Annotated in this window: 50 protein-coding genes (1 of these 50 cut by a window edge); 22 read left to right on the top strand and 28 right to left on the bottom strand. The window is 64.7% G+C overall.

Annotated features, from left to right (window positions below):
- Window positions 1–302, bottom strand: partial view of an adenylosuccinate synthase gene (locus ACVWY6_RS00930; protein WP_023955543.1) — the start only. It extends 985 nt beyond the left edge of the window; only the first 302 of its 1287 coding nucleotides appear in the window; its start codon is at window positions 300–302; its stop codon lies beyond the left edge, outside the window.
- Window positions 303–507: 205 nt separating this feature from the next.
- Here ACVWY6_RS00930 and ACVWY6_RS00925 point away from each other — a divergent pair, with 205 nt between their 5' ends.
- From ACVWY6_RS00925 to glgX, 3 genes are all read left to right on the top strand, one after another.
- Window positions 508–1182 (top strand): hypothetical protein, encoded by a 675-nt coding sequence (locus tag ACVWY6_RS00925; protein ID WP_457535667.1) that lies wholly within the window; start codon window positions 508–510, stop codon window positions 1180–1182.
- Window positions 1179–1964, top strand: coding sequence for a site-2 protease family protein (locus ACVWY6_RS00920; RefSeq protein WP_457535665.1), 786 nt, complete (start codon window positions 1179–1181; stop codon window positions 1962–1964). The genes ACVWY6_RS00925 and ACVWY6_RS00920 overlap by 4 nt, the downstream gene beginning before the upstream one ends.
- A gap of 78 nt (window positions 1965–2042) precedes the next feature.
- Entirely contained in the window at window positions 2043–4157 is a 2115-nt protein-coding gene (glgX, locus tag ACVWY6_RS00915; protein WP_457535663.1) for a glycogen debranching protein GlgX, read from the top strand.
- Between the two features lie 39 nt (window positions 4158–4196).
- Here glgX and ACVWY6_RS00910 read toward each other — a convergent pair whose 3' ends face one another.
- The 3 genes from ACVWY6_RS00910 to ACVWY6_RS00900 form a co-directional block, all read right to left on the bottom strand.
- Entirely contained in the window at window positions 4197–5117 is a 921-nt protein-coding gene (locus ACVWY6_RS00910) for a cation diffusion facilitator family transporter (protein ID WP_457535662.1), read from the bottom strand.
- A 61-nt stretch (window positions 5118–5178) separates the two neighbouring features.
- On the bottom strand, window positions 5179–6282 hold the full coding sequence (locus tag ACVWY6_RS00905) for an FUSC family protein (RefSeq protein WP_030172416.1): 1104 nt from the start codon (window positions 6280–6282) through the stop codon (window positions 5179–5181).
- A gap of 25 nt (window positions 6283–6307) precedes the next feature.
- Window positions 6308–6724: a DUF3151 domain-containing protein gene (locus ACVWY6_RS00900; RefSeq protein ID WP_023955555.1), complete on the bottom strand. Its 417-nt coding sequence runs from the start codon at window positions 6722–6724 to the stop codon at window positions 6308–6310.
- 384 nt (window positions 6725–7108) lie between these two features.
- Between ACVWY6_RS00900 and ACVWY6_RS00895 the strand changes: the two genes are divergently transcribed.
- Window positions 7109–8587, top strand: a complete 1479-nt coding sequence (locus ACVWY6_RS00895; RefSeq protein ID WP_457535660.1) for an Rv0361 family membrane protein — start codon at window positions 7109–7111, stop codon at window positions 8585–8587.
- A gap of 292 nt (window positions 8588–8879) precedes the next feature.
- On the top strand, window positions 8880–9044 hold the full coding sequence (locus ACVWY6_RS00890) for a hypothetical protein (protein WP_457535658.1): 165 nt from the start codon (window positions 8880–8882) through the stop codon (window positions 9042–9044).
- Window positions 9045–9081: 37 nt separating this feature from the next.
- Here ACVWY6_RS00890 and fbaA read toward each other — a convergent pair whose 3' ends face one another.
- Window positions 9082–10119: a class II fructose-bisphosphate aldolase gene (gene fbaA / locus ACVWY6_RS00885; protein ID WP_317712122.1), complete on the bottom strand. Its 1038-nt coding sequence runs from the start codon at window positions 10117–10119 to the stop codon at window positions 9082–9084.
- 140 nt (window positions 10120–10259) lie between these two features.
- Between fbaA and ACVWY6_RS00880 the strand changes: the two genes are divergently transcribed.
- Complete coding sequence (locus ACVWY6_RS00880) at window positions 10260–10979, top strand: VTT domain-containing protein (protein WP_400726697.1); 720 nt, start codon at window positions 10260–10262, stop codon at window positions 10977–10979.
- Between the two features lie 94 nt (window positions 10980–11073).
- Here ACVWY6_RS00880 and ACVWY6_RS00875 read toward each other — a convergent pair whose 3' ends face one another.
- The 6 genes from ACVWY6_RS00875 to ACVWY6_RS00850 form a co-directional block, all read right to left on the bottom strand.
- Window positions 11074–11985 carry a type IV toxin-antitoxin system AbiEi family antitoxin domain-containing protein gene (locus ACVWY6_RS00875; protein ID WP_457535656.1) on the bottom strand — a complete coding sequence of 304 codons (912 nt, stop codon included), beginning with the start codon at window positions 11983–11985 and terminating at the stop codon, window positions 11074–11076.
- A 184-nt stretch (window positions 11986–12169) separates the two neighbouring features.
- On the bottom strand, window positions 12170–12844 hold the full coding sequence (locus ACVWY6_RS00870) for a TrmH family RNA methyltransferase (protein WP_023955565.1): 675 nt from the start codon (window positions 12842–12844) through the stop codon (window positions 12170–12172).
- Window positions 12845–13408, bottom strand: a complete 564-nt coding sequence (pyrE, locus tag ACVWY6_RS00865) for an orotate phosphoribosyltransferase (protein ID WP_457535654.1) — start codon at window positions 13406–13408, stop codon at window positions 12845–12847.
- A gap of 2 nt (window positions 13409–13410) precedes the next feature.
- On the bottom strand, window positions 13411–14334 hold the full coding sequence (locus ACVWY6_RS00860; RefSeq protein ID WP_457535652.1) for a hypothetical protein: 924 nt from the start codon (window positions 14332–14334) through the stop codon (window positions 13411–13413).
- An 88-nt stretch (window positions 14335–14422) separates the two neighbouring features.
- Entirely contained in the window at window positions 14423–14905 is a 483-nt protein-coding gene (locus tag ACVWY6_RS00855) for a hypothetical protein (protein ID WP_133248683.1), read from the bottom strand.
- A 73-nt stretch (window positions 14906–14978) separates the two neighbouring features.
- Complete coding sequence (locus ACVWY6_RS00850; RefSeq protein ID WP_457535650.1) at window positions 14979–15971, bottom strand: D-2-hydroxyacid dehydrogenase; 993 nt, start codon at window positions 15969–15971, stop codon at window positions 14979–14981.
- Window positions 15972–16058: 87 nt separating this feature from the next.
- On the opposite strand from ACVWY6_RS00850, the gene ACVWY6_RS00845 reads away from it, so the two are divergent.
- From ACVWY6_RS00845 to ACVWY6_RS00820, 6 genes are read left to right on the top strand one after another with little or no spacing between them, the layout of a single operon-like run.
- Window positions 16059–17321 (top strand): aspartate aminotransferase family protein, encoded by a 1263-nt coding sequence (locus ACVWY6_RS00845; protein ID WP_457535649.1) that lies wholly within the window; start codon window positions 16059–16061, stop codon window positions 17319–17321.
- A 9-nt stretch (window positions 17322–17330) separates the two neighbouring features.
- A complete protein-coding gene (locus ACVWY6_RS00840; RefSeq protein ID WP_457535648.1) occupies window positions 17331–20309 on the top strand; it encodes an FAD-binding and (Fe-S)-binding domain-containing protein in 2979 nt (992 codons plus the stop codon).
- Window positions 20306–21811, top strand: coding sequence for an NAD-dependent succinate-semialdehyde dehydrogenase (locus ACVWY6_RS00835; RefSeq protein WP_457535646.1), 1506 nt, complete (start codon window positions 20306–20308; stop codon window positions 21809–21811). Before ACVWY6_RS00840 ends, ACVWY6_RS00835 begins: the two co-directional genes overlap by 4 nt.
- A gap of 49 nt (window positions 21812–21860) precedes the next feature.
- Window positions 21861–23054, top strand: a complete 1194-nt coding sequence (locus ACVWY6_RS00830) for a M24 family metallopeptidase (RefSeq protein WP_457535645.1) — start codon at window positions 21861–21863, stop codon at window positions 23052–23054.
- 26 nt (window positions 23055–23080) lie between these two features.
- Window positions 23081–24310 (top strand): aminotransferase-like domain-containing protein, encoded by a 1230-nt coding sequence (locus ACVWY6_RS00825; RefSeq protein ID WP_062797075.1) that lies wholly within the window; start codon window positions 23081–23083, stop codon window positions 24308–24310.
- Window positions 24307–25482 (top strand): M20 family metallopeptidase, encoded by a 1176-nt coding sequence (locus tag ACVWY6_RS00820; RefSeq protein ID WP_457535643.1) that lies wholly within the window; start codon window positions 24307–24309, stop codon window positions 25480–25482. Before ACVWY6_RS00825 ends, ACVWY6_RS00820 begins: the two co-directional genes overlap by 4 nt.
- 84 nt (window positions 25483–25566) lie before the next feature.
- Here the strand turns inward: ACVWY6_RS00820 and ACVWY6_RS00815 are convergent, their stop codons facing one another.
- The 3 genes from ACVWY6_RS00815 to ACVWY6_RS00805 all read right to left on the bottom strand — a co-directional run bounded on the left by ACVWY6_RS00815 (window position 25567) and on the right by ACVWY6_RS00805 (window position 28396).
- Complete coding sequence (locus ACVWY6_RS00815) at window positions 25567–26955, bottom strand: MFS transporter (protein ID WP_023955583.1); 1389 nt, start codon at window positions 26953–26955, stop codon at window positions 25567–25569.
- Window positions 26956–27105: 150 nt separating this feature from the next.
- A complete protein-coding gene (locus ACVWY6_RS00810; protein WP_457535641.1) occupies window positions 27106–27888 on the bottom strand; it encodes a GntR family transcriptional regulator in 783 nt (260 codons plus the stop codon).
- A gap of 121 nt (window positions 27889–28009) precedes the next feature.
- Window positions 28010–28396 carry a PPOX class F420-dependent oxidoreductase gene (locus tag ACVWY6_RS00805; protein WP_457535639.1) on the bottom strand — a complete coding sequence of 129 codons (387 nt, stop codon included), beginning with the start codon at window positions 28394–28396 and terminating at the stop codon, window positions 28010–28012.
- Between the two features lie 194 nt (window positions 28397–28590).
- Here ACVWY6_RS00805 and ACVWY6_RS00800 point away from each other — a divergent pair, with 194 nt between their 5' ends.
- The 4 genes from ACVWY6_RS00800 to ACVWY6_RS00785 all read left to right on the top strand — a co-directional run bounded on the left by ACVWY6_RS00800 (window position 28591) and on the right by ACVWY6_RS00785 (window position 32809).
- Entirely contained in the window at window positions 28591–29862 is a 1272-nt protein-coding gene (locus ACVWY6_RS00800; RefSeq protein WP_457535637.1) for a DUF222 domain-containing protein, read from the top strand.
- A complete protein-coding gene (locus ACVWY6_RS00795; RefSeq protein ID WP_457535635.1) occupies window positions 29859–30143 on the top strand; it encodes a hypothetical protein in 285 nt (94 codons plus the stop codon). The genes ACVWY6_RS00800 and ACVWY6_RS00795 overlap by 4 nt, the downstream gene beginning before the upstream one ends.
- A 263-nt stretch (window positions 30144–30406) precedes the next feature.
- Window positions 30407–31762 carry an amino acid permease gene (locus tag ACVWY6_RS00790; protein WP_457536833.1) on the top strand — a complete coding sequence of 452 codons (1356 nt, stop codon included), beginning with the start codon at window positions 30407–30409 and terminating at the stop codon, window positions 31760–31762.
- Window positions 31763–31828: 66 nt separating this feature from the next.
- Window positions 31829–32809, top strand: coding sequence for an ABC transporter substrate-binding protein (locus tag ACVWY6_RS00785; RefSeq protein WP_457535634.1), 981 nt, complete (start codon window positions 31829–31831; stop codon window positions 32807–32809).
- Here the strand turns inward: ACVWY6_RS00785 and ACVWY6_RS00780 are convergent, their stop codons facing one another.
- The 6 genes from ACVWY6_RS00780 to ACVWY6_RS00755 all read right to left on the bottom strand — a co-directional run bounded on the left by ACVWY6_RS00780 (window position 32810) and on the right by ACVWY6_RS00755 (window position 40983).
- The gene (locus tag ACVWY6_RS00780) at window positions 32810–33982 is read right to left on the bottom strand and encodes a VWA domain-containing protein (protein WP_317712136.1); all 1173 of its coding nucleotides are present in this window, start codon (window positions 33980–33982) and stop codon (window positions 32810–32812) included.
- A complete protein-coding gene (locus tag ACVWY6_RS00775) occupies window positions 33972–36326 on the bottom strand; it encodes a DUF5682 family protein (protein WP_457536831.1) in 2355 nt (784 codons plus the stop codon). Before ACVWY6_RS00775 ends, ACVWY6_RS00780 begins: the two co-directional genes overlap by 11 nt.
- A 41-nt stretch (window positions 36327–36367) precedes the next feature.
- A complete protein-coding gene (locus ACVWY6_RS00770; RefSeq protein WP_457536829.1) occupies window positions 36368–37399 on the bottom strand; it encodes an ATP-binding protein in 1032 nt (343 codons plus the stop codon).
- A gap of 74 nt (window positions 37400–37473) precedes the next feature.
- Complete coding sequence (locus ACVWY6_RS00765; protein WP_457535631.1) at window positions 37474–38961, bottom strand: DUF5691 domain-containing protein; 1488 nt, start codon at window positions 38959–38961, stop codon at window positions 37474–37476.
- Complete coding sequence (locus ACVWY6_RS00760) at window positions 38958–40289, bottom strand: SWIM zinc finger family protein (protein ID WP_457535630.1); 1332 nt, start codon at window positions 40287–40289, stop codon at window positions 38958–38960. The genes ACVWY6_RS00765 and ACVWY6_RS00760 overlap by 4 nt, the downstream gene beginning before the upstream one ends.
- A gap of 46 nt (window positions 40290–40335) precedes the next feature.
- Window positions 40336–40983, bottom strand: a complete 648-nt coding sequence (locus tag ACVWY6_RS00755; protein WP_307714653.1) for a TetR family transcriptional regulator — start codon at window positions 40981–40983, stop codon at window positions 40336–40338.
- Window positions 40984–41127: 144 nt separating this feature from the next.
- On the opposite strand from ACVWY6_RS00755, the gene ACVWY6_RS00750 reads away from it, so the two are divergent.
- Window positions 41128–42687: an MFS transporter gene (locus ACVWY6_RS00750; protein ID WP_243404608.1), complete on the top strand. Its 1560-nt coding sequence runs from the start codon at window positions 41128–41130 to the stop codon at window positions 42685–42687.
- 200 nt (window positions 42688–42887) lie between these two features.
- Window positions 42888–43703: a MerR family transcriptional regulator gene (locus tag ACVWY6_RS00745; protein ID WP_457535628.1), complete on the top strand. Its 816-nt coding sequence runs from the start codon at window positions 42888–42890 to the stop codon at window positions 43701–43703.
- 125 nt (window positions 43704–43828) lie between these two features.
- On the opposite strand, the gene clpB is transcribed toward ACVWY6_RS00745, so the two are convergent.
- Entirely contained in the window at window positions 43829–46378 is a 2550-nt protein-coding gene (gene clpB, locus ACVWY6_RS00740; RefSeq protein WP_457535626.1) for an ATP-dependent chaperone ClpB, read from the bottom strand.
- 312 nt (window positions 46379–46690) lie between these two features.
- Here clpB and ACVWY6_RS00735 point away from each other — a divergent pair, with 312 nt between their 5' ends.
- From ACVWY6_RS00735 to ACVWY6_RS00725, 3 genes are read left to right on the top strand one after another with little or no spacing between them, the layout of a single operon-like run.
- Window positions 46691–47995 (top strand): DUF1254 domain-containing protein, encoded by a 1305-nt coding sequence (locus ACVWY6_RS00735; RefSeq protein WP_457535624.1) that lies wholly within the window; start codon window positions 46691–46693, stop codon window positions 47993–47995.
- Between the two features lie 47 nt (window positions 47996–48042).
- Window positions 48043–49266 carry a cation:proton antiporter gene (locus ACVWY6_RS00730; RefSeq protein WP_457535623.1) on the top strand — a complete coding sequence of 408 codons (1224 nt, stop codon included), beginning with the start codon at window positions 48043–48045 and terminating at the stop codon, window positions 49264–49266.
- A gap of 20 nt (window positions 49267–49286) precedes the next feature.
- Window positions 49287–50771: a hypothetical protein gene (locus ACVWY6_RS00725; protein ID WP_457535621.1), complete on the top strand. Its 1485-nt coding sequence runs from the start codon at window positions 49287–49289 to the stop codon at window positions 50769–50771.
- Here the strand turns inward: ACVWY6_RS00725 and ACVWY6_RS00720 are convergent.
- The 6 genes from ACVWY6_RS00720 to ACVWY6_RS00695 all read right to left on the bottom strand — a co-directional run bounded on the left by ACVWY6_RS00720 (window position 50761) and on the right by ACVWY6_RS00695 (window position 54478).
- Window positions 50761–51327 carry a hypothetical protein gene (locus ACVWY6_RS00720; protein WP_051721892.1) on the bottom strand — a complete coding sequence of 189 codons (567 nt, stop codon included), beginning with the start codon at window positions 51325–51327 and terminating at the stop codon, window positions 50761–50763. The two genes, ACVWY6_RS00725 and ACVWY6_RS00720, sit on opposite strands and share 11 nt — an antisense overlap.
- Window positions 51324–52706, bottom strand: coding sequence for a DUF2252 domain-containing protein (locus ACVWY6_RS00715; RefSeq protein WP_457535620.1), 1383 nt, complete (start codon window positions 52704–52706; stop codon window positions 51324–51326). The genes ACVWY6_RS00720 and ACVWY6_RS00715 overlap by 4 nt, the downstream gene beginning before the upstream one ends.
- A gap of 46 nt (window positions 52707–52752) precedes the next feature.
- On the bottom strand, window positions 52753–53064 hold the full coding sequence (locus ACVWY6_RS00710; RefSeq protein WP_457535618.1) for an SHOCT domain-containing protein: 312 nt from the start codon (window positions 53062–53064) through the stop codon (window positions 52753–52755).
- Window positions 53065–53089: 25 nt separating this feature from the next.
- Window positions 53090–53536, bottom strand: coding sequence for a DUF6325 family protein (locus tag ACVWY6_RS00705; protein ID WP_457535617.1), 447 nt, complete (start codon window positions 53534–53536; stop codon window positions 53090–53092).
- A gap of 22 nt (window positions 53537–53558) precedes the next feature.
- Window positions 53559–53981, bottom strand: coding sequence for a DUF7144 family membrane protein (locus ACVWY6_RS00700; protein ID WP_457535616.1), 423 nt, complete (start codon window positions 53979–53981; stop codon window positions 53559–53561).
- Window positions 53982–54094: 113 nt separating this feature from the next.
- Complete coding sequence (locus tag ACVWY6_RS00695) at window positions 54095–54478, bottom strand: SHOCT domain-containing protein (RefSeq protein ID WP_457535614.1); 384 nt, start codon at window positions 54476–54478, stop codon at window positions 54095–54097.
- A gap of 178 nt (window positions 54479–54656) precedes the next feature.
- On the opposite strand from ACVWY6_RS00695, the gene ACVWY6_RS00690 reads away from it, so the two are divergent.
- Window positions 54657–55103: a hypothetical protein gene (locus ACVWY6_RS00690; protein WP_457535612.1), complete on the top strand. Its 447-nt coding sequence runs from the start codon at window positions 54657–54659 to the stop codon at window positions 55101–55103.
- Between the two features lie 44 nt (window positions 55104–55147).
- Here ACVWY6_RS00690 and ACVWY6_RS00685 read toward each other — a convergent pair whose 3' ends face one another.
- Window positions 55148–57610, bottom strand: a complete 2463-nt coding sequence (locus tag ACVWY6_RS00685; RefSeq protein ID WP_457535611.1) for a LuxR C-terminal-related transcriptional regulator — start codon at window positions 57608–57610, stop codon at window positions 55148–55150.
- Window positions 57611–57671: the final 61 nt, after the last annotated feature.

The following is a 57671-nucleotide window of genomic DNA, read 5'->3' as shown; positions in this document are numbered from 1 at the left end:
GCCGAGATCATCAGACCTGTGGTGTCGACGTCGCGATCCTCGAGACCGCTGAGCTCGGTGAGCAGCACCCCCGGGTCGACGACCACACCGTTGCCGATGACGTTGTTGACTCCCGGAGTCAAGATGCCTGACGGGATCAGATGCAGCGCGAAGGTCTCCCCGTTGGGCAGAACCACCGTGTGACCGGCATTGTTGCCGCCCTGGTATCGCACCACCCATTGCAGTCGACCACCGAGTAGATCCGTGGCTTTGCCCTTACCTTCATCGCCCCATTGGGCGCCGATCAGCACGATCGCAGGCATTTATGCGCTCCTTCCGGTTCGAGCGTGACGTAGACACACCGAACCGTGGGACAACCCTACTTGTTCGGACCGACGATTACGCGATCCCGGTGGCTCAAGAGCCTCTCGGCGCCGTGCCGAGACCATCTGCGGTGCCCGCCAGTACGATCACGGACGGGCGTCACGAGGATGATCGCCGCAGGTGAAGAGACGAGTGAGGTGACCGGTGGCGCCACAGGGTCTACGCGTGATCGCCGAGCAAGACGCGGCCGACGATCTCATCCCGCCGGGCGTCGCCACGGTCCGGGCGGTGCGCGAACGCGCGTCGATCATCGGTGCCGTCACCGCCACGCTGGCCGACCCGGACATGCGACGAGTTGTCGTGGTCGCCGGGCCCGAGTTGCCCGACGCCTTCTGCGCTGCCGTGGTCGCACGACTCATGCTCGTCGAACGCCTCGACGTCGAGGTCGCCCTCGTCCTGCCCGCCCCCACTGTCGCCACCAAGATCTACGAGCTGCCGTTCGGGGCGCCGGCCGTCGAATTGGCCCAGAGCGGCACCGCCGTCGAACTACCACTGGTAAGGGACGATGCGGCCATCGTGTTGCTCGGCCGCGCCCACCAGCGCGGCGTCGACGGCGACCTCGGCGGCGAGAGTTACGTCGACAACGACCTGCTCTACCGCGGGCGGACCAAGGGAGTTGTCATCGAACCGCTGATGACGATGCCCGGGGTCAGGGCCAAGGTCGACCGTCGCTGGCGTTCGTCCTGGCTCACCGGCAGGGCCGTCCAGACCGGCGCACCACAACTGGTCGTCGACCGCGATGGGATCCCCGGTCCCCGGCCGGTCAAGAGGTCGACCTTCTACCGCCATCACGTCAACTGGAAGTTGGTCCGCCCTTGAGCACCACCACCACCGAGATCATCCGCTCGGTGCGTCCTGGTCCGGTGTTCCTCGCCGTGGTCGCGGCCACCGCGCTGGGCGGTGCACTGCTCTGGACATCGGGCCGGGACAACGACCCCGTGGCGGTGATCGGGGCGCTGCTGCTCGTCGTGGGCGGCTGGGTGATCTCGCTGTCGCTTCACGAGTTCGGGCACGCCGTCACCGCGTTCAAGTTCGGTGACCGCGGCGCCGAGCTCCGCGGCTACCTCACACTCAACCCTCTCAAGTATGCCCATCCCGGCCTGTCGATCGGGCTACCGCTGGTCATCATCCTGTTGGGCGGCATCGGTTTTCCCGGTGGCGCCGTATACGTGAACAAGTCGGGATTCACGCGGGCCCAGCGCAGCCTGGTCTCCGCTGCGGGCCCGTTGGCCAACATCCTCATCGCCATCGTCCTGCTCGTGGTCATCTCCGGCCGCGGCAACGCGGCGCTGATCGGTGAACTGAACTTCTGGTCGTCGCTGGCGATGCTGGCCCTGCTGCAGATCACCGCCGCGGTGCTCAACCTCTTACCGATCCCCGGACTCGACGGCTACGGGATCGTCGAGCCGTACCTGTCCGACAACACGCGGCGATCGGTGGCGCCGGTCGCACCGTTCGGGATCCTGCTGGTCTTCGTCATCCTGCTGGTGCCCCAGCTCAACCGTGCGTTCTTCGACCTCGTGTACTGGTTGTTCGAATTGTCCGGGGTCAGCAGCTTTCTGGCGTCGTGGGGCTGGGACTTGTTTGTCTTCTGGAAGTAGGGGGTAGTCGCCCCCCAAGCACGGCGCCGGAACCTGTCGTAGTGTGAAAAATCCGTGTGCTGATGCGAGGAGGACCAGTTGCAGATCCGTCCAGGTGCGGCGTACCCGCTTGGAGCCAATTACAGCGGAGCCGGGACGAATTTCGCGGTGTTCAGTGAAGTTGCCGAACGTGTGCAGCTGTGTCTGATCGGCGACGACGGCGAGGAAACGCAGATCGATCTGCTGGAGCAGGACGGCTTCATCTGGCACGGCTTCTTGCCGGACGTGGAACCCGGGCAGCGTTATGGCTACCGGATCCACGGACCCAACGACCCCGCGCAGGGTCTGCGATGCAACCCGGCCAAGCTCCTCCTCGACCCTTACGCCAAGGCGATCGACGGCAAATTCGACTGGGCGCAACCAGTTTTCAGCTACATGTTCGACGACCCGTCGACGCCCAACAACGAGGACTCCGGTCCTTACATGCCTGCGTCCGTGGTGATCAACCCATTCTTCGACTGGGGTGTCGACCGTCCGCCTCATCACGCATACGCCGACACCGTCATCTACGAGGCCCACGTGAAGGGCCTCACCCAGACCCACCCCGCGATCCCCGAGGAGCTGCGCGGTACCTACGCCGCGATCGCCCACCCCGCGATCCTCGACCATCTGACAAACCTGGGTGTGACCACTCTCGAACTGATGCCGGTCCACCACTTCGCAGACGACTCGGTGCTGCAGGACCGCGGTCTCTCGAATTACTGGGGCTACAACACCATCGGGTTCTTCGCCCCCGATTCCAAGTACTCGCGGGGCGACTCACGGGTTGCGCCCGTCCAAGAGTTCAAGTCGATGGTCAAGGCCGTGCACGAGGCGGGCATCGAGATCATCCTCGACGTGGTCTACAACCACACGGCCGAGGGCAACCACATGGGCCCGACCCTGTCGTTCCGCGGAATCGACAACGCCGCGTATTACCGTCTGGTCGAAGATGATCCGCAGTATTACATGGACTACACGGGCACCGGGAACACCCTGAACGTCCGGCATCCCCATGCCCTGCAGCTCATGATGGATTCGCTCCGCTACTGGGTCACCGAGATGCACGTCGACGGCTTCCGCTTCGACCTCGCGTCCGCTCTGGCCCGCGAGTTCTACGACGTCGACCGGCTTTCCAGCTTCTTCGACCTCGTCCAGCAGGACCCGGTCGTCAGTCAGGTCAAGCTGATCGCCGAGCCATGGGACGTGGGACCCGGCGGATACCAGGTGGGCAACTTCCCTCCGCAGTGGACCGAGTGGAACGGCAAATACCGCGACACCGTGCGCGACTTCTGGCGCGGCGAGCCTGGGACGCTGGGTGAATTCGCCGCTCGCATAACAGGTTCGGCCGATCTCTACGAGCACACCGGGCGGCGGCCTGCCGCGTCCATCAACTTCATCACCGCGCACGACGGCTTCACCCTGCGAGACCTCGTCTCCTACAACGAGAAGCACAACGAGGCGAACGGCGAGGACAACAACGACGGCGAGAGCCACAACCGCTCGTGGAACTGCGGTGTCGAAGGCGAAACCGACGATCCCGAGATCCTCGCGCTGCGTGCACAGCAGAGCCGCAACATGATCGCCACCCTGCTGCTGTCGCAGGGTGTGCCGATGATCAGTCACGGTGACGAACTGGGACGGACGCAGGGCGGCAACAACAACGCGTACTGCCAGGACAGCGAGCTGGCCTGGGTCGATTGGGAAAACGTCGACGAGGACCTCATCGATTTCACCCGTCGTGTCGCCGAGCTGCGGTCGAACCACCCGGTGTTCCGTCGCCGACGCTTCTTCGAGGGCCGGCCGATGCAACGATCGGCCGACAAGCTGCCCGACATCGCCTGGCTACGACCCGACGGCAGCGAGATGACCGAAGACGACTGGAATGCCGATTTCGGTCGTGCGGTCGGATTGTTCCTCAACGGCAGCGCCATCCCCGAGGTCGACGATTTCGGCGAGCGCATCATCGATGCCTCGTTCATGGTGTTCCTGAGCGCTCACTACGAACCCATCGAGTTCCCGCTCGACACCAAGTACGGCGAGCAGTGGGAGGTGGTGCTCGACACCACCGTGGCGGGCGACGAGGCCGAGAAGCCGCTCACAGCACCGACAACGGTCACCGTCGGTGCGCGGGCGTTCCTGGTGCTGCGCCGCATCGAACCCGAAGACGACTGACCCCGCCCACCGGGCCCCGCTCGGCGGAGTCGGCCGCCACTACCAGGTGATCTTCTTGTGGCAGTCGCCTTGAGTTCCGGCCGGATCCACCTGGATGGTGGCGTGGTCGAGGCCATGACGTTCGAGGACTTCCCTGGCGGCGGCGAGCACCACGGCGTTGTCGGCTGTGGCGGTCACGTGCACCGTTGCCACGTCCATGCCGGTGGTCAGCGTCCAGACGTGCAGATCGTGCACCTCGGTCACACCCGCCAGGTCGCTGAGTTCGCGCTGGATCTTGTCCACGTCAACGTGGACCGGGGCCTGCTGCGCCAGGATCCGAAGTGCGTCGAGGGCAAGGCGGATGGCGCGCGGGGCGACCCACAGCGCAATCAGTACTGCCACCACCAGGTCGGCGTACGGCCAACTGGTTGTCATCGTCACCACGCCTGCCACCAGCACGCCGATCGACCCGACGGCGTCGGCGAGCACTTCCATGTACGCGCCGCGCACCGCGATGCTTCCCTTGGCGTCCGCGCGTAGCAGCAGCATCACCACCAGGTTGGCCGCGAGGCCGATGAGCGCCACCACCACCAGGGTCCCGCCGGGTACGTGGGGATCGGTACCGATGCGCTCGATGGCCTCGTAGAGGACAAATACGGCCACGCCGATGAGCAGCACGGCGTTGGCCACAGCGGTGAAAACCTCGGCGCGGTGCCAGCCGAAGGTCTTGACCCCGCTCGAACTCCCGTGCCGGGCGAGCAGCAAAGCGCCCAGTCCCATCACCATGGCCACCACATCGGTGAGCATGTGGCCCGCATCGGCGATCAGAGCCAGCGAGTTGACGGCGATGCCGACGGTCAGTTCGACCGCGAAGAACACGGAGATGATGACTGCCCCGGCCACCATCGGCCAAAGTCGCCGCTGGGTTCCGTCGTCAGCGGCGCCGTGCCCGGCGTGACCGTGGCTGTGCGTGTGGCCCATCGTGTCCCTTCGCGGTCAGTGGACCCCAAATATATGCATGACCACGCATGCGTCGCAACTGTCAGCGCAGCGTGGCGATCGCCGAGACGCGGGAAAGTCCGCACACCATCAGCAGATCAACGATTGTGGAACGGATCTGCGCCAGGATCACCGTCTCCGACAGCGCGCTGCCCTCGACCAGTTCTGGCTTCGAGCGACGGGCGATGCTGCGCAAGACCCTGGCCGCAGATGCCGGGTCGGGCTGCTGGCCGGGGTCGGCCAGGATCATGTCGTTGACCACCTCGAATGCGTGCGCGAGGCTGACGATGAGTTCGACGATCTCGGGCTTGATCGGCTCGTTCTTGTCCATCGCGCTCGCCGCCCGACGTGCCAGCACCCGAACGTTTCTCACCGCATTGTCGATCGGATCGGCGACGGCGGTGATGCGTTCGAGGCGCGACCGACTGTTCCAGTACAGCGGAGAGATGACACTGATCTCACGCCCACCAGAGATGTCCGACCGCATCGCATCGATCTCCGGCTGGGTTCCGCGCGCTTCTTCGAGCGCTTCGAGCAGCAGGTCGCGGTCCATTCGGCGCAGCCCCTCGGCCACATCTGCGAGCACATCGGACACCGTGGTGAGCACCCCGGCGGCGTCGCGGCGGGCCCGCAGCACCGGATGGGTGGGAACCACCGCAACCACCACGATCGCCACCACACCGCCGATGAAGGCGTCGATGACGCGGTGGAACCCGTCGGCTCCTCCTGGCGGCAAGAGCGTTGCCACCAACACGGCCGAACTCGCGGCCTGAATCGGCACCAGCGGACCCCGATCAAGCACGATGGCTACCACCATCGCAATGGCGACGACCACCATGATCTGCCAGGTGCCCGATCCGATCGCCGCGATGATCAGGTCGCCGACAGCCACGCCGACGGTCACGCCGATCGCCACCTCGAGGGCGCGGCGCCACCGCTGCCCGAGTGACAGGCCCAGCGAGATGACCGCGGCGATGGGAGCGAAGAACGGCCGCTCGTGGGCGAACACCTCGGTGGCGAGGTACCAGGCGAGGCCGGCCGCCAGGGAACACTGGAGGATCGGCAGGATCGCCACGCGCAGCCGATGCAGAGGGGCGCGGACGCGGGCCGGCAACCGTTCGCGGGCGAACACCGCGCGAACGGTCAGCAGACGGCCGCCCGAGCCGCCGGTGTCAGGCGAGTCCGAGCTCGCCGGCGGCTGCCGGGTCACTTTCGTTCAGCAGATCGAGGCAGCGCCTGTATTCGTCTTCCTCACCGATGGTCTGCGCCGCCCGGGCGAGCACGGCGACGCAACGCAGGAACCCGCGGTTGGGCTCGTGACTCCACGGCACGGGGCCAAACCCTTTCCAGCCATGCCGCCGCAGCTGGTCGAGCCCGCGGTGGTAGCCGGTACGCGCGTAGGCGTAGGCGGTGATGGTCGCGCCTTCGTTCATGGCGGCTTCGGCCAGGTAGGCCCAGGCGATCGAGGCGGTCGGGTGCTGGGCGGCGACCGCAGCCGGGTCGGAACCGTTCAACAGGTCCGATTCGGCTTCGTCGTCTCCGGTCAAGAGGGTGGGCTGAGGGCCGAGAAGATCTCCGAACGACGTCATCGGACCATTGTCGCAGCTCTCGATCGGGTGCGGGCGACCCCTCCGGCCGCCAGTTCATTCGATAGGGTGAGCGCGACGCTGCGCGGGGGTGACTGTCCGAAGGTCGGCCAGGTTCCCGTGCACTGTGAACAGTGTCGGTCGAGGAACAGGGCTGGGTGGATGTCACATCCTGACGATGAAGGCAATTCTGTTGTACGGAGGGCCTTTTCGGCAGTTCGTAAGCTTCGCGAAGGAAGACCGGGTAGCGGGGCCGAAGCAACACGACGCCCCGGTGCATCCACAACATCTCCTGCAGGGCAGGAAAAACAGGGGGGTCTGTTGCCGCAGGGAAAGTCCGATGGCGAATCGCCACAGGGGACCGCGAACGATTCGGCCGACAGTCCGGTGACCGAACCGACGAGCGCGACCCCGGAGTCGGCATCGGACACCGGCGCCGCTCCCGCCGAGCACCCGACGCCCCCTGTCGAATCCCCTGTCGAGCCGGACGCTGATACCGCGGTGGACAACCGAGCCGACGCCGCAGACGAAGACTCCCCTGCCACCCCGGACACCGCCGAGACGGCAAGCCAGGATCCGGTGGTCGACGCCGTGGTCAACGAAGCTCCGGCCGCCGAGGGCGCCGATAGCTCCGACCCGGCCGTCGAAACGGCAGAGGCCGAGGACGACGTTGAAGTCCCGCCCTCCGCGGAGCATGCCCCCGCGGAGAACGAGGCCACCGCGTCGGACGAGCCCACCGATACGTCCGGTGACGACGAGCAGCCTGCGGACGCGAAGAACAACAGCGCACCGGTGGCCGATCCGCACACCGATGAGCCGGTCGCCGATCAGACAGCTGACAGCCAGACGGCCGAATCTCCCGTTGAACCGGAGGCGGCGCAGGATGCTCCCGAAGAGGCGCCTGCACAGACGGTGCCTGATCGCGCCGAAGCCGAAGCCGTGCCGGCAGACGAGCAAACCGTCACAGACGAGAAGTCAGTGGCGGACGAGAAGACACCGCGTCAAGACACTGCTGGGGAACAGCCCGGCGGCGACCCCGCCCCGGCGCCCAGCGAGGCCGTGACCGCCCAATTTGCCGCTGTCCCGGCGGTTTCCACGTCGAAATCCTCGGCATCACAATCCGACTCGACGCCGAAAGACGAGCCCGTCGGATCACCCGCCGATGAGAACGAGACGGAGGTGCTGGCTGCCGCCGCGGGCCCTGCCGACGTCACCGACCAACCGACGGAGCGGATCAGCACCTCGAAGGCGGCGCCGACGACGTCGTCGACCGATTCGAACACCAGGTCACTGTCGAACCCGGGATCGCCGTCGAATACAGGATCGCCGTCCACGCAGGTGCCCGACTGGAAAGCGGAACCGGCTGCCCCGCAGTACATCCCGCCTGCAGGCGGCGCCCAGCAGAATCGAACCGCCGGCGGACCCAAGAAGTCGCGTAAAGGTCTGTGGTTCGCTCTCGCCGCACTGGTCCTGATCGCAGCGGTGGTCGCGGCGGTCATCGCCGTTGTCACCGCCGGAGACGAAACCAGCGAGGTCCCCGCCGACATCGCGGCCGCGCGGGCGCTCGAGTACACCACCGCGCTACGCGACGGCGACATCATCACTCTCCGACAGATCACATGCGGCGAAGCGCAGCAACGCTTTACGAGCATGTCCGACCAGGAGTTCGCCGAGGATCACCGGATCCAAGAGGAGAACAACGAACTGGTCGGCGTCGACGGTGTCAAGGCGTCCAAGATCGTCAACGACGGCAACGGAGCCGTCGTAGAGGTGATCGCCTACAAGACGCTCACCCCGGACGAGAAGCTCGACGTGGCACTCACACTGAGCAAGATCGACGGGGAGTGGAAGGTCTGCAAAGCCTGATCGGACTGTGACAACCGCGCCTTCGCGGTCGTTCGGGCGTTAGGCTTGATCGGTGCCCTCACCGCAGGACCGGCCACCACCACCTCCCCATCACCGTGTAATCGACGCGGCGACCATCCCATTGCGTTCGCAGCGACCCCCGGGCCCCGTTCGACGTAGCGGGTTCGAGGCGCCGCCTCGACCGAGCGACACCGCGGCCCGACCACCGCAACCGCCTGGCCGTCCATGGCAGCCGCCGGCGCCATACGGCGTCCACGCGCCGGCAGACGTTCCTTTCCGGGACCGTCCTCAGATGCCGGTGGAGCAACAACAAGCCGCTCCGAGGCCCGTGATCGTCGCCCCGGCCCGAATGACAACAACTCAGCGACCGCACCGCCGGGTGGATACCTCGGTCTTGTGTGCGGCCGCTGCGTTGCTACTGCTCGGACTGGCGGTCCTGGTGGGTATCGCGCTCTGACCCACCAGGACCGCTTACCCGGTCTTCGTCTCGGCTGTCAGGCGCTGATGGACTTGCCGACCGACTTGAGGTCGGTGCAGGCCTCCACCACACGCTCGCTCATCGACGTCTCTGCCTTCTTCATGTAGCTGCGCGGGTCGTAGAACTTCTTGTTGCCCACGTCGCCGTCGACCTTGAGGACGCCGTCGTAGTTCGAGAACATGTGGCCGACGATCGGACGGGTGAAGGCGTACTGGGTGTCGGTGTCGACGTTCATCTTGATCACGCCGTAGCTCAGGGCTTCCTCGATCTCGCTCTTGAGTGAGCCCGAGCCGCCGTGGAACACGAAGTCGAACGGCTTGGATCCCTCGGCCAGACCCAACTTCTTGACGGCCACGTCCTGGCCGGTCTTGAGCACCTCGGGGCGCAGCTTGACGTTGCCCGGCTTGTAGACGCCGTGCACGTTTCCGAAGGTAGCGGCCAGCAGGTAGCGACTTCCGGAGTCGCCCGCACCGAGTGCCTCGATGGTGGCCTCGAAGTCTTCGGCGGTGGTGAAGAGCTTGTCGTTGATCTCGTTCTCCACGCCGTCTTCCTCGCCGCCGACAACACCGATCTCGACCTCGAGGATGATCTTCGCGGACGCGGCCTTGGCCAGCAGATCCTTGGCGATCTCCAGGTTCTCGTCCAGCGGCACGGCACTGCCGTCCCACATGTGCGACTGGAACAGCGGGTTCTGGCCTGCGTCGACGCGCTCCTGGGAGATGGCGAGCAGCGGACGCACGTAGGTGTCCAGCTTGTCCTTGGGGCAGTGGTCGGTGTGCAGGGCCACGGTGATGCCGTACTTGGCGGCCACAACGTGCGCGAACTCGGCCAGCGCCACCGCACCGGTGACCATGTCCTTCACACCGAGACCCGAACCGAACTCGGCGCCACCGGTGGAGAACTGGATGATGCCGTCGCTGCCCGCCTCCGCGAATCCTTTGAGGGCTGCGTTGATGGTCTCCGACGAGGTGCAGTTGATCGCGGGGAAGGCGAAACCGCCCTCTTTCGCCGCGTTGAGCATCTGTGCGTATTGTTCGGGCGTTGCGATGGGCATGTGGCCTCCAGCCGAGGTTCGGTGATCTTCGCTGACCAGTATTGCAAGGACCGTCTGCGCCGGTGAGCACCCTCCCGCCGTACGGCACAGCGCCGCCTGGCGGGACCGGCCGGCAACAACCGGTACCCTTGGGTCCCGTGATGGAGACTGTCCTTGCCCAAACGACCGATGTGGCGTTGATGCCTGGGTTCTTGGACCCGATCAATCTCCTCAATTCCTTCGGGACCTGGATGCTCGGTGGGCTGCTGCTCATCGTGTTCATCGAGTCGGGTCTGCTGTTCCCGCTGCTGCCCGGCGACTCCCTGTTGTTCACCGCCGGATTGATCGTGGCCGCCAAGTCGAGCGAGATCGAGCCGTTCGCGCCGCTGTGGGTGTTGCTGCTCACCATCCCGATCGCCGCTTTCCTCGGCGATCAGGTCGGCTATTTCCTAGGCAACCGGTTCGGATATTCGCTGTTCAAGCCCGATGCGCGGGTCTTGAAGAAGAAGTACATCGATGAGGCGCACGAGTTCTTCGAAAAGCACGGGCCCATCACCATCTTCCTGGCGCGATTCGTTCCGATCGTCCGTACCTATGCGCCGCTCGTCGCCGGTGCAGCCCGGATGAAGTACTCGACGTTCCTCGCCTACAACATCGTCGGAGCCATCGCCTGGGGTGCGGGCGTCACCCTGCTCGGCTACTTCCTCGGCCAGATCGAGTTCATCCAGAAGAACATCGACATCATCTTCCTGATCATCGTGTTCGTCTCGGTCCTCCCGATCATCACCGAGCTGTACAAGCGCTGGCGCGGCCGCGATTCCCAGACCTCAGGCGATGCTGTGGCAGATCCCACCACCGCCCCTTCCGATACCCCGAGCTGACCCCTCCGCCTCTCGAACTCCCAAACGCAGGCTTTGTGTCTCCTTGCAGGCACTGCAGCGCCTGCGTGCGGTGAAAGACCCTGCCTGTGCTGGATCAGATGATCCCGCCCGTTCGAAGGCCGTCGCGGAGTAGGGCCCGGAACCGTCTCCGGTCCTGAAGGATCTTCCAGTCCCAGCGAATGACAACGAAGCCATGACGCAGCAAACGATTGTGGCGTTCGCGTTCGGCGTGCCAGGACGCGTCGGCTTCCTTGCCGTCAGCTGTGTACTTGCCTCTCCCATCGAACTCGCCGATGACCTTCCCGTCCCAGTCGAAGTCGCTACGGGCAAGGAAGATCCCGCCCGGCGAGAAGAACTCGTGCTGAAGCCGCGGTAGTGGGATGTCCCCCATCTCGATCATTCGCGCCCGGCTCAAGGACTCTCCGGCGGTCTCGGCTTTCGCGTCGGCATGGCCGAGCGCGTTACGGAAGTTGGCGATGCCTCTGCTCCCGGCGAGACGAGCCGCCAGACCTTCCAGCTGGGTTCGCGGTACCCCGCGACGGAGTCCGCAATCCACCACCGTCAGCGCACCGGCAAAGTCGGCAGCGCAGGCTACGTCCGCGACTGTTCGCGCCATCGACGTGACCCGGAACGAACCCACCTCGACGATGTCCTCGTCGAGTAGCTGTCCGCGGTGCAGGTATACAGATTTTCCGCGTTCAGCACCCCGGTCCACGATGAAGTGGACCTGGCCGTAGTCGCGGCCGAGCGTGTCCACCTCGTGCAGGACGGCGGCAGATTGATGACTCAGCACTCTCTGGCCCCTGGTCCGCCCGGCCACAGCCACGACACGCCGCAGGTAGGTTTGCTCAGGCGCGAGGTCCGACTGGGGTTCGCAGTAAGCGCCTCGGACCACACGCTCGAGTTCGCCGCGGCTCGTCGCCCGTCGCAGCGCGTGATCTGTGCTCGCGCCTGTACCAATCTGCACGGACCGCAGGATCAGGTTCACGTCGTCGATGCTCCCCACACCGCAATGGTCAGACATCGTTCCGTACCTGCTGAGCCCATCACCCAACCGCGGACTAATGCTGTGGATGTCTGTTCCCCTGTGGAGAACTCGACCTGTCCACGCGTACGCAGGGTTTTCGGCAAAACGCAGGCACTGCAACACCGGCACACAAACACAAAGCCTGCAGATTTGAAGAAGTCGACTACCAGGCCTGATCCAGGTCGGCATGTTGCCTGATCCAGGCATGCATGGCGATACCGGCAGCGACACCGGCGTTGATCGAACGGGTTGAACCGAATTGGGCGATGGAGACGGTGAGGTCGGCGTGGGCCTGGGCGTCGGCGCTCACCCCGGGTCCCTCCTGACCGAACAGCAGAACACATTCTCGTGGGAGGTCCGCGGTCTCGAGCGGCACCGACCCCGGGGTGTTGTCCACGGCCACCACGGCAAGCGACCGCGAACGAGCCCATTCCATCAGGGCACTCACCGAATCATGATGCAGCACATGCTGATAACGGTCGGTGACCATGGCGCCGCGCCGGTTCCAGCGTTTGCGCCCGACAATGTGGACCGCGGCCGCCGTGAATGCGTTGGCAGTCCGCACCACGGTGCCGATGTTGCCGTCGTGCCCGAAGTTCTCGATGGCCACGTGGAAGGGGTGGCGGCGCGCGTCGAGGTCGTCGATGATGGCCTCGCGCGTCCAATACCGGTACGCATCAACAACATTGCGCCGGTCACCGTCGGCCAGAAGCGTCGGGTCGTACCGTGGATCGGTCGGCGGCTCGGTGCCGTATTCCTCGGACCAGGGGCCCTTGCCGACCACCGGTTCGCCCCACTCGGTGGGCCCAGGCTCAGCGGTGGACTCGTCCTGGCTCACTCAGGCCAGGCCGATGTCGCTCAACCCGAGCAGCGAGCGGTATTCCACACCTTCGGCCGCGATGATCGCGTCGGCTCCGGTGGCCCGGTCCACCACTGTCGCCACCCCGACAACGGTGGCGCCGGCGTCGCGGAGGGCGCGCACCGCGGTGAGTGGTGAATTGCCGGTGGTGGTGGTGTCCTCGACCACGAGGACGCGCTTGCCCACGATGTCGGGCCCTTCGATCTGCCGTTGCATCCCATGGGCTTTCGCGGCTTTGCGCACCACAAATGAGTTGATCGGCCGGCCGGGGGCGTGCATGATCGCGGTGGCCACCGGGTCGGCGCCGAGGGTGAGTCCGCCGGCCGCTTCGAAGTCCCAGTCGGCGGTCAGTTCCCGCAACAACATCCCGATCAGCGCAGAGGCCTCGTGGTGCAAGGTCGCTCGACGGAGGTCGACGTAGTAGTCGGCCTCGGCGCCCGACGACAACGTGACCTTGCCGTGGACCACGGCGACTTCCTTGACGAGTTCGGCTAACCGCCCACGCGCCACCGGCGTCGCGTCGGCGCCATCACGATCGGTCACGGTCACTGTGGTCCTCCGGGTCGGGGGCTCCCCGGCGGACCGGGCTGGCGCGGTATCGGTCCTGACGTGCGTACGGGCGGAACAGGTCCGCGGGGGAGCGGCCCCGCGCTTCGGGTCATCGGACCTGATCCCTCATTGCGACGGATCGGGCCGGCCTCGCGGGCGTGGGCCCCCGATTCGGTCCGCGGCCCCGGATTGCGCTGCGGTTGTGGCAGATCCTCGCGGCGGATGTTCTCGGTACGGGGGTCGGCCAGGCCGCGACGCGCGCGCCCGGTGGGACTCGACGGGTCCCGCGGGTCCGGCGCGCTCTGCGGATCGACGACGGGCGGCAGCACCCGCAACAGGTCGGTGAACCGGCGAACTGTCTCCAGTGCGACGTCGAGGCGTTCGGGGTCGTTGGTGATCGGCATCGACCCGAGCGACCACGCCCCCTCGTTCCAGAGGATCTGGATGTAGTCGGGAGCGTTGGTGGCCAGGGCGACCATGCGGCGATCGCACACGCGGCGGGCGACATCGAGGTGACTGGAGAACATCACCCTCTTACCCATCGCGCCGAGCAGTTCGACATCGTCCTCGGCCGGCGCGAGAGTTTTCTCGTGCCGCAGATCGATCGTCACGTTCGATTCGGTGGTCCGGCGGATTGCCACGATGGTGGCGGTCTCGGCAAGGTCGAAGACGACGGTCTCTTCGCCGTAGTAGCTGCCGTAGGCCAGATCCTGGACCTCGATGTGGTCGGGCACATCCATCGCCGCCCGCCCGAACTCCGATTTCAGGGCCGGATCGGAGTCGCGGTATTTGAACCCGTGCTGATCGCCCCACACCGCTCGTTCACGGCGCACCCCGGTCGTCCGCTTGCGGTCGAGCCACAGCAGAGCCAGGGCGCCGGCCAGCGCGAGGGCGGCGATCAGGAAGTAGACGGCAGTCATCACCGGTCAGCTTACCGTGGGGCGTCCGATTCGATACGCAGGCGAGGTTGCCGAGACCCGCACTCGCCCAGCGGGCCCCGCGAGGGCGTCAGTTCTCGGGGATCGAACCGGAGACCCGGCCGTCCACGATGAGGTCGGCGATCATCGTGCCGTCGACCTTCACCACCCGGACGACAACCAGGTCACCGACGTCGAGGACGCTGAGCGAGCTGCCCTCGGTGGACTGCACGTGGGTGTCCGGACTGAGGATGAAGTGCTGTTTGCGCCCGTCGGCGGTGTGGACGTCGAGGGAGTCGGAGCTGATCTTGTCGATGGTGCAGAGCACCACCTTCGACCGTTCGGTGCTGAGGGCCTCGGGAATCTCTTCGGTTGTGGTCTCGCCCGAGAGCACTCCGGCCTGACTCGGCGGTTCACTCGGGGTGACGTACTTGATCTGTGTCGACGCCTGGCCCTGATCGCTGCGCTCGGCTCCGAGATGGATGCAGTAACCCAGGGCCACGCCCGCAACCGCCAGGCCGGCGATGCACAACAGCGTCACGACCCTTGTCGAACGCGGCGTGGAATCAGTCACGTGTCCGAACATAGAAGCAGAGTCTGAGATCCGTCTGTGAATAGCGGCAGCGGGGCCTGACTTGTTACCTCTGTCAGGAGTTTTCGCGCGCCCTGACGTAGCCGGCCTGCTTGTCGACCACGTTCATCAGCGGTTCGCCGGCGATGTAGTGCTGCAGGTTCTGCAGGAATTGACCGGCCAGTTCATCGCCCCACCCGACCACATCCCCGCTCATGTGCGCCGAGATGTGTACGTTCTCCATCTCCCACAGCGGGTTCTCGGCGGGCAGCGGCTCGGTCTCGAACACGTCGAGCGAGGCGGCTCCTATCGATCCCGTCCGCAACGCGTCGATGAGCGCCGTCTCGTCGACCAACTCCCCTCGGCCCACGTTGACCAGGTGCGCGGTCGGTTTCATCGAGGCCAGTACCGCGGCGTCGATCATGCGGGCGGTCTGGGCGGTGAGCGGTGCGATGGCGACCACGACGTCGAAGTCGCCGACGTAGGAAGTCAGGTCTGCGGTGGCCCGCACCACACCGAAGTCGGGGTCGTGCGCTCGTTCGGTGCGACCCGCACCGCTCACCTGCAGGCCGGCTGCCCGAAGAAGGCGGGCGGTGGCGCGTCCGATCCCGCCGGTCCCGATGACGAGCGCCGACCGTCCGGCAGTCCGGGTGGTGTCGCGGCGGATCCACCGCTTTTCCCGCTGGAGGGTTTTCGACAGATGCAGCTGCTTGTCCTCGGCGAGGATCGAGCCGAGGACGAACTCGGCGATGGGCCCGTCGAAGACCCCGTGGGCGTTGGTGATGGTCACGTCCGACCGGCGCACGTCATCGAACAGCATTGCGTCGACGCCTGCTGCACAGACATGTACCCACCGGAGGTCATCTGCGGCCGACCAGTTGTCCCGTAAGGCCGCGGAGAAGAAGTCCCACAACAGCAGAACGTCTGCACCGGCGAGCGCCTCACCCAGATCTGCGGTGGTGCATTCACGCACGGTCGCGATGCTGCGGATCTCCTCCAGGTTGCTGGGGAGGGCGAGTCCTTCGCGACCCAGGAGTGCGACCACCGGCGTTGTGTTCGGCGTTGCCATGGGCCCAGATTAGGGCAGCCGGGCGGAGCGTCGATCGGCGACTGTCCAATTGTTGACAATCCATCAATCTGCCGTCACCGTGTACCCATGAGCCGCGCCACCCTCAGCCCTGCCCTGAAACAAGCCACGCCGGTTGTCGTCGATCACGCGAAGGGGTCGTGGATCCACGGCACGGACGGGCTCGACTACCTCGACTTCACCACCGGCATCGGCGTCACCAGCACCGGGCACTGCCATCCGAAAGTGGTTGCCGCAGCCCAGGAACAATGCGGCAAGATCATTCACGCGCAGTACACCACCGTGATGCACAAGCCGCTGCTCGAGTTGACCGACAAGCTCGGTGATCATCTGCCCACCGGGCTCGACTCGGTGTTCTATGCCAACTCCGGATCCGAGGCCGTGGAGGCCGCGGTCCGGCTGGCTCGGATGGCCACGGCGCGACCGAACATCGTTGTCTTCCAAGGCGGTTTCCATGGCCGCACCGTCGCTGCCGCGACTCTGACCACCGCCGGAACCCGCTTCTCCGCAGGCTTCTCCCCCCTGATGGGCGGCGTGCACATGGCGCCCTTCCCGTACGCCTACCGGTACGGCTGGGACGAGCAGACAGCAGTCGACTTCGCTCTCCGGGAACTCGACTATCTGTTCGCCTCACGCGTCGCTCCCAATGACACCGCTGCCTTTCTCATCGAACCGGTGCTGGGTGACGGCGGATACCTGCCCACGCCACCGGCATTTCTCGAGGGACTCCGCGAACGCGCCGATCGATACGGGATCGTCCTCATCCTCGACGAGGTCCAGGCAGGCGTCGGGCGCACCGGCAAGTTCTGGGGACATCAGCACACCGACGGCCTGATTCCCGACATCCTCATCACAGCCAAGGGCATCGCCTCCGGGTTCCCGATCTCGGCCATCGCGGCACCCCGCGACCTGATGGCGAAGGCGTGGCCGGGTTCGCAGGGCGGCACCTATGGCGGCAATGCGGTCGCCGCGGCCGCAGGCGTCGCGACACTCGAGGTGATCGCCGAGGAGAACCTCGTCGACAACGCGCGCATCCGGGGCGACCAGATGCTCCGCGGACTGGCCGAGCTGGCTCCGAAGTTCCCGCAGATCGGCAACGTTCGCGGGATCGGCCTGATGGCCGGCATCGAATTCGTCGACGATGCGGGCGCGCCCGACAGCGTTTCGGCAGCCGCCGTGCAGCAGGCGTGCATACCCGAGAAGCTGCTGACGCTGACGTGTGGACCGATGGGCAACGTTGTTCGCCTCATCCCCGCCCTGGTGATCTCAGAAGACGAAATGGCCACGGGTCTGAACAGATTCGAGGCCGCCTTGACCGCGGCACTGGGATAGCGGGGGGTGATGGACCCCGAACTGTCCGGCTCCCGTGTCGCCACTGATCTACAAGCGCTCGGGCTGAGCGCCGACGCCTCGCCTCGCCGTCTCACCGAATACTCCTACGACGCCTCGAACTACCGACTCAAACCCCTCACGGTGGTCTTCCCTCGGGACGATCGCGAGGTGGCTGCGGTGGCCGCCTACTGCCACCGGCATCACCTCACGCTCACCGCCCGCGGTGGCGGAACGGGCATGGGCGGCAACGCGATCGGGACCGGCGTGGTGCTGGACTTCTCCCGGCACATGAACAGGCTCATCTCCGTCGATCCGCACGGCAGGACCGCGGTGGCGCAGGCAGGCATGGTGCTCACCACCCTGCAGCAGCAAGTCGCGGCCCAGACCGACGGTGAACTGACCTTTGCGCCGGACCCCTCGAGCCAGTCCCGGGCCACCCTCGGCGGGGCCATTGGCAACGACGCCTGCGGCAACCACTCGGTGCGCCACGGGCGCACCACCGACCACGTCGAGGCATTGAACCTGGTCACGGCCGATGGACTGCGCCTCACCGCATTCCGCGACGGGTTGAGCGCAACCGACCCCTCCGACACCGAAGCGGTGGCCCGGGCAGCCCAACTGAGTGCGGCGATGCGCGAGCTGACGGCGGCGAACATGGCCGTACTGCGAACCGAGATGGACCGGATCCCACGCCAGGTGTCCGGCTACCACCTCGGTAAGTTGCTGCCCGAAAACGGTTTTGACGTGGCCCGCGCCCTGGTCGGCACCGAAGGCACCTGTGCGATCGTGGTCTCGGCCACCGTTCGTCTCGTGCCCGCACCCACCAGCGCGCTGCTGCTCTGTCTCGGCTACCGCAACGTGGTGGACGCCGCCCGCGACGTACCGACCCTGCTCGAGTTCAAGCCGTCGGCCATCGAAGGTATCGACGAGCGCATCGTCGAGACGATGCAAGCGCGTCGAGGCGACGACTCCGTGGTGGGACTGCCACAGGGAAATGCCTGGCTGTACGTGGATCTCGATGAGGAGAGCAGCTCGAACGTGCCGCAGGCGGCGCAGGACCTTCTCGACAAGCTCTATACAAACGGGCGACTGGTGGACGGCCGGACCGTGCCCGACCGCCAGCAACGGGTCTCGCTGTGGCGTATCCGGGAGGACGGCGCCGGATTGTCGTCACGGCTGGTGGCACCGCAGGAGGTGAACCCCGAAGACGGTGGCGACGGCGGCAGCTACGAATCCTGGCCCGGCTGGGAGGATTCGGCCGTTGCACCCGAAAGGCTGGCCGACTATCTGGAAGGGTTCACCGCACTGCTCGACCACCACGGACTGACCGGTGTCATGTACGGACACTTCGGCGCCGGGTGCATGCATGTCCGGATCACCTTCGACCTCCGCAGTGCGCAGGGCCGAGCGGCGATGAGGAAGTTCTGTCATGACGCCGCCGAACTCGTTGTGCGTCATGGCGGTTCGCTGTCGGGTGAACACGGCGATGGCCGGGCCCGCTCGGAGCTGTTGCCCCTGATGTACTCGCCTCAGATGATCGAGGCCTTCGGCGCCTTCAAGCGGATCTGGGATCCGGCAGGCATCCTCAACCCCGGCAGCATCGTCGATCCGGACCCCATCGATGCCAATCTTGTGCTCGCCGACGTGCCCAGCCGCGTATGGCAGACCAGTTTTGATCTCGGCACGCCCAGGACCCGGGACGATGGACTACCAGGCCTGGACCCCTTTGTGCATGCGGTCCAGGCGTGTATCGGCGTCGGGCGCTGCCGGTCCGATTCCGGTGGCGTCATGTGCCCCAGCTATCGCGCCACCCGCGACGAGAAGGACTCCACGCGCGGCCGCGCCCGCGTCCTGCAGGAGATGGTTCGCACCGCACCCGACATCGAATCTGGCTGGCGCGACGAGGATTCTCGCGAAGCCCTCGACCTATGCCTGTCATGCAAGGCGTGTTCGACCGATTGCCCTGTGGGCGTCGACATGGCGACGTACAAGTCCGAGTTCTTCTCCAACTACTACCGGCGGCGCCTGCGCCCGCTGTCGCATTATTCGCTCGGCTGGATGCCTGCCTGGCTCGGCGCCGCCAAGGCTCTGGCCCCCGTCATCAACAGGATGCTGGCGGGCCGCCTCGCCGGTCCCGCATCCCGGGCCGGCGGGCTTGATCCGCGACGCACCATGCCCGCCTTCGCCACCCGCAAACAGGTGCACACCGCGATGGCCGGTCTACGCACCGACCCGGCGTCCGACGTGGTGCTGTTCGTTGACTCGTTCACCAAGGCGTTCCGGCCACACGTCGCCGGTGCCGCGGCGCGAGTCCTGGAATCGGGAGGCCAGACCGTGAGCTGTTCAGCCGACCAATGTTGCGCGCTCACCTGGATCTCCACCGGGCAACTCGATCACGCGCGAAAGGTGCTGACCCGTACCGCCGCTGCTCTCGACGACGGCAGCGACCGGCCGATTGTGGTGCCCGAACCGAGCTGCGCTGCCGCACTGCGCAAGGACCTCCCGGAGTTGGTGCACAGCGAGGTCGCCCGCCGGGTGGCTTCACGGGTTCGGAGTTTCGCCGACGAGGTCGGCCATCTACTCGACGACGGGTGGAAACCTCCCATGCCGTTGCCCGCGGACGTCGTCGTGCAGACCCACTGCCACGAGTACTCGGCGTTCGGGCCCACCGTGCAGCAATCGGTTCTGCGCAGACTCGGGGCGACCAAGGTCAAGCAGGCCGACGGATGCTGCGGTGTAGCAGGCAATTTTGGCTTCGAGAAAGGTCACTACGACGTCAGCATGGGCGTGGCCGAACAGGCGCTCGCCCCAGCTCTGCGTGCCCGGGATCAATCCACACCGGTCCTCACCGACGGATTCAGTTGTGCGATGGCCGTTTCGCACCTCTCTGCCACCGACGACACCGTGCCGGCCGTCGAGTCGGTCCACCTGGCCGAATTACTCGACCCGGCACGCTCATCCGAGACCACCGAGGAGGTTCGACCATGACGACATCCACCGTCACACCCGCCGCCCAGAACGCCGAACGGCGTGCCCGGGCAGCCGAGCTCATCGCTTCTCTGCCCACCGGCCTGTACATCGGCGGCGAATGGGGGCCAGCAGCAGACGGCGCCACCTTCGCGGTCGAGAACCCCGCCACCGGTGAGGTCATCGCCCACGTCGCCAAGGGTGCACAGGCCGATGCCGCTGCGGCCATCGAGTCGGCCGCGGCCACCCAGAAGAGCTGGGCGGCAACACCGCCACGCACACGCAGCGACATCCTCCGCCGGGCATACGAGTTGATCCTCGAACGACAGGAGGATCTGGCGCTGATCATGACCACCGAGATGGGCAAGCCTCTGGCCGAGGCGCGAGGTGAAGTGGCCTATGGCGCAGAGTTCTTCCGATGGTTCTCCGAAGAGGCGGTCCGAATCGACGGTGGTCACACCACCACCGGCGACGGTGCAAACCGCATCCTGGTGACGAAGGAGCCGGTGGGACCGTGCATCCTCATCACCCCGTGGAACTTCCCACTGGCGATGGGCACCCGCAAGATCGGGCCTGCGATCGCGGCCGGCTGCACCATGGTGTTCAAGCCTGCCGAACTCACCCCACTCACGACGCTTGCCCTCACCGAGATCCTCACGCTCGCCGGCTTGCCTGCCGGTGTGCTGAACGTGGTCACCACCGACGACCCCGGTTCCGTGGTGGAGACCTGGATGGACAGCGGCCTGGCCCGCAAGGTCAGCTTCACCGGATCCACCCAGGTCGGAAAGTTGCTGCTGGAGCAGGCATCTCGGACCGTGATGCGCACGTCTATGGAACTGGGCGGCAACGCACCGTTCATCGTCTGCCCTGACGCCGATCTCGACAAGGCCGTCGGCGGCGCGATGGTCGCCAAGATGCGCAACATGGGTGAGGCCTGCACGGCGGCCAACCGGATGTTCGTGCATCGCAGCGTGGCCGAAGAGTTCGCCAGGAAGCTGGCCGAACGGATGGGCGCGTTGAACGTCGGCAACGGCGTGGACGAGGGCACCCAGGTGGGGCCGCTCGTCGAGCGCAAGGCCGTCGACAAGGTCCGCACCCTGGTCTCGGACGCCGTCGAACGAGGGGCCACCGTGGTGGTGGGCGGTGAGGAGGGTGCTGATGCCGGCTACTTCTATCAGCCGACGGTGCTCTCGGGTGTTGACCCGCAGTCCGAGCTGATGGGTACCGAGATCTTCGGGCCGGTGGCACCGGTCATCCCCTATGACACCGAGGAGGAGGTGATCGAGATGGCCAACAACACACCGTGGGGTTTGGTCGGCTATCTGTTCACCCAAGACATCGATCGGGGACTGCGGATGTCGTCGGCACTCGAAGTCGGAATGGTGGGTCTCAACACAGGTTTGGTCTCCAACCCTGCAGCACCCTTCGGTGGGGTGAAACAATCCGGATTGGGCCGCGAAGGCGGCCGGGTCGGGATCGAGGAGTTCCTCGAGATCAAGTATCTCGCCATACCGAGGACCTGATCAGACCGGCACAACCGCGAACGTTCACCGAAAGGTGTGAGGACACAGTATGTATCTCGGATCGCAGCTGTTCACCGACGCCGAATACGAGCAGCGGCTGGCGGCCGTCCGCAAGTTGATGGACCGGCAGGGGCTGTCGGCGATCATCGTCACGGACCCGGCAAACATCTTCTATCTCATCGGGTACAACGCGTGGTCCTTCTACACCCCACAGATGTTGTTCGTACCGATGGACGGCGACATGGTGTTCTTCGCGCGCGACATGGACGCTCGCGGTGCGCATCGCACCACCTGGCTGCCCGACGAGCAGATCGTCGGTTATCCCGAGAGCTACATTCACAGGCCCCACGTACATCCGTTCGATTGGGTGGCGTTCGCGTTGCGGCAACGGCATCTGATCGCGCCGGCGTCGCGAGGTGGTTCCGTGGGCTTGGAGATGGACTCGCACTTCTTCTCCCCCAAGGCGTATCGAGCGCTGTTCAACGCGATCCCGGAGTGGAAGCTGGTGGACTGCTTCGAGCTCGTGAACTGGGTGCGGTCGGTCAAATCGGATGCCGAGGTGCAGCTGATGCGGCAGGCGGGCATGGTGTGCTCGGAGGCGATGCGCGCGGCAATCGACACCATCGACATCGGGGTGCGACAGTGTGATGCGGCAGCGGCGATCTCGCAGGCGCAGATCACCGGTACCGATCGATTCGGCGGCGACTATCCGGCCATCGTGCCGATGATGCCCACGGGCGAAGCAGCCGACACCCCTCACCTCACCTGGCATCAGGGCACTTTCGTCGGTGGCGAGGCAGTGGTGGTCGAGCTGACGGGCGCCCACAACCGGTACCACTGCCCTCTCGCCCGCACCGTGTCACTCGGTCCGGTGAACAAGGATGTCGACTACGTTGCCGGAGCCACCGCAGAGGGCCTCAACAATGTTCTCGACGCCATCGCACCGGGGGTGCCGACGCGGGAGCTCGCCTCCACCTGGAACTGGACGTTGGCCAAGTATGGACTCGAAAAGCCTTCTCGGCTCGGCTATTCGATCGGTATCGGCTACCCACCGGACTGGGGTGAGCGCACCATCAGCATCCGGACCGAGGACGAGACGATCCTCGAGGAGAACATGACATTTCACATCGTGTGTGGAATGTGGATGGACGGCTACGGATTCGAGTTGTCCGAGTCGGTGCGGGTGAGCGCGACCGGGGTCGAGACGTTCACTAGCTTTCCGCGAGACCTGATCCGCAAGTGACCTGATGAGAAGTGAGAGGTGACCGCATGACCGCAACCGATCTGTCCCACTCCAGCCGCACCTTCCCGCTGGCCGGCCGGGCCAAAGATCTGGTCGGGTCGATGATCGACTCGTCGACGTCGCTGCTCGCCGCGCAGAAGCACGACATCGTCCGATTCGCCATGGGTTCACCCGCCGACGAGGCAGTGCCCGCCGACGAGTTCCGCGAGATAGCCGGCAGCATCCTCGACCACACGTCGTTCACCTACGGCGCTTCCGAGGGCGAGCCGCGTCTGCTCGATCTACTGGTCAAATACCTTGCCGGGACACCTGATCCGGCCTCCGAGGACCGGCTGGTCATCACCACCGGTGGTATGCAGGGACTCGATCTGGCCTGCAAGTTGTTCGTCGACCCCGGCGACCTCGTGATTGTCGAGTCGCCCACGTACACCAACGGAAGCGCCACCGCCCTGTCGTACGGGGCTCAGCTACTCGAGGTGCCGGTGGACGACGAGGGACTCATGGTGGACCAGCTACCGGATCTGGTCGCGCGAACTCATCGAACCCCCAAGGCCATCTACACCATCCCCAATTTCCAGAACCCGAGTGGCGTCACCTTGTCGCTGGAACGGCGAGTCGCGTTGCTGGAGTTGGCCCACAAGTGGGGCGCGGTCATCATCGATGACGATCCGTACGCGCTGCTGCGCTTTTCCGGCGAGGACATCCCCACGTTCCGGACTCTGAGTCCCGATGACCCACTGCTCTTTTCGGTTCGAACGTTCTCGAAGATCCTCGCGCCGGGGTGGCGCGTGGGATGGGTTGACGCCGACCCCGCTCTGCGGCAATTGCTGATCAACGGCAAGCAGGCGATGGACACGTGTACCAACGTGCCCAACCAGCACATCGTGGCCGAGTACATCTCGCGTGGTGGGTTGGAGGACCATCTGGTGATGCTGCGCGACCTGTACCGCATTCGACGGGACGCGATGATCGCCTCTCTGCACACACATCTGGGCGATGAGGTGGCCACCACACATCCCGAGGGTGGCTTCTTCCTCTGGGTGACATTGCAAGGGAAATATGCCGGTATCGACACCCGCGAGCTGTTCGAGATCGCACTGGCCGAAGGTGTTGCGTTCATTCCGGGCCCGGCGTTGTCGCCCGGTGGCCACTACCGAAACGCGCTGCGGCTGTGCTTTGCATCCAGCACACCCGACCGCATCGACGAGGGCGTGAAGCGGCTGCGTACCGCTCTGGATCTGGCACTGGCGGCATGACCGAACGGTCTGTGCTCGAGCTGATCGACGAGCCTGAGTTGGTGGCACTGACCTGCTCGCTCATCGACGCGGGCGGCGAGAATCCCGGCGGCACCGAGCAACAGACGGTCCAGGTACTCCACAAGGCCTGTCACGAACTCGATTTCATCGTCGACAGCTGGGAAGTGGCCCCGGAAAGACCGAACTTCACTGCGACACTCCCCGGCACCGGCAACGCACCCGGTCTCATGATCCTCGGCCACTCGGACGTGGTACCTGCCGGTGACGGATGGACACGCGATCCGTTCGAATCCACGGTCGACGCGGGGCGGATCTACGGTCGCGGCGCCACCGACATGAAGGGTGGCCTCGCGGCGGCAATCATCGCGATGGCGGCGTTGTCGCGGTCGGGGGTGGAACTGCCCGGGCCCGTCCAATTGGTCTGCACCGTCGACGAGGAAGACCTCGGCATCGGCATCCGCGATTTTGTGGCCCGGAACGATGGATCGTATCGATTCGCCGGTTGTGTGGTGGCCGAGCCGACCGACCTCGAAACCGTGATCGCTTGTCGCGGAGCGTCTTACCTCGAGGTCCGGGTGACCGGACGGGCCGCACATTCGGGTCGCCCGGCAGATGGCCGCAACGCCATCGACGCCGCCGCCGCGATCATCGACCTCGTCCGTGCCGACGCCCGCCGGCTGGCGCGCTCACCAGACCCGCTTCTGGGCTCGGGAACCTGGAACACCGGGCTGATCGAAGGCGGGCAGGGCATCTCGGTGGTCGCACCGCATGCGACCGTCAGCTTCGACCGCCGGCTGATGCCCGGGGAAGACGCCTACGCTGTGGCGTCCTGGCTACGCGGCGCGATCACCGAAGCGGGCATCGACAGTGACGGCATCACAGTGGATGTCGAGGTGACGATGTCGATGCCGGGTTTTCAGACCACCATCGACCACCCATTGGTCACCGAGGCCGCTCGTGCCGTCGGTGACGCCGGTGGCCATACCGAGATCACCGGCTGGACCGCCGCGTGCGACGGCGGCTTCATCAGCCGGGACCTCGGGATCCCCGCGATCGTCCTGGGCCCCGGTGGTCTCAACGATCAGGCACACCGCCCGGATGAATCGGTCTCCATACACGAATTGGTCACCGCTGCAAAGGCTTACGCATTGCTGGCGCTGCGCCTGCTCTGACCGAACCGGTCACGATCGTCCCCGTGGACGCCGTCCAAGGGCGAACAGCCCTCGACGGCGTCCCACGGGCCCGATCGTGGTGCGTCAGTTGTTGTGCACCAGCTTCTTTTCGGCGTCGGTTTCCTCACCTGGGATGTCGGTGCCCCGAATCGAGAAGCCTGCCGTCTCGCGCAGGAAGGGCAGCGCGATCATGCCGATCGCGCAGGCGAGCATCATGTAGCCGGCCGGGAACAACTCCCAACCCTCGTTCTCGGTGACCGCGTCGTTGATCAGCGGAGCCGTGCCTCCGAACGCCGCCGTGGCCACGTTGTAGGAGATGGCGAACCCGGCGTACCGCACCTGTGTGGGGAACATGGCCGGGAACGTTGCCGAGATGGTGGACAGCTGCGGGATGTACAGCAGCCCCAGCACCAGGAATCCGACGATGGCCCAGCCGAAGCCCTGCCCCATCAGCCAGTACATCGGCAACGCGAACACGAACAAACCGATCAGCGAGCCCCACCACATCGGTTTGCGGCCGATCTTGTCCGACCAGGCACCGAAGAACGGGATACACGCCATCATCGCCAGCTCGCCGATCAGGATGACAACCGTGCCGGTGGTCTCGCTCATTCCGATGGTGGTCTTGAGGTACGTCGGCTGATATGCCAGCAACGTGTAGTTGGCCACGTTGAGGGCGATCACCAGGCCGAACATCACCAAGATGGGCTGCCAGTAGTTGGTGAGCAGATCCTTGAACCGCGTCCACGCGGTGCCCTCGATCTCATCCTTCTGCTCGAGTTCCTTGAATACCGGTGTGTCTTCCATCTGATTTCGCAGATACAGACCCACCAGACCCAATGGCAACGCGAGCAGGAACGGGATGCGCCAGCCCCAGGTCTCCATCTGCTGGTCGCTGAGCGCCAGTTCGAGCAGCAGCACGATGGCGGTGCCCATCACGAATCCGGCGAGTGTGCCGAACTCGAGGAAGCTTCCGTAGCGGCCGCGCTTCTTGTCCGGCGCGTATTCGGCCATGAACGTTGCCGCTCCGCCGTATTCGCCTCCGGTGGAGAATCCCTGGACCACACGGAGTGCGATCAAGAGGATCGGCGCCCATACGCCGGCGACCGCATGCGTGGGCAGCAGTCCGATGAGGGCGGTGGCGCCCGAGATGAGCAAAATGGTCATGGCCAGCACGGCTTTTCGGCCGATTCGGTCTCCGATCGGACCCCAGATCATGCCGCCGAGCGGTCGGAGCACAAATGAGATCGCAAAACCCAGCATCGTGCCGATGGTCCCGAGGTCGCCGGGAAAGAAAGCTTGCGTGAGATAAGTCGTGGTGGCGGCGTAGACGCCGTAGTCGTACCACTCGGTCGCGTTACCGATGGCGGATGCGCCGATGGCCTTGCGTAAGAGCTTCTTGCCTTCCGGTGAATCCGGATCCGGAAATCCTGGTGCAACGTCTGAATTCGTTTTCGCGATGTTCGGGCTCATTGATACCCCCTTCAACTGAAGACGTCGGCTCTGGTGTCTTCGAGGCCCACAGATTCCTGCTACTTCCGCGTTTTGAAAGCAGGTGACTAGGCGTTTGTCGGTGCAGGCCTCCTCGAGGGTGGTGGCCCCGGCAGGTTGCCGAAGCCCGATCTATCTTCCCGATGCCGGTCGGTTTACGGGCACGTTCGGACTCGACGTTATCGCTGCGCCACCGAACTGAGATACGGCACCCGGTTCGGCGATGATTCGCCGCAACCCGTCCCGCATGTGGTCGACCATCAGTTCGTCGGCCGATTTTGTATCCCGCTGGGCAATTGCCGACACGATGCGGCGGTGCTCAGAGATCCGCTCTTCGGCGGATACGTAGGTGCCTCGCATGGCCCCCAGACACATCCGCGTCTCGACGAGAATGGTCTCGTGAAGTCGCGAGAGCCGGGGGCTACCTGCGAGTTCTACGAGTTCGTGGTGAAATGCCATGTCCGCGTCCGCAATCTGTGGACCGTTGGGGTCGTCCGCGTGCCGCTCCATCTCCTCGACTGCGGCGGTGAGGACGTCGACGGCGTCGTCGGGGCGGCGCAGGATCACCTGTTCGAGTGCGGCGCGCTCGACCGCGGCCCGGGCGACGTACATGTCCCTGATGTCGTCGTCGTCCATCGTGATCACGAACAGACCGCGATTCCGGTAGCTGACCAGCAGCCCTTCCTGCGTCAACCGCTGCATGGCCTCGCGCAGTGGTCCGCGGCTGACACCCAGATCGGCCGCCAGGCCCGATTCGGTCAGTTGCGAGCCGGGAGGAAAGTCGCCTTTGGCGATGGCTGCACGCAGTTGACGGGCAATGATGGCCGGAGTCGACTCCTGGACCAGGGGTTCGAGTACCCGAGACCTGGCCACGCGCCCGCGGGCACCGCCGGACTTCTTGATCTCATCGGACATGAGTCACCGCACCCAAACCCCTCGCGTTCCGTCCTCGTAGATTGTTGACAATCTACCGCAAAGGCGGGCTCACACAACCTGCCTGCCGGTTTTTCAGCGGCGACGGGAACACCCAGGCCATTCAGTTGCTTGCGGTGATCGCCAACCCCACGGTGCCCTTCTTGCCTCTGCGCAGCAGGCTGCCCTTCACTGTGACCCAGCCGAGCAGTCCGTATTTCTTCTGCACCACCTCGCGCGCGTGATCGGTGCCGGCGGCATCGAGAATCGCCGCTGTACCGGACACCGGATCTCCGTACGTCTGCTTGCCCCGCACGTCGCACGCCTGGACCACCACAGCCGGATTCCGGCGCAACCGCTTCACCTTCCATGAATCGGTCACCGTCCACATCAACAACTTGTCACCATCGAGCGCCGCCCACAGCGGCGAGGACACCGGCGTCCCGTCTTTGCGGAACGTGGTCAGCTGCACGTATTTCGCGGTTCCCGCCTGCCCAAACGGTGTTGTCATCAAAAGCCCTTCGTCGTCAGCCCTTGTCCGCAGATGCTACGCACACCGGTGACAAACGAGCGTCGACGCGGTCGGCTTGAACACCCTGGTCCACCGGCGAGCATGTGCGGTGGCTATTCGAACGCGTGTTCGACAAATGTCGCTTATCGCGGTAGTCTGGAGATACGTTGATCGAGGCCCGGGGGGACCAACCGATGACCGACACCGCTTCTCTTGATCCACCGGCGACGCCGGTCTTGGTGGGCCTGTATCGAGACCTCAGTTCTGTCCTGGACCGAATAGCGGCTGCGTCATCATCAGATCTTGACGACGCGTCGGTGTGCGAGCTGGCACGAATGAACGAGAAAGCTGTTCGCGCCCTTGGATTTCAAGGTTTACAACGGTTACTCGAAGTGTCAGATCGGGGCGCATTCCGCAGGGCCGGGCACCCGACATTGCACCGCTTCGTGATGAGTGAGTTGCGGGTTACCCGCGGCGATGCGTCATCCCGGCTGAAGGCATTGGATGCCGTCGCCCGGTTTCACTCCCTGCAGGGCGAGGTGCTGCCGCCGAAGTGCCCTGCAGCAGCAAAAGCATTGGCAGAGGGAGCAATTGGTCTCGCGCACATGGATGTCATGCTTGATGTGCGCAAACACATCCCCAACAAGGCCGCGCCCGAGGTACTCGACGTTGTCGATGCGTGGATGGTCGACAACGCACGCACGATGAATCCGACCGACCTGATCCAGTGTGGTCGCGAGGTCCTGGCGCGGGTCGACCCCGACGGTGCACTGACCGACGAGCAGGACCGCAAACGCAATCGCGGGTTGAGTGTGGGCGAACAGGGCGCAGATCTGATGGCCAAGATCACCGGCACCCTCGATCCGCAGACGCTCGCACTGTTCAAGACCGTCCTCGATGTATGGGCTGCCCCAGGTATGAACAACCCTGATGACCCCGAGTCCCCGGTCGGAGCCGTCGACGATCCGGGCCACCACAAAGCACTGATCGAGTCAGCAGCCCACCGTGACACCCGCACCACCGCCCAGCGCCAACACGACGCGTTCAAGGCAATACTGCGCACCGTCCTGGAATACAAACTTCTGGGCACGTCCCATCGCGGGTTGCCGGCCCAGGTGATCATCACGATGACAAAGCAGCAACTCGACGACGTGGCAGGCATCGCAACCACCGCGTCGGGGGTGGATCTTCCGGTCAAAGACGCTCTCGAACTCGCGGCTCGCTCAGACAAGTCGTTGGCTGTGTTCGCACATCACTCAGCCGAAGTCCTGTACTTCGCCCGAGCGAAACGCGTTGCCCAGCAAGGTCAGCGGTTGGCATTGTTCGCCGCCTATCGTGGGTGTTCACATCCTGGCTGTCGCCAACCGGCCACCTGGGCCGAGATTCATCACGTGAACGCGTGGATTCTGGGCGGCCTCACCAATGTCGATGAGCTGTGCCGGCCTGCCCCGCCCATCACGCGATGATCGGCGACGGTCCCGACCAGTGGCAGACCGTCATGATCACCGAAGGCGCCGACGCGGGCCGGGTCGCCTGGATCCCGCCGGCATGTGTCGATCCCGATCAAATACCGCGGGTCAACCGCGCCAACCACGTGGGCGAAACCGTTGATGCCGAGTGGACCGGGGTCATCACCAAACGCGACAAAGCGCTCCGAGACCACGAACATCGCCTGATGCACCAGAGCCATGCGCAGCCGCCAGACCTCCCGCCAGACGACAATGCCGCCGCGAACGGTGAGGGCTGAGGGGCCGAAGCAAACTGGCCAGACCGGCGGTTTGCGCCGGACGCAAAGGGGTAGTCTGCGCAACAAGTTTCTCGCAGCGCAACGAGAGGGCAGATCAACATGCCGACAACAACCCCACTGCCTGCTGTGTCGTCGCCCGGCGTCATCCTGCGGCACGTACATGTCTGCACGGGCGCTCAGCTGTGAGCACCACCGAGAAGAACACGGGCGGATCCACCACGTCGTCGTCGCTGGGTACCAGCCTCAAACCCAGACACATCACGATGATCTCCATCGCCGGCGTCATCGGCGCCGGGTTGTTCGTCGGGTCGGCGAATGCGATCGAGAAGGCCGGGCCTGCGGTCATCATCTCGTACGCGCTTGCGGGGACACTTGTGGTGCTGGTGATGCGCATGCTCGGCGAGATGGCCACCGCCAACCCCAACACGGGTTCGTTCTCGGTGTATTCGCACCGGGCACTGGGGCGCTGGGCAGGCTTCTCCGTCGGATGGCTCTACTGGTGGTTCTGGGTGCTGGTAATCCCTGTGGAGGCCACCGCGGCTGCGGAGATCTTCAGCAAACTCATCGGCGGCGAACAGTGGATCTGGGCCCTCGCCGTCACACTGTTGCTCACCGCCACCAACCTCATCAGTGTCGGGAACTACGGCGAGTTCGAGTTCTGGTTCGCCTTGATCAAAGTTGTTGCCATCATCGCGTTCATCGCGATCGGCGTGGTGGCGATCCTCGGCTTGTTCCCGGGTTCGGAGACCAGCGGGGTCAGCCATCTCTGGGAGCCCGACGGCTTCCTTCCGAACGGATACACCGCGATCATCTCGGCCATGCTGGTGACGATGTTCTCTTTCATGGGCACCGAGATCGTCACCATCGCCGCGGCCGAATCACCCGATCCGGAAAAGGGCATCACGCGCGCGGTGAATTCGGTGATCTGGCGCATCAGCATCTTCTACATCGGTTCGATCTTCGTGGTGGTGGCCCTTGTGCCCTACAACCAGCTCGATGACGGCTCCTACCAGACCGTTCTAGAGACGATAGGCATTCCCGCGTCAGCGCAGATCATGGACGTCGTGGTGCTCACGGCAGTCGCATCGTGCCTCAACTCCGCGTTGTACACCGCATCACGGATGTTGTATTCGCTCGGCGAACGGCACGAGGCTCCCGCCGCGGTCAAGAAGCTGACGGTTAACGGGGTCCCGTGGGTGTCGGTGCTCGCGTCGATGGTGCTGGGATTTCTCGCAGTCATCGGCAATTACGTCCTCCCCGACAAAATCTTCGGCTACCTGCTGGCCACCAGCGGCGCAGTTGCGCTGTTCGTGTACCTGTCCATCGCGGTGAGCCAGCTGGTGCTGGGCAAGTCGATGCGAGCCCGCGATCAGGTTCCCGCCGTGAGGATGTGGCTGTTCCCGTACCTCACCGGACTGGTCATCGTATTCATCGTCGCCGTGCTGGTGCTCATGGCGTTCGACTCCGATCAACGCGAGGCCATCACGTTGTCGACCATCTCGGCGGTCATCATCGTGGCGATCGGCGTCTGGATGCAAAAACGGCACGGCGATCGCGGGTACGACGCCCCGGATGCAGCAAAGGCCGCGGCCCCTGGTGCACCCGGACCGAAGAAGTAGTTGCCTTTCGACCCAACGCATGGTTAGGCTATCCTAACTCAAGTTGGGATTCGTGAAGGGTGAAGCATGCGCCGGGCGTTCAATCATGGAAAAATCATCGGCAGCGTGGTGGCTGCGTTGTCGCTACTGGCGGCAGGTTGTAGCTCCCCAGACGACGAATCCTCCGACAACGGGGCTTACGAACCGGTGGTTGTCGAGCACCAGTTCGGTTCCACCACAATTGATTCTGACCCGATGACGGTGGTCACGTTGACGGGCAGCTGGACCGATTCCCTCCTCGCGCTCGACGAACCGATCAAAGCCCGGTACGTGACCGAGGGGTACGCCGGCGAGAACAACCGATTCGAGTGGACTCCGGAGAACGACGCCGAGGTCATCACCTTCTTCGGTGTGGAATCCATCAGCGTCCCTCAGCTCGCTGCCCTCGAGCCAGATCTCATCCTCGCCGGCTATCTAGGCAGCGAGGACGAATACAAGCGGATCAGCCAGGTGGCCCCGACCATTCCGGTGATGGCCAAGGATGCGGTCATGGACTCCTGGCAAGACGTGACACTGACGGCGGGCCGGATCTTCGGCAAAGAAGACAAGGCACAGTCACTGGTGGACGATGTGGAATCGCAGGTCGCCGACTTCAAGGCGGATCATCCTGCAGCACAGGGCAAGACGTTCTCGTTCGGACAACTGACCCAAGAAGGTCAAGTCGGTGTGGTCGCCGACGACACCGATCCGGTCAGCAAGTTGATGTCGTCGATGGGCATGGTTCTCGACCCGAAGGTCAAAGAGGTCGCCGAAGGCCAGACACGCGTACTGATCTCGCGTGAACGCACCGATCTGCTGAACTCCGACTTGCTCATACTCTGGCCACTGGGCGGCGATCCGGCGGCGTTCGAATCGCTACCGGGCTGGTCCAATCGGACAGCCGTCAAGAGCGGTGCGGTGGTGTACGTGAACAACAACAACGCGGCGGCACTGAGTGAGCCGACGATCTACTCCGTTCCCTACGCGTTGAACCTCATCGGGGCGGCAGCGGACAAGATCCCCGCCTGATCACATCCCACGCGCCGCGAGCTCCTTCGACGTCGCCCAGGCCGCGATGTCGCCGCGACCGATGGCCACCGCAAGAAGTTCCGGGAAAGCGTCAGGTGTGCATGCAAAAGCCGGTATTCCCATGGCGGACAGAGCCGTTGCGATGTCCCGATCGAATGCCGGCGCACCCTCATCGGACAGCGCCAGCAGCACGATGACCTGCACCCCGGCCGCTGTCATGGCAGCGACCCGGGCCAGCATCTTCTCTCGGAGGCCACCCTCGTAGAGATCGGAGATGAGGACAAAGATCGACTCGGCGGGCCGGGTGATCAGGCCCTGGCAGTACGCGATCGCCTGGTTGATGTCGGTACCACCGCCGAGGGTCGCGCCGAACAAGACGTCCACCGGATCTTCCAGTTCGTCGGTGAGATCAACGATTTCGGTGTCGAACAGCACCAGAGAGGTTTTCACCGACCGCATCGATGCCAGCACCGAACCGAAGATCGACGCGTACACAATCGATGACGCCATCGATGCCGACTGGTCGATGGCCACGATGACGTCGCGACCCAGGTGTTGGGCCCGTCGACCATGCCCCACCAGGTGCTCGGGGATCACCGTTCGGTAATCCGGTTGATAGTGCTTGAGATTCCTGGCGATCGTGCGATTCCAGTCGATGTCACCCGGTCGCGGCCGATGCGTGGTTGCCGCCCGGTTCAGCGCACCGGTGACGGCTGCACGCGTCTGGTCGGCCACTCGGCGCTCGACGTCGTCCACCACCTTGCGGACCAGGGCGCGTGCCGATGCCCTCGACGTCTCCGGGATGGCCTTGCCGAGGCCGATCAGTGTGCTCACCATCTCGATGTTCGCCTCGACGGTATCCATCAACTCCGGCTCGGCGAGCAGTTTGGTGATCCCCAGACGTTCGACGGCGTCCCGTTGCATCACCTGAACCACGTTCGAGGGGAAGTACTTTCGGATGTCACCCAGCCAGCGGGCCACCGATGGCGCCGACCCGCCCAAGCCGCCTCTGCGCGAACGGTCCGACTCGTAGAGGGCGGCCAGCGATCGATCCATTCCCTGCATGTGTCCGGGATCGGGCGTCCCGAGCGGCTCATCCGCCGCAGTGCCCACCACCATTCGCCACCGTCGCAGCCTGGTGTCTTCCACCGGGTCTGATTCATCAGGAGACATCAGCGCCCTCCTTCGCCGCCGGCGGTGTGGGCTGCGGGGCAGACAACCCGAGCAGCGCCGCGACAACGGCGACAGCGGGCGCCGCACGCTCCGGGTCGACCGACGACGGAGCCGCCACCTGCACCACACCTCCGCCGATACCCTTCACCGACTCGGCGATGTTGCGACGGATTCCGGCCTCGAACACACTGAACGTGCGCCGCAGCAACGGGACCAGTTCGGTGAACTGCTCGTCGGGCAGTCCGGCCAGCCAGTGGTCGATGACGGCCAGCAGCGACCGATCGTGCACCAGCAGCAGGCCTCCCCCACCGATGAAACCGTCGATCCAGGCAGCCTTGTCCGCCGGCACAGCACCCACCGAGAGCGCACGATGCAAACGCGTTGCCGCCTCATCGCCGTCGATCTCCCTGGAGTCGAGCAGGATTCGGACGATGCGACCGACCAGAGAGCCGTGCAGATCCCGCCGATCGGCAAGGCCGCGGAGCACGGCACGCCAGTTCGCTGCTTCTTCCCTGGCCACCCCGCCCTGTTCGAGCAGCGCAGTCACCTCGTGCACCTGATCGATCAACGTGCGGAATTCGGCGGCAGCGTCCGCGCCGAGTCCGGTGATCGCAGCGGGCAGTCCCGCAGAGACGCGGACCAGCAACGATGTGGTGACGTCGGCAAGGGCGCTGGTGTCGGTGCCTCGCACATCGCCGTAGCGCAAGGCCCGCGACAGGGCAGGCAAAGCACTCATCAGATGCTCCACATCGCGGTCGAGCGCAGCGCGGTCTCGTAAAGCGTTCAGCACCTGGCTCACCGCTTCGGGGAGGTCGGCAAGAAGCGCCTGCTCGAGCACAGCGGTGACCCCGGACAACCTAGATGCCTTGACCGCGCGCTCGATCAGTCTGTTGGTCGCGGCAGCCTCCACCGTGGTCCCCCACGCCGATGCGACCACGATGTCGACCGCGAAATCGGGCTTCCACGCCACGAGCCAGCCCTCCTTGAAGGTGCCCGAACCGCTCACGTCTTCCGGAACGCCCCAGTCGATCGATAAGGCTGCAAGCCGATGCAGCAGAACCGACTTCGCAAGATCAGGAGGTCTGCGCAGGTCCAACACGAGCTCGCGCACCATGGGCTCGATCTTGAGCCGGGCCGAACGGGCGACAGCCCGCAGATCCGCCTCAAGAGGTACCGTCGGGGCGTCCGTGGGCGTGGACCCCAACTGCTCCCCGATCACCAGCTCGTCGGTGATCAGTCGCATCACCGTGTCGTCGCCGTCGCACATCACCGCCTCGGTCGCCTCGCTCACCTCCGCTAGCCCCGGCAGCGGTCGCCGCCGGAGCGTCGACAGACTCTCAGCGAGCCGGGCGGCCTCGATGATGTGCGCAGACGAGATCGCGATGTCTTTGGCGCGCAACAGGTGTGCGACCTTGATCAGCCACCGGGTGATCACGTCCTGATGCTGCGTGAACAGGTGGTGGTACCAACCGGGCGACACCACCCCCGCGCCGTAGCCCGAGGTGAACGCCAGTCGCGAGTGTGTCCACGGCACCCACGCCAGTTTCGCCCGTACCTTGGGAGTGCCGCGCAGCACTTTCGCATCCGCTGTTGCAGGTGGCAACTTCCCCATCAACGCCGGGGCGTGCCACGCTCCACAGATCACCGCAACCTTCTGCACGCCTGGCTCTTTGAGCGCTTTACGCAGCACCTGACGCATATGCGCCTCGCGTCGTTCCTCGTGCAGTCGTTCATCAAGATCGCCCACCGGCGGAAGTTCATCGCGCAACGCGCTCATGGCTTCGGCAATGGCATCGAAACCCCCACCATCCGAGCGAGTTTCGATGACGTCATCCCACCATCGTTCCGGATCGTCGTACCCGGCCGCGTCGGCGAGCACTCCGATGGGATCGGTCCGTACGGGGGCACCCGCGTCGAGCCCACCCGGTTCGGCCAGGTCGAGGGTGAGGTCATCGTCCGCCGGCTCGGTCCCGCTCCGGCAACCACCACCGCTGTGGGCCAACACCATCGAGGCAGGGAGGTCACAGAATCGGACCGGCCGGGCATTGTCGACTGCCCAGCGCATGGCCTGCCACTCGGGAGAAAACGCAGCGAAGGGCCAGAATGCCGCAACCGCCGGTTTGGTTACCGCATACGCGAGGATGGCGACAGGCGGCGACATCTCGTCCGACCCGACGAAGCCAACAAGTGGGTCGGCATCCGCCGGTCCTTCGATCAGCACGATGTCCGGGTCGATGCGCCTCAACTCGGCCAGAACCCCACGGGCCGAACCCGGCCCGTGGTGCCGTATCCCGAGCACGTAGGTGCCCGGACCAACATCTTCGGGACGCCCGGTGTCGAGCACCTGCGGTGGCGTGGAGCCGGTACTCAGTTCCGACACCGCCCTCAAGATCCGACCTCTCGGCACGCCCGGTAGAAGTCGGCCCAATCCTTGCGTTCGCGCACAACGGCTTCCAGGTACTCCGTCCACACCACCGCATCGGCGACCGGGTCTTTGACCACGGCGCCCAGGATTCCTGCGGCAGTGTCGGAGGGTCGGAGTACACCGTCCCCGAAGTGGGCCGACATCACCGCACCGTGCGTGATCACGGAGATCGCCTCGGCCGTCGACAAGGTGCCGGACGGCTGCTTCACCCGGGTCCGGCCGTCAGCCGTGAGCCCCGACCGCAGTTCGCGGAACACCGTGACCACCCGGCGGATCTCGTCGGAAGCACTCGGGATCTCCGGCAGTTCCAGCGTCTGCCCGAGGGCTTGGACGCGCTGCGTCACGATCGCGACCTCCTCGTCGGCGGTCGCGGGCAGCGGCAGGACCACCGTGTTGAAACGACGACGAAGCGCCGACGACAGATCGTTCACACCGCGGTCCCGGTTGTTCGCGGTGGCGATCACCGAAAAACCTTTGGCCGCTTGCACTTCGGTGTCGAGTTCGGGTATGGGGAGCGACTTCTCCGACAGCACCGTGATGAGCGCATCCTGCACATCGGACGGGATGCGGGTGAGTTCCTCGATACGTGCGATCTTCCCTTCGCGCATCGCGGTCATGATCGGTGATGGAACCAGCGCCTGCTCACTCGGGCCCTCGGCCAGCAGGCGGGCATAGTTCCATCCGTAGCGAATCGCTTCCTCCGGAGTACCGGCGGTGCCCTGGATCAACAGAGTGGAGCGGCCGCTGATGGCGGCTGTGAGGTGCTCGGACATCCACGTCTTGGCTGTACCGGGTACGCCGAGCAGCAGCAGCGCCCGGTCGGTCGCAAGTGTCGCGACCGCCACCTCGACCAGGCGCCGGGGCCCGATGTACTTGGGAGAAATCGTCGTCCCATCGTCCAGCGTGCCGCCCAACAGATAGGTCACCACCGCTGCCGGGGACAAGTTCCAGTGTGGCGGCCGGGGCCGGTCGTCGGTGTCGGCGAGCGCCATCAGCTCGTGCGCATACAGTTGCTCTGCATGTGGTCGCAGGATGTCTGTGTTCACCGTGGACGCATCGGGGTCTGTCACTTCATCTCCTCGGTGATCGCGGCGCGCAGGATCAGCGCCCACTTGAGTGGTTCGAGCAACTGGGGCCAGCCGCCCTTCATCCGGTCGGTGACCGCGTCGATCTGTTCGATCCATCGGTGACCAGGTCCGACGGGGAGGCCGGTACGCAGGTGGTCGACCAGCCGACGCCAATGCCAGAGTTGTGTTCCCGAGCCCGTGATCGCCTCTCGGAGAACGAGGTTGAGGGCTGTCGCGGCGACCTCGTCCGGCCACGGCACAGGTAGGTGTGGCAGCACTACTCCGGGCGGGCGTCGGTTGCGTAACCACCACACGGCCGCCTCACGCCTCTCTGCCTCGTCGAGCACTCCGACAAGGCCGGGTTCGGCGCCTTTCCATCGGTACAGAGCCCGAGCCCACGTCGCGCTGTGTTGCGCGACGGCGGCAGCACTCCACGCGCCGAGGACGATGTCGGCGTCGTCATCGGCGACCGCCTCGACCAAAGAGCCCGGACCCTTGCCGAAGATGTTCTCCCACAAAGACAGTGGTGCACTTTCAAGGACCTGACGGGCAAGCCATGCACCCGCCCCCGTTCCCCTCGGCGGTGTGGGATCGATGCCGTCACGGCGAGCGGCCTGGTCGGCACCCTCGGGTAGTACCAGTGCGATACGCCACCGGCGGCCACCACCGGAACCCACGAGGACAGCGCGGGCCCGCTCGATCATCCGTTTCTGCAGCCCGGAGTCGGGAATCCTGTTGAGCAGGCGGGCGGCATCTGCCCGCACCGATCCCTTGCGGTCGTCGAGGGCCATCTCGAGAAAGGCCTCGTCGGTGGACGACAGCCCGACCTCGAGCGCGCCGAGCAACGCCGCCCTGACGTCACCGGGCTCCGATGCCCAGGTCTCCTGAAGCCGGCGCAAGGCTTCGGCCGAATCAGCTGTACGCCAACGAAGCAACACCTCCACCCGTGCCGGCGTGTCTCCGAGAGACCACACCTCCTCGACATCGACAGCGGGCTCGGCAGCGAGATCACGGGCCGGGAGGGTGCCGGGGATGTCACTGACATCGCTGAGCCACCGCCCCCGTTCACCGACCAGGACCGCGACTGCAGGTCTGATGCGGACCTGTCTGGCGGTACGTTGCAGCAGTGCCGGGATCATCGCCGGCGGCACTCGCAGGTCGCGGGCGGCCATGGATTCGATGGCCCAGGTGGCCAGCTCTTCACCGGAATCGAGTGCCTGACCGAGCAGTCCGGCAAGCCGCTCGTTCATCACCGGACGGTCCTCGTCCGGTGCGGGCGCCATCACGTCCACGTGAGGGCCGGCCGGCATCCCGGCCCGGACGGCCACCGTGTCGAGGGCCGCGATGGAGAAGACCGCTGCCACGGCGTCTCTGCGGTCGATCCGGTTCACCGGCTCGGCGATGGCCGGGTCGAAGTCGGTCATCTCGAGCGCTTTGCCACCCACCCCCACCGTGGCCGCGGACACCAATTCGTCCCAAGCGCTCACGCCGCACCTATCTGTTGCGTCGAAAGCGGTTCGGTTGCAATCGGATCGAGACCGTCGGGTCCCAGTTCGCCGAACACCTGAACCGCGTGGCCGCCGGAGATGGCCAGCAGGGTGTACCAGCGGTCGTCGGAGGTGTCGAGGCTCACCGACGCGCCGTCATCGTCGACGAGCAACCTGACGCCGTCAGCGACGGCGGGGCGCCCGACAATCGCCACCGGAAACGTCTGCAGCCAGGGATCTTTCGCTATCGCGTCGGCCCGATCGGCGAGTGCGGCCGAGACGGTGTCGCCGAAGAAGGTTGACCCTGAACCGGCCAGATCCTGCGGCCTCATCCCGAGGTCGCCGTCGGCAACCAGCGCGCGCAGCGGCGGCGACCCCGGGTAGAAGTACAGCGGACCGTCGAAGACCATGCCCGCGAGGAACCGCCCGTCGAGCCCGGCGGCGGTGGGCGCGAACGACAACACCACCGCGCGCCTTCCGGTGCCGCTGCCCCACAACCAGATCCGGCGGGTGACCAGCTGCTCATCATCTCGGTCACGAACGGCCACGATCTTCCAGGTGTCGCTCACGGGTGCGCTCGCCAACACGTCGGCCCGGGCAACCGGGTAGCCGACGTGCCTGCGAACGTTGGCGGCCATCGCCGGCTCGAGGTCACGCAAGGATCGATGTGCCTGCACCAACAACCGAAGCATCGCCAGTTCTCGGAGCAGCCGCTCGGGCCAGCGGGTGCCCGTCACCATCGCAGGCAGCTCACGCACCCGGCGCGCCAGGCCAGGTGCCTGCGCATCGACGAGTCGCGCCGCCACCGGATCGAAACGCCGGTAAGGATCCGCCTCCGCACCGGCCAAGCCGCTGCGCACCTGGTCATCGAGCCACATCTCGAACTCGTCCAGGCCGCCGGCAACGCGGAGTTCTCGCTGCTGTGCAGTGCGGGCCGCACGTTCGGGGTCTTTCGGTTCCGCTCGGACCGGACGGGACGGGGCCGCGGCGGCTTTCGCTAAGCGCTCATCAATCCACGGTCTGGCAAAGTCTGCGACCTGAGGTTCTTCGGGCACACCGCCCGCAGCCCAGAGCAACATCAGCCCCAGCGCATGTTTGCAGGGGAACTTCCGCGAAGGGCAGGAGCACTTGTAGGCAGGACCGCTCAGATCGACGATCGTCTGGTACGGATTTCTACCGCTGCCTCGGCAGAGCCCCCACACCACCTGGTCGGCGCAGCCCTGCGAGGACCACGGCGCCGATACGGAGAGTTTTCGGCCCGCCGCCTGCGAACCCGGGTCGGGGGCGAGCGCCAGTACCTGCTCGGCCCGCCATCGCTGTGTGCCCACACTTCCAACCAACCACAGAGCCCGGACAACCGCATCGACCGGGAGTTCAGAGGTTCTTGGCGACCTCACGGAACGTCTGGTACGTGGCCTTGAGCGTGTCCGCCGCCACGGTCGAATCGGCTATCGAGCCGGCCTGCCCGCACCGCCAGGTGTCGAGCGAGATGTGCATGAGCGACATGTACACCGAGACGATGACACGCACCCGCGCGTCGTCGGCCGGCACTTCCATCCGCTCGGCAACCTTGTCGCTGATGCTGCGGAACTTCCTGTCGCTGAGTTCCATGCCACGCGCATTCACCGCCGGCGCGTTCTGGATGATCCGGTTCATCGTCTCGAACCGGGAGAGATCCACCGAGCCGACGGGGCATTGTCCGCCGAGGATCTGCACCTGCGCGTTGATCAGTGCCTCGATCTCGTTTCCGGTGCGCGGTTGCGCGTCGAGGGAGTCGGTCATGGCCAGGATCATGTCCTCGACCGGCGCGAGCACAACGTCCTCTTTGGTCGCGAAGTACCGGTTGAACGTTCGGGGCGAGATGTCCGCGGCGTCCGAAATCTGGTCAACCGTGGTGGCCTCGAAGCCTTGTTCGTCACACAACTTCAGGGCAGCCGCGATGAGCCGATCACGGGTCTGGACCTTCTTGCGTTCCCGAAGACCGGCCCTGACCTGGCCAGTTGCGGCTTGTACGAGTGTCACGTCCACATGATAACTCGACATCCCAGAAATTGCTGCGGAGCGCGCCAATTGGCAATGTCCGTATTTTGTCGCTTGACGACTTCTGTCTGACTCCGCCACTATTGCCGAGGACCCAATCACCCCCTCTTCAGATATGAGGATCTCGTGGCTTCACCCGACACCGTCATCTCACAGGATTCACCTGACAGCGGGCTCGCGAAAGACAGCGCGGCCGCACCGAAGTCGACCGGCGACTCGCGCCGATGGTGGGCGCTGGGAATCATCGCCCTCGCCCAACTGATGGTGGTGCTCGACGCCAGCATCATCACGATCGCGTTGCCCTACGCGCAGGTCGACCTGGACATCTCCGACGCCAACAGACAGTGGGCGCTCACCGCCTACACCCTGATGTTCGGCGGTCTACTACTACTGGGTGGCCGGATGGCCGACTACCTGGGGCGCCGCCGGATGTTCCTGATCGGCCTGGCCGGCTTCGCCGCATCGTCGGCCATGGCCGGATTCGCTTGGGACGCAATGTCCTTCTTCGCCGGACGCGCGCTGCAGGGTGTGTTCGCAGCCATCCTCGCCCCCGCAGCCCTGTCCCTGATCACCGTCACATTCACCGAACACCGTGAACGTGCACGCGCTTTCGCCGTCTACGCAGCGGTGTCGGGGGGTGGCGCCGCGATCGGCCTCATCGCAGGTGGCGCGCTCACCGAGTACCTGTCGTGGCGCTGGACCATGCTGGTCAACACCCCGATCGCGATCATCGCGGCCATCGGTGGACTGTGGCTGGTGATCCGGGACATCCCCACCAAACGAACCGGTGGCTACGACCTCCCCGGCGCGATCACGGTGACCCTCGGCCTGATCAGCATCGTCTACGCGTTCACGAAGGCAGCTGAATCCGGCTGGGGCGCGGCATCGACCATCTTCTTCTTCGTCGCCGGCGCAGTGTTGCTCGCCGTGTTCGTGGCGATCGAGATGCGCACGTCGAATCCGCTGCTGCCGCTCCGTATTCCTGGCGAACTGAACCGCGGTGGCGCCTACCTGGTCGCCTTCATCATCCCGACTGCGATGTTCGCGATGTTCCTCTTCCTCAGCTACTACTTCCAGAACACTCTCGGGGAGACACCGCTACGGGCCGGAGTCCTGTTCCTTCCGTTCCCGATCGCTTTGATCGTGTCGGCGGGAGCGGCCAGCTCCCTGCTGCCACGGTTCGGTCCGCGACCGTTGATGATCGCCGGCACCGTCTCGGGCGTCCTGGGGTATCTCTACCTCGCACAACTGGACTCCGACTCGTCATGGCTGGCCCACATCCTGCCCAGTGAGCTCCTGATCGCCCTCGGCATGGGTCTGGTGTTCGTTGCCATGCAGGCAGTGGCGCTGCACCGCATCGACGTCAAGGACTCGGGCGTGGCCAGCGCCCTGGTGAACACGGCGCAGCAGGTCGGCGGTTCGGTGGGCGTTGCGCTACTGAGTACGATTGTGGCGCAGGTGTTCTCGAACGATTCCGGCAGCGCAACGAGGATCGGCGAAGACGGGAAACCCGTTCCCGTCGATCCAGAGGCCTTCATCTCGGCCAGCATCCACAGCTACGACGTCGCGTTCTACTGGGGAGCCGGGTTCATGGCGCTGGCTCTTGCGGTCACCGTCTTCATGATCCGCATGAATCGGCACGCCCTGGGCGACGAAACCCAGAATGCCGCGGTGGTCGCCGCCTGATCTTCATCGGCCGGAGAACCGGGTCGTGCCCTCGCGGGCGCGGCCCGGTTTTTGCTGTCGGCGAACCCGGCGCACCGTTCCGTGCGTCTCGCACCTGTTCGAACACGTGCGTGACGCACCGGAGCGTGCGCGAGCCGAACAAGCTGTTGTGCGACACCCTTGACCCTGACACCGTGTCAGCCTGCAACGTGGGGACCGCCATGAAAACCATCGGAGATTTCGCCAAACTCGGCCGGGTGTCGGTGCGGATGTTGCGGCACTACGACTCGATCGGTCTGCTCACACCGCAGGTCATCGACCCCCACAGCGGATACCGGTTCTATGAGGTGTCCCAGCTGGAACGGCTCAACCGCATCGTCGCGCTCAAGGATCTCGGTCTACGACTCGAGCAGGTCCGCCGCATTCTCGACGGCGAGCTGACCGGCGCGGATCTACGCGCGATGCTGCGGTTACGTCAGGTCGAACTCGAGTCGCAGATTCGTCAGGATCAGCACCGGCTCGCCCGGGTGGAGGCGAGGCTTCGACTCATCGAATCGGAGGACAGCATGTCAGAACCGAACATCACCACCAAGACGGTTGAACCGGCCACCACCATCGGCCTTCGGGCCCTGGCCGACAGTGTCACCAGCGAAGACATCGGGCCGGTGATCCAGCCGCTGTACCCACGGATAATCCAAGCCCTGGGCGCCGCCGGGCAGACGCCCGTCGGACCGAGCATCGCGTACTACGCTCCGGCACCGGAACACTCACCCGACGCGGTGTGGGTGCACGCCACCTTCCCGGTGGCCGCCGACTCCGTTGCCGGGCTGGAGACGTTCGACATCCCCGGCGGCGAGGTGGCCTCGATGATCCACCTCGGGTCGATGGATCAGATCGACAGCACCTACCAGACCCTCAACCGGTGGGCCGGCGAGCAGGGTTACAGACTGACCGGTCAGGGTCGAGAGATCTACCTCGAGATGTCAGATGACCAGAGCCAGTGGGTCACCGAGGTGCAGGTCGATTTCGTTCGCTGACTGTCGTCCCCGCGGCGCAGGCGTGCAGGTGTTTCATCCAGCTGCAGGCGTTGCAGCACCTGCGGACAGCAAGAACCCCTGCACCTGTGTGGTGCAGGGGTTCTTGTGTCATCTGGCGGGCCAGATCAGCCCAGGACCAACGTCTCGCCGTCGGCGCTGGTGTTCACGGGCACCACGTCGCCGTCGGTGATGTCGCTGGAGAGCAGAGCCCTCGCGAGCTGGTCGCCGATGGCCTGCTGAACCAGTCGACGCAGTGGTCGCGCACCGTACAGCGGATCGAAACCGCGTGTGCCGAGCCACTTCTTGGCGTTGTCCGAGACCTCCAGATGCAGTCGACGCTGTGCGAGCCGCTTCTGCAACTGGCCCAGCTGGATGTCGACGATGGACACCAGCTGCTCCTCGGTGAGCGAGTCGAACACCACCACGTCATCGAGCCGGTTGATGAACTCGGGCTTGAACGCCGAGCGCACCGCCGCCATGACCTGGTCCTTGTTCCCGCCTGCACCGAGGTTCGACGTGAGGACCAAGATGGTGTTCCGGAAGTCGACCGTGCGGCCTTGACCGTCCGTCAACCGTCCTTCGTCGAGCACCTGCAGCAACACGTCGAACACGTCGGGGTGGGCCTTCTCGACCTCGTCGAACAGCACCACCGTGTACGGGCGACGCCGAACCGCTTCGGTCAACTGGCCGCCGGACTCGTAGCCGACATATCCCGGAGGCGCACCCACGAGCCTTGCGACACTGTGCTTTTCGCCGTACTCACTCATGTCGATGCGCACCATCGCACGTTCGTCGTCGAACAAGAACTCAGCCAGCGCCTTGGCGAGCTCGGTTTTGCCGACACCCGTGGGGCCGAGGAACAGAAACGATCCGAGCGGACGGTTCGGATCGGCCACACCGGCCCGAGCACGACGAACCGCGTCCGACACCGCTTCGATGGCCTGCTTCTGGCCGACGACCCGCGATCCGAGTTCGTCTTCCATCCGCAGCAACTTGGCGGTCTCGCCTTCGAGCATGCGGCCGGCCGGAATACCGGTCCACGCTGAGACGACCTGCGCCACATCGTCGGGGCCGACCTCTTCCTGCAGCATCACATCACCGTTGACCGCACCTGACTTGGCGGCAGCGGCGGCGAGTTCCTTTTCCAGCGAAGGGATCTGGCCGTATCGCAGCTCTGCTGCACGCCCCAGATCTCCGTCTCGCTCGGCGCGCTCGGATTCACCACGGAGGTGCTCCAAACGTTCCTTGAGATCTCGCACCGCGTCGATGGCCTGCTTCTCGCCCTGCCAACGCGCGGAGAGCTCATTCAGCTTTTCACGGTGATCGGCGAGTTCCTGCCGCAGTTTGTCCAGGCGCACCTTGGAAGCCTCATCGGTTTCCTTGGCGAGCGCGACCTCCTCGACCTCTAGTCGACGGACAACCCGCTCGACTTCGTCGATCTCGACCGGACGGGAGTCGATCTCCATGCGCAGACGCGATGCCGCTTCGTCCACGAGGTCGATTGCCTTGTCGGGCAAGAACCGTGCCGTGATGTAGCGGTCACTCAGGGTGGCGGCGGCAACCAGTGCGGAGTCCGTGATCCGAACACCATGGTGCACCTCGTAGCGCTCTTTGAGCCCACGCAAGATGCCGATGGCGTCTTCGACCGACGGTTCTCCCACGTACACCTGCTGGAACCGGCGTTCGAGAGCGGCGTCCTTCTCGATGTACTGGCGATATTCGCTCAGCGTGGTGGCACCCACGAGCCGCAGCTCACCGCGTGCCAGCATCGGCTTGATCATGTTGCCCGCGTCCATGGCGCCCTCGCCGGTGGCACCGGCGCCGACGATGGTGTGCAGCTCATCGATGAACGTGATGACCTGGCCCGCAGAACCTTTGATCTCTTCTAAAACGGCCTTCAGCCGCTCTTCGAACTCGCCGCGATACTTCGCACCGGCGACCATCGACCCCATGTCCAGGGACACAACGGTTTTGCCGCGCAGACTCTCGGGGACGTCGCCGGCGATGATGCGCTGGGCGAGCCCCTCGACGATGGCGGTCTTGCCCACGCCGGGCTCACCGATCAGAACAGGGTTGTTCTTGGTACGGCGGCTGAGGACCTGCACCACACGACGGATCTCGGTGTCGCGGCCGATGACCGGATCGAGCTTGCCTTCGCGTGCGGCGGCGGTCAGGTCGGTGGAGTACTTCTCCAGCGCCTGGTATGTGCCTTCTGGATCGGCGGTGGTGACGCGGGCGTTGCCGCGCACGGCCACAAACGCATCGCGCAGCGATTGCGGAGTGGCGCCCAGGTTGGCGAGCAACTTCGCGACGTCGGAGTCACCGGTCGCCAGCCCGACGACCAGATGTTCGGTGGAGACGTACTCATCGCTCAATTCGCCGGCGAGCTGCTGGGCCGCCGAGACAGCCGCGATCGACTCGCGACTGAGTTGCGGGGTTGAGCTGGCGCCGGATGCCTTCGGCAGTCGGTCGACCAGCTGTTGGGCGGCAGTACGCGCCTGAGCGGGATCAACGCCGACCGCCTTGAGCAGCGGCGCAGCGATCCCGTCGGACTGATCGAGCAGCGCGACGAGCACGTGTGCCGGTCGGACATCGGGGTTGCCTGCGGCGGCTGCCGCCTGCACCGCGGCCGACAATGCGGCCTGCGTCTTGGTGGTGGGGTTGAAACTGTCCACTCGTGCACCTTCCTTCGGTAATAACAAGCAGGTACGGGCTCCTAGTGTGCCCGTTCAGAAGGTGTAACGCACCGAGAGTTGAGTCTATTCCGCTCAACTAGAAAATTTCGTCGCATTGCCACACATGACCCAGCAGTCGGCCGACGACTCATGCCGCGCGGTGAACGCAGACCCTTGCGACGTTCACCCGATTCAGATGAGGCGCCGCTCAGACCGCAGCCGGATGCTCAGAACGTGGGTCGGAGATGGCGTCGCGGTGTCCTGACGCAGACCCGGGCCGGTGCCGAGACAGATGCGACGAAGAGGAAACCGATGAGCACGTTGTCGAGTGATGTTCAGACCCTGAGTTACGAAGCCTACGTCTACTTCTATCCGCTGGTGATCATGGATGTGACCCGTCAGCAAATGATCAATGTGGAGGCGGACGCCAAACCCGGTTTGGGACCGGCCAACACTTTTCACCATATGCGGACATTTCCGTCCGCGGAGTTTCGTGTGGTGGTGCGGCCGAACTTCGACACCTTGTACTCGAGCGCCTGGCTCGACCTCACGGCCGGCCCAGTCAAGCTCAACGTCCCCGACACCGACGATCGTTACTACATGCTGCCGATGCTCGACATGTGGACCGATGTCTTCGCGAACCCGGGCAAACGGACCACCGGCACCGCAGAGCAAGAATGGGTGATCGTCGGGCCGCACCACACCGGTGATCTACCTGCCGGCCTGCCCCGAATCGTCGCTCCGACACCGTATGTGTGGATCATCGGTCGCACCCAGACGAACGGGCCCGCTGACTACCCGGCCGTGAACAAGGTTCAGGACGGCTTCACCCTCACGCCTCTGGCCGCCACACCTGATCATCCCGTGGATCCCGATCTCGACGAGAGGGAACCGATGACGATCGTGAACACCATGAGCGCCATCGAGTTCTTCACCCGTGCGGCGGAGATCATGAAGACCAACCCGCCGCACCTCACCGACGTTTCGATTGTGTCGCGGACAGCCGGTCTCGGTCTGGTCCCTGGAGAGGACTTCAACCCGGACGCCCTGAGCGGTGACGAGCGCGCCGCACTCGAAACCGGGGCAAAGGCCGCGCTCAGCGACATGTTCGGGGCCCTGTCCACCCTCGGCACCAAGGTCAACGGTTGGATTGCCTTCACCGACACCATGGGTGTCTACGGAAACTACTACTTGAAACGCGCCGTCGTCGCGCTCCTCGGACTCGGCGCCAATCCGGCGGAAGACGCGACGTATCCCCTACTCGGCGAGGATGCGGACGGCGACACGGTGTCGGGCGAACGCAACTACGTTCTACATTTCGACGCAGACGAACTCCCGCCGGTTTACGCGTTCTGGTCGGTGACCATGTATGACGCGGAGGGGTTTCAAGTCGCCAACGAGCTCAATCGCTTCGCGTTGGGCGACCGCGACGACCTGGTGTACAGCAGCGACGGGTCGCTCGATCTCTACCTTCAGCACACCAACCCAGGGCCCGAACACGAAGCGAATTGGCTACCGGCCCCACACGGTGAGCTGGGCGTCACCATGCGCCTCTACGCGCCCAAACCCGAAGCCCTCGACGGCCGCTGGCACGCACCGGCCTTGGTCAAGGCTTGACGTCACCTGGTTGACGGCGTGGGCCGCGGAGCGCCGAAGGCGGAAACATGACGTGGGCACTTCCCGTGATCGCCGGGGTCCTCCTTGCCTTCGCGGCGATCTCCGGACGCATCGCGGGCACCCCGATTTCGGCTCCGATCGTCTTCACCGCCGCCGGTCTGATCTTCGGCACGCACGGTGCCGGGCTGATCGATGTGGAAACCGCGAGCGAGACCGTCAAACTGCTCGCCGAGGTGACACTCGCACTGGTTCTGTTCGTCGATGCTTCACGCGTGGACCTGTCTGCACTGCGTCACCAGATCTCGGTGCCAGCCCGCCTACTCGGAGTCGGGCTACCACTCACCATCGCCGCCGGGCTCGGTGTCGCGTTGCTGATGTTTCCCGACCTCGGCGTTCCTGAGGCGCTGCTCCTCGCCGTGATACTCGCGCCTACCGACGCCGCGCTCGGGAAGGCCGTGGTGACACTCCCGGGGCTGCCGACACGGGTACGCCAGGGTCTCAACGTCGAGAGCGGGCTGAATGACGGCATCTGCGTACCGTTGTTCCTGATCGTCCTCGCGATCGCGCAAGCCGAGTCGGGCGCGATCGGCGACGGCGCCGCAGCCAGACTCGTCATCGAACAGATCGGGTACGGCACCCTGGCGGGTATCGGTGCCGGGGTGATCGCGGCGGCAATCCTGATCGTCGCCGGCCGCCGGCTGGCAGTGGAACCGTTGTGGGCACAGATCGTCCCCGTGTCCGCCGCCGCTCTCGCCTATACGGTCGCCGTCCCGCTCGGGGGTTCGGGCTTCATCGCGGCGTTCGTCGGCGGCCTCGTGTTCGGAGCGATCCGCAAGCGAGCGGGTGGGGAGGTTTCTCATCTCATCGAGGAGCTCGGTGACCTCTTCAATGCCATCACCTTCATCGTTTTCGGTGCGGTGCTGCTGTCACCGGCCCTCGGTCACCTGTCGTGGCAGGTGGTCATCTACGCAGTTCTCAGTCTGACCGTCGTGCGGATCGCGCCGGTCGCCATCTCACTCATCGGCATGCACGAAAGGGTCCCGACCGTCGCGTTCATCGGTTGGTTCGGTCCACGCGGCCTCGCCACCATCGTCTTCGCGATCCTGATTGTCGAGGAGACCGACAACCTTCCGCACCAGGACGTGCTGCTGACAACCGCGATCATCACCATCGGACTATCCGTTCTCGCACACGGGGTCTCGGCCGCACCGCTGGCCACTCGCTATTCGACGTGGTGTCACCGCCATCCCCGGCCCGATCCCAGCGCGTAGGTCGGTTCGCAGGGGTTCAGATGTCATCCGATTGGGGTGATGCGCACCCGACGCTCCTGCCGGAAGGTGACAAGCGCGCGCCTGCAGTCGTCATCGGCGCACCACTTGACGATATGAGGCTGATCATGGTGGCTCCCAAAGTTGATGAACCCCTGGACACTTCCGAGCGGGCCGAACTCGAGCGCTTGCGCCGCCAAGTCGCGGAAGGTCGACGCGACGCAGTCGATGGGCTACCCGCCCCGGTCCAGAAGTCCACCGGACATCGGGGGCTGCGATGGACCGCCACAGCCCTGCTGCTCGTGATCGTTGCCGTACTTGCGTTCTCGGCCGTGCTCGCCCGGTTCGCGCGCAGCGAAGTACTCGACACGGACCGCTATGTCGAGACAGTGAGGCCGCTGGCCCAGAGCGACACACTTCAGACCGAGCTGGCAACCCAGATCACCACGGCGATCATGGAGCGCGCCAACATTGCGACGGTCACCAGCGACGCCCTGAAGGCCCTCACAGCGAACGCCCCCGACGTGCCGCCTGCCGTGGTCGGACTGGCACCGGTGCTCACCCAGCAGGCGCAGTCCTTCATCGATCAGACCGTTCGATCTCTGCTGGCTTCAGACCAGTTCGAAACGCTGTGGACCCAGGCCAACAAACGGGCCCATGAGACCCTGGTGGCCGTACTGACCGGCGTAAACCGGGCAGCTGTAGTTGTCGACGATTCCGGCACGGTCAGTATTTCGCTGAAGCCGATTGTCGAGAACGTTCGCAGCAGACTGCAGGATCGAGGCTTCGCATTTGCGGACAACATCCCCGACGTCGACAAGTCGTTCGTGATATTCCGGTCGCCTGACCTCGTCAAGGCGCAGAACGCGGTTTCCGCGCTCGACAAAGCATCCACCGTCCTGCCGTGGCTGACTCTGCTCATAGGTGTGGCCGCAGTATGGGCTGCCCCGAAAGGTGAGCGTCGACGGGCTTTTTCGCTCTTCGGCGTGACCCTCGCGGCAGCGATGGTTCTGCTGGCGATTTCGATCAGTGTCGGCCGCGCGCTCTATCTCGATGCGGTACCGGCCGACGTGCTGTCTGAGTCCTCGGCCGAAGTCCTGATCGACGCCCTTCTCGTCCCGTTGCGCACAACCCTACGTGCGGTAGCGGTGTTGGCGATCGTCATCGCGTTGGCCTGCTACTTGAGCGGGCCCTCCCGGTCGGCCCAGGCTCTTCGGGCCGGATTCTCGAAGGGCATCACCTCCGCAAGGGGAAGCTCCACCCGCCCTCCACACGTGATCGAGTCCTACGTGGCGGCATATCGACTGCCGCTGCGACTGGCCATCGTCGCCGCCGCGATCGTGGTCCTCGTGTTCTGGGACTACCCGTCAGGCCTGGTCGTGTTGGTGACGGTCATGGTCGCCGTGGTCGCACTCATCGTCGTGGAGCTCGTGGCGCGGCCGGCCGTCGGCTACGAACCGCACACCGACACTCGACAACCGGCCGAATCGTCGGTTCCTAATGCGTGAGAACCACTTTGATGATCGTGATGATCGTCGCCACGACGGCTACAACAACTCCTGATGCGATCGTTCGCCATGACACGTCTTTGGACTGCAGCCGTTCGACGACCAACCCGAGTACCGCGATCCGAAAGATGATGACTCCGGCAGCACACAGTTGTGCCCCAGGAGGGTCGAACAGCCCGATCACATCAAACGATCCGACAAACAGAATGATGAAGGGCAGCGTGCCCGAGGTGATGATCGGCACCGCGTCACGCAGAACTGCTCGCATGTCCAGTGGCTTCTGTGGCCCTTCACCCTCGCCCTCGCGCCGGGCCGTCACGCCGTGGGACAGCCATTCGGCGAAGATGTGCGCGGCGAAGGTCGAGACAGTGGTTCCGAGAACGAGCCACGCCGCCAACCGCTCCTCCACCGAATGCGTGTCGGAGACGACCACCACCGACAGTACGAGGATGTTGCCGTAGGCAAACGCCGAGACCCGACGCGCGGCGCGCTCTGGCGGTAGGCGTCTACCGCCGTCCTGCCGAATCAATGAGGTCAGCCACCCGGGGTCGTTCACGGAATGTCCGGCCAACCCCGTTCAGCGAGAACGTCTCCATTCTCGATCGCCTTTGCAAGTTGCGCGTGGTCGGTCGCGTTCTGATCGGCATACGAAGTCGAGAACGCCACCATCGCTTCCTCGACTTTGTCACTGCGCCCGAGGTAGTCGGCGATCGCAGCTGCATCGCCACTACGAGCATGTGCCCGAGCAAGAACATGACCGCAGGCCGCCGCGAACTGCGCCAGCTGTGGAGCCACCCCCTCGCCCTTCGGGATGACCTTGCCGTCGCGGAATTGGCGAACGTAGAAGTCCATATCCAGAAATGAAGTCCAGCCGACGAACATGTCTGTGGCGCTCTGGATCAACCGCTGCCCGTGCACCACCCGGGCACCGTGATTCTCGTACTTACTCTTGCCCAGGAACGGTTCGTAGACCGACGGGCCCGCCTGCTTGACCTGCAAGAACAGCGGGTCACCGCTGCGCCGCTCCTCGAGCAGGGTCAAGAACACACGCATACCCACACTGCCGACACCAACAACCTGCCGGACGGCGTCCACCGCGTCGTAGCGGGTCAGCAGATTCTGCAGGTGATCAGGTATCGACTCGTGGTACCTGCCCATCACCTCGCGCAGCACTTCCTCGGCGGCGTCGCCGAGCCGGTGGGTTCGGTACGGCGGGTCCTCGGTGATCACCCGCCGGCCATCGACATCAGCGAGCAGCTTCACCGACACCCCCCGGCTCGTCCGCTTCTTGGCCTTGCTCTCGATGATCGCGTCGACGTCGGCCTCGGTGTCCTTCTTGGCATACGCCAACAACTGGTCAACATCGATGCGGTCGTACCAGACATCGATCTGAGGCATGGCGGAGTACTCGCGAATGTGCCTGCGGTAGTTACGATAACCGGCGCGTACCGCTTTGTGCCCGAGCGTTTCCGGTATCCCGTTGTCACGCGCCAGCACGATCAGGCTCGCCAGGAATCTCTTGAGATCCCACTCGAACGGACCAGGCAAGGTCTCGTCGAAGTCACGCAGATCAAATATCAGGTTTCGCTCGGGCGAAGTCCACATACCGTAGTTCAATACATGTGCATCGCCGCACATCTGAACCATGATGCCTGTGTGCGGGGTGGATGCGAGGTCGTTCGCCATCACCGCTGCCGCGCCCCGATAGTACGTCCACGGCGAATGACTCATGCGCCCATGCCGAATCGGCAGCAGATCTGGAGCGCGAATATCGCTCTGCGCCAGAATGGTCCGCAGCGCGTCGTGGCCGCGGGTTGACGGGGCCCACTCCCCCAGCTCCCGGCGCGGGACGCGCAGACGCGACATACGACCTGCGGTTTCGTGTTCAGGCGCCGGTGCGTCCACCGGATTCGACTCGTCCACTGTCAATGTCATCGCAACCGTCTCATCAGATACTCGTCTCAAATGGGCAGCAGACTCCTCACGAAGCCAGGATCTTCGCCTTCTCGGCCTCGAACTCGGTGTCGGTGAGTACGCCCTGGGCCCTCAGTTCACCGAGGTCTCGCAAGGCCCCGATGCGGTCGACACCCTGCGCAGAGGGCGCTGCTGACGGCGGCGCGTACTGCGGAGGGGTTGCATATTGCGGGGCTGGGTTGGCGAGTGGCGCAGGCGTTTGTTGCTGTTCTTGTGCCGCCCAGCGCTGGCTTTGACGGCGCGACACCCTGTTCGACACCGATGTCGCCGTTCCGGCGACGATTGCGGTCCGTGCGACTCCGCGGAGAAGTCCGGGCATTGTCTGGTTCCTTCCAACTGGTGAATCAGGCGTCGAGCGCGTCAAGAGACGCCAGAAGCGCCTGGGTGGGTATGCGACCGGAGCCGACGAGCTGCGCTCCGCCACGGCGCAGCGCAGCCGCAAACGGTGCAGCCCATCGGTTTTCGTAGATCAGAACCACGCCCGAACAGCCCGGATCCAGGATCGAGGCCGCCTCGGTCAGATCGGCGTCGTCGATCAGTCCGGATGCTGCACCGGCAAACACTGTGATGTCGACTGCGCCATCGAGACCGAAGTCGTCAAGCGACACACCCACCACAGAACCGTCGAGTTCCTTGCGGACGAAGGTCAGGTCCATCACCCGGATCAATCCGCGGTCGACCATATCCAACAGTAGTGAGAATGCTGTGCCGTCGGGTCTGGCGTCTGCTGGGAACTCGACGACCAGGTAGTCGATCGGTCCCAGATCGCCGTCGTGTGGTTCGGTCACCATGAATCCTCCTCCTGAGTCTCGACTAATCGGTCCGCCAGGTGGTCACTGCCCAGATGACCACCACGTCCAGGGCGATGACAAGAATGGACCACCACGGGTAGTAGGGCAGCCAAAGGAAGTTCGAGACGATCGACAGACCCGCGATGACAACCGCTGCGAATCTCGCCCATGTGGCGCCAGTCATCATTCCGACCGAGATCGCCAACCCGATGATCCCCAGAATGAGGACGATCCAGCCCCAGGTGGTGAGATCGAACTTGTAGGTGTACTCAGGCCCTGCGACGAAGATGTCGTCCTTCGCCAGCGCCGAAATGCCCTGCAACACCGCCAACAATGAGACGACGAAGAGCAGGATCGAAGCTGCGAACGTGGTGCCTCCGGCCAGACCTTGCCTCACCGGGTGCTGCTCGTAATCGGCGGCGGTCCTTCGATCGGTCGATGTCATCGTAATTCCTCCAATGAAGTGCGAACCCGTCAACTGAGTGTGCTCAGAGCACCTTTGGGAGCTCTCATCCTTTTCGGATGAGTGCATGTTCAATCGAGGACGGCCGTGACGCGCTAGGCGCTCAGCGCTTTGCTCTTCAACTGATCGAACTCAGATCGATCGATGCTCCCGTTGTCGAAGAGCCCTTTGGCAGTTGCGATCTGGTCCGCCGGTGACGTCCCGGCGACCTGTCTGATGTAGGAATCAGCCTGTTGCTGCGCAGCCTCTTGCGAGGCCGCCGCACGCTCGGCCATGCCGCTACCGCGAACTATGAGGTAGACGAACAACGCCAGATATGGGATCACGACCAAGAACAGAATCCATGCCGCTTTGGCCCATCCGGAGGTCTTGTGGTCACGGAACAGATCGACCAGAACGTTGAAGAAGATCATCAGGTACGCCACGAAAGCGAAGATCACGATCGTGTACCAGATGAAGTCCCAAAATGAATCCCACATAGCTGGACCGCTTTCTTGTATTCGGACGGCCCCGGGCCGGAGTCGAGTTCGATCATGGTGGCACCGGGTTCCTGGCGCCGCCTCACCCGACCTGGGTGATGCGGTGATCTCCGGTTCCGAATTGGATCGGACATGGAATCGCCATTTGATGGCGGGGCGCGTGTCGTGGAGGTCTGGTGTGCTGGTCGCTCTTCTCGCCATGCTCGGCGTCAACCTCATGGTTCTCGTTGCATTCCTCGTCGCCCTGTTGGCGCGTAAACGATGGTTGACGCGACGACAGGGCGCGTTCCGTGGCGCGGTGCGGGTCAGAGCTGGTGAGCACGTCGGGATGACCTCGAAATGGAGGCGCGGTTATGGATATTGGGTTCGCGACGTTCTCGTGTGGACAGAAGCACCATTGCTGGTCAGGACCGTCCACGTAGCGACCGATGACATGGTCGAACGCCGCCCAGCCGGCATCAACGAAGTCAAGCGCCTCGGCAAACACCCGACCGTCATCCTGCTGATGGTGAGCGATACCACCCTGGAAGTTGCCGCACGCCACGAAGACACCGACCAACTGACGGGACCCTATTCACCGGCGCGCACCAACGATCAACCGTCTGGTCGGCCGCGAACGCTGTGATCCCCATCGACGCCCCGCGGGATATGCATCTGCCGAAGTTGCTACTACAGCAGTTGGTGTTGCCGGGCTCGCTCCACCGCTTCGCGACGATTGTTGACGCTCAGTTTGTTGTAGATCCCGCGCATGTGGGTTTTCACGGTGTTGACCGATATGAAGAGGTCAACTGCGATGTCTGATGCTCGCAACACAGTGGGTAGGTACTGAAGGACGGCCATTTCACGTTCGGTGAGCACAGGAACACCGGCCTGCTGCATCGGCGAGGGACCGACCGGAGGTTGCAGGTTCAGGGCGATATCGGAAAGGAAGCCACCGTAGTTCTTGTCCAGATGTTCTTGGCGGTGCAGCTGAGTTGCGATCTGTGTTCCGGCATTGACGAACGGCGCGATCAGGCCGGCCGGTTCCGCCAACGCCAACGCGTCTGCGAACCGGGCAATGGCTGCGACGTCGTGATGAAGCCGCAGCCTCGCAATCGACTCGAGGATCGCGGCCTCGGTTGCCTGAACGCGGTAGCCATCGAATCTGTGCGCCGGACCGAGTGCTGCGATCGCTCGATCTGGGTCCGCCAGTGCCAGAAGCGCTTTTGCACGCGAGATGCGTTCGAGCGCCGACGCGAAATCGACTGAATCGCCGGGATCTTCGATCATCGCGAGAACGCCCTCCGGCTGTCCGGTCAGAAGAAGCACGTCAGCGTGCGCCACCCGAGACCATCGGGTGAGCAGGTCCGTCAGCGCCCCCATGCTGTTTTGCTCGGCGAGGAGGCGCCTGAGCCTCCCGTACGCCTCGGCAAGGTCGCCACCCAAAGTCGCCACGGCCACAGCCGCAATTCGAATCATCACTCGGCTACCGATATCGGTGTTGGGAAGGGGAACCGACGACAATGGCGAGTCGATACAGTCCTGCGCATGGTCGAGATCGTTCAACTGGATGTTGACCAGCGCCTCAGCCGCGACCGCGGCAAGCAGTTGCGGTTCATTGAGCCAACCCCGTCGTTCCGCCAAATCCATGATGCTCGTCGTGAGGGAGCCCGCACTGTGCACATCGCCGACCATGGCGTGGGCGAGCGCCAGGTACGACGTGGCGCCCATTGCCATCAAGCCCATTCCTGCTCGTTCCGCCTTTGACCGGGCCCTCGTCAGATCGGCACACGCCTCGCCAAAGCGACCCTCGAGCACCATGCCGATGGCACGGTTGTTGAAGGCAATGAGTGCATAACCCGGAGCAGACGGGATATGTTGTCGCGGCATACCTTCGGCTAGATCCATGAGATGACTGGACGCCTCCACAATGTTCATGGGAGCGAATGTTCTCGCATGGACCATCCGGGCGATCGCGATCAGTATCACCGCAGCGGGTTCCTGATCCTCGGCCTCGTCGAGCAACTGAGCGGCACCCTCGGCGTGTTGCGACATCGACTCGAAGTCGTGTTCGTGGTACGCGCACACCATCGCCGCAAGCAATGTGGGCACCGATGGCCGCCGCCTTGCCTCTTCATCGGCCAACGACAGCGCGGATGTCAGCGACGACGCCTGCGCCGACAGCATCAACGGCAATGCAGCGCCACCGAGAACGCGCAGGACGGCCTCCCAATCGCCTGCGAGGGAGTAGTGCCGGATGGCGACGGTCATTTCGTCTTCGGTTGTAAACCACTCGGCAGCCAATTTGTTCAACTCGATCGCGCCATCTGGGTTCTCAGCTGCGAGTCTGTCGCGCAAAAGCTCGAGCAGCAGTGGGTGGTAACGAAACCAATTCGGACGATCGGCCAGGCGCACGGTGAGCGCATTCCGCGCCACCAGCGTCTCCAGCACCAGTTGGCTGTCGGAACGCCCCGTCAGGTGCCGCGCCAGGTCTGCGGTCAGCTGGTCCGCAACACTGGTTGCAAGAAGAAAACGTCGATCACCCGCGGGCAGTTGATCCAAGACCTCCTCGAGCAAATATTCCGCGACCATGTGGTTGTTGCCGCCGAAACTCCCCAGCCCGGTGTCGACCTTCGTCCCTGGATCGCTCAGATTGAGAAGTGCCAGACGGACTCCCGCCGGCCATCCCTGAGTTCGATCCAGCAGCTGCACCAGGTCGTGTGCCGCCAACGGATGTCCGCTCAATGCGCACACCTCACGCGCTTCGGCAACCGTGAATGCGAGGTCCTCGGCGCTGATCTCGGTGATCTGATTGGCAAGTCGTAACCGTGACAGCCGAAGGCGCGGTTCTGCTCGAGTCACGATGACCAAGTGCAGTTGCGGAATCTGTTGCTCGACAACGCGACTCATGAAATCGAGTACCTCGACATCCGTCACATGATGGAAATCGTCCAGTACAAGCACGACCGGCGTCGGCAGCCGGGTCAAAGCCTCGAGGATGCGGTTCAGTTCGGGAGCCCCGAACTTCGTGCCCGGCGCAATCTCCCAAAGCGGACCCGTTTCGGGGAGGACGCCGGAGATACGCAAACAGTCCAGCACGTCGGTCCAGAACCCCCGCGCGGTATATGACTTCGTGGTCGTCAACCACGCCACCGGACCAGGTTGGTGTCCCCCTCGGACCCACGCTGTGACCGCCAACGTCTTCCCGTATCCG

It is taken from the genome of Williamsia sp. R60, from assembly GCF_054063855.1.
Note: the sequence above shows the minus strand (reverse complement) of the source record. Positions and strands in the feature narration are given on the sequence as shown.

What these genes read in the sequence shown, in the direction of transcription:
- ACVWY6_RS00770 (WP_457536829.1), bottom strand. Translation starts at nt 37,399, where the DNA reads ATGGCGCTCGCCGACACCGACGACCGGCCCCGGCCGCCACACTGGAAC.
- ACVWY6_RS00735 (WP_457535624.1), top strand. Translation starts at nt 46,691, where the DNA reads ATGAGCACGTTGTCGAGTGATGTTCAGACCCTGAGTTACGAAGCCTAC.
- ACVWY6_RS00850 (WP_457535650.1), bottom strand. Translation starts at nt 15,971, where the DNA reads ATGGCAACGCCGAACACAACGCCGGTGGTCGCACTCCTGGGTCGCGAA.
- ACVWY6_RS00845 (WP_457535649.1), top strand. Translation starts at nt 16,059, where the DNA reads ATGAGCCGCGCCACCCTCAGCCCTGCCCTGAAACAAGCCACGCCGGTT.
- fbaA (WP_317712122.1), bottom strand. Translation starts at nt 10,119, where the DNA reads ATGCCCATCGCAACGCCCGAACAATACGCACAGATGCTCAACGCGGCG.
- ACVWY6_RS00880 (WP_400726697.1), top strand. Translation starts at nt 10,260, where the DNA reads ATGGAGACTGTCCTTGCCCAAACGACCGATGTGGCGTTGATGCCTGGG.
- ACVWY6_RS00730 (WP_457535623.1), top strand. Translation starts at nt 48,043, where the DNA reads ATGACGTGGGCACTTCCCGTGATCGCCGGGGTCCTCCTTGCCTTCGCG.
- ACVWY6_RS00700 (WP_457535616.1), bottom strand. Translation starts at nt 53,981, where the DNA reads ATGACATCGACCGATCGAAGGACCGCCGCCGATTACGAGCAGCACCCG.
- ACVWY6_RS00830 (WP_457535645.1), top strand. Translation starts at nt 21,861, where the DNA reads ATGTATCTCGGATCGCAGCTGTTCACCGACGCCGAATACGAGCAGCGG.
- ACVWY6_RS00790 (WP_457536833.1), top strand. Translation starts at nt 30,407, where the DNA reads ATGATCTCCATCGCCGGCGTCATCGGCGCCGGGTTGTTCGTCGGGTCG.
- ACVWY6_RS00715 (WP_457535620.1), bottom strand. Translation starts at nt 52,706, where the DNA reads ATGACATTGACAGTGGACGAGTCGAATCCGGTGGACGCACCGGCGCCT.
- ACVWY6_RS00860 (WP_457535652.1), bottom strand. Translation starts at nt 14,334, where the DNA reads ATGACTGCCGTCTACTTCCTGATCGCCGCCCTCGCGCTGGCCGGCGCC.
- ACVWY6_RS00835 (WP_457535646.1), top strand. Translation starts at nt 20,306, where the DNA reads ATGACGACATCCACCGTCACACCCGCCGCCCAGAACGCCGAACGGCGT.
- ACVWY6_RS00705 (WP_457535617.1), bottom strand. Translation starts at nt 53,536, where the DNA reads ATGGTGACCGAACCACACGACGGCGATCTGGGACCGATCGACTACCTG.
- ACVWY6_RS00725 (WP_457535621.1), top strand. Translation starts at nt 49,287, where the DNA reads ATGTCATCCGATTGGGGTGATGCGCACCCGACGCTCCTGCCGGAAGGT.
- ACVWY6_RS00900 (WP_023955555.1), bottom strand. Translation starts at nt 6,724, where the DNA reads ATGACGTCGTTCGGAGATCTTCTCGGCCCTCAGCCCACCCTCTTGACC.
- ACVWY6_RS00695 (WP_457535614.1), bottom strand. Translation starts at nt 54,478, where the DNA reads ATGTGGGATTCATTTTGGGACTTCATCTGGTACACGATCGTGATCTTC.
- ACVWY6_RS00910 (WP_457535662.1), bottom strand. Translation starts at nt 5,117, where the DNA reads ATGGGCCACACGCACAGCCACGGTCACGCCGGGCACGGCGCCGCTGAC.
- ACVWY6_RS00780 (WP_317712136.1), bottom strand. Translation starts at nt 33,982, where the DNA reads ATGTCTCCTGATGAATCAGACCCGGTGGAAGACACCAGGCTGCGACGG.
- ACVWY6_RS00820 (WP_457535643.1), top strand. Translation starts at nt 24,307, where the DNA reads ATGACCGAACGGTCTGTGCTCGAGCTGATCGACGAGCCTGAGTTGGTG.
- ACVWY6_RS00810 (WP_457535641.1), bottom strand. Translation starts at nt 27,888, where the DNA reads ATGTCCGATGAGATCAAGAAGTCCGGCGGTGCCCGCGGGCGCGTGGCC.
- ACVWY6_RS00795 (WP_457535635.1), top strand. Translation starts at nt 29,859, where the DNA reads ATGATCGGCGACGGTCCCGACCAGTGGCAGACCGTCATGATCACCGAA.
- ACVWY6_RS00815 (WP_023955583.1), bottom strand. Translation starts at nt 26,955, where the DNA reads ATGAGCCCGAACATCGCGAAAACGAATTCAGACGTTGCACCAGGATTT.
- ACVWY6_RS00745 (WP_457535628.1), top strand. Translation starts at nt 42,888, where the DNA reads ATGAAAACCATCGGAGATTTCGCCAAACTCGGCCGGGTGTCGGTGCGG.
- ACVWY6_RS00890 (WP_457535658.1), top strand. Translation starts at nt 8,880, where the DNA reads ATGCCGGTGGAGCAACAACAAGCCGCTCCGAGGCCCGTGATCGTCGCC.
- ACVWY6_RS00800 (WP_457535637.1), top strand. Translation starts at nt 28,591, where the DNA reads ATGACCGACACCGCTTCTCTTGATCCACCGGCGACGCCGGTCTTGGTG.
- ACVWY6_RS00710 (WP_457535618.1), bottom strand. Translation starts at nt 53,064, where the DNA reads ATGCCCGGACTTCTCCGCGGAGTCGCACGGACCGCAATCGTCGCCGGA.
- ACVWY6_RS00840 (WP_457535648.1), top strand. Translation starts at nt 17,331, where the DNA reads ATGGACCCCGAACTGTCCGGCTCCCGTGTCGCCACTGATCTACAAGCG.
- ACVWY6_RS00805 (WP_457535639.1), bottom strand. Translation starts at nt 28,396, where the DNA reads ATGACAACACCGTTTGGGCAGGCGGGAACCGCGAAATACGTGCAGCTG.
- ACVWY6_RS00825 (WP_062797075.1), top strand. Translation starts at nt 23,081, where the DNA reads ATGACCGCAACCGATCTGTCCCACTCCAGCCGCACCTTCCCGCTGGCC.
- ACVWY6_RS00785 (WP_457535634.1), top strand. Translation starts at nt 31,829, where the DNA reads ATGCGCCGGGCGTTCAATCATGGAAAAATCATCGGCAGCGTGGTGGCT.